Origin of the sequence: Brevundimonas sp. (assembly GCF_035627055.1) — a bacterium.
In the GTDB taxonomy this organism is placed as follows: domain Bacteria; phylum Pseudomonadota; class Alphaproteobacteria; order Caulobacterales; family Caulobacteraceae; genus Brevundimonas.
Window position 1 is genome coordinate 1 of record NZ_DASPMM010000017.1, and the last position, 54,983, is coordinate 54,983.

Annotated in this window: 60 protein-coding genes; 30 read left to right on the top strand and 30 right to left on the bottom strand. The window is 70.4% G+C overall.

The window, feature by feature from the left end:
* Both VEA98_RS07890 and mdh read right to left on the bottom strand, forming a co-directional pair.
* A partial coding sequence (locus VEA98_RS07890) for an ATP-binding protein (protein WP_324812669.1) occupies positions 1-974 on the bottom strand: 974 nt, incomplete at its 3' end.
* A gap of 220 nt (positions 975-1,194) precedes the next feature.
* Positions 1,195-2,157 carry a malate dehydrogenase gene (mdh, locus tag VEA98_RS07895; protein WP_324812671.1) on the bottom strand — a complete coding sequence of 321 codons (963 nt, stop codon included), beginning with the start codon at positions 2,155-2,157 and terminating at the stop codon, positions 1,195-1,197.
* A 108-nt stretch (positions 2,158-2,265) separates the two neighbouring features.
* On the opposite strand from mdh, the gene VEA98_RS07900 reads away from it, so the two are divergent.
* The 3 genes from VEA98_RS07900 (at position 2,266) to VEA98_RS07910 (ending at position 6,985) form a co-directional block, all read left to right on the top strand.
* The gene (locus tag VEA98_RS07900; protein WP_324812674.1) at positions 2,266-3,051 is read left to right on the top strand and encodes an EcsC family protein; all 786 of its coding nucleotides are present in this window, start codon (positions 2,266-2,268) and stop codon (positions 3,049-3,051) included.
* A 67-nt stretch (positions 3,052-3,118) separates the two neighbouring features.
* On the top strand, positions 3,119-4,006 hold the full coding sequence (locus VEA98_RS07905) for a hydrogen peroxide-inducible genes activator (protein WP_324812677.1): 888 nt from the start codon (positions 3,119-3,121) through the stop codon (positions 4,004-4,006).
* 96 nt (positions 4,007-4,102) lie between these two features.
* Positions 4,103-6,985, top strand: coding sequence for a pitrilysin family protein (locus VEA98_RS07910; protein ID WP_324812679.1), 2,883 nt, complete (start codon positions 4,103-4,105; stop codon positions 6,983-6,985).
* Here VEA98_RS07910 and VEA98_RS07915 read toward each other — a convergent pair.
* The 4 genes from VEA98_RS07915 to VEA98_RS07930 all read right to left on the bottom strand — a co-directional run bounded on the left by VEA98_RS07915 (position 6,982) and on the right by VEA98_RS07930 (position 10,438).
* Entirely contained in the window at positions 6,982-7,806 is an 825-nt protein-coding gene (locus VEA98_RS07915; RefSeq protein ID WP_324812682.1) for a serine protease, read from the bottom strand. The genes VEA98_RS07910 and VEA98_RS07915 overlap by 4 nt on opposite strands.
* Positions 7,807-7,810: 4 nt before the next feature.
* Positions 7,811-8,254 carry a DUF350 domain-containing protein gene (locus VEA98_RS07920; RefSeq protein ID WP_324812684.1) on the bottom strand — a complete coding sequence of 148 codons (444 nt, stop codon included), beginning with the start codon at positions 8,252-8,254 and terminating at the stop codon, positions 7,811-7,813.
* A 106-nt stretch (positions 8,255-8,360) separates the two neighbouring features.
* The gene (gene rlmN, locus VEA98_RS07925) at positions 8,361-9,536 is read right to left on the bottom strand and encodes a 23S rRNA (adenine(2503)-C(2))-methyltransferase RlmN (protein ID WP_324812686.1); all 1,176 of its coding nucleotides are present in this window, start codon (positions 9,534-9,536) and stop codon (positions 8,361-8,363) included.
* Positions 9,537-10,030: 494 nt separating this feature from the next.
* Positions 10,031-10,438, bottom strand: a complete 408-nt coding sequence (locus VEA98_RS07930; RefSeq protein WP_324812688.1) for a metallopeptidase family protein — start codon at positions 10,436-10,438, stop codon at positions 10,031-10,033.
* Between the two features lie 168 nt (positions 10,439-10,606).
* Between VEA98_RS07930 and VEA98_RS07935 the strand changes: the two genes are divergently transcribed.
* Together VEA98_RS07935 and VEA98_RS07940 are read left to right on the top strand one after the other, a co-directional pair.
* Positions 10,607-12,940: a sensor histidine kinase gene (locus VEA98_RS07935; RefSeq protein WP_324812690.1), complete on the top strand. Its 2,334-nt coding sequence runs from the start codon at positions 10,607-10,609 to the stop codon at positions 12,938-12,940.
* Positions 12,941-13,046: 106 nt separating this feature from the next.
* Positions 13,047-13,901: an HAD family hydrolase gene (locus tag VEA98_RS07940; RefSeq protein ID WP_324812693.1), complete on the top strand. Its 855-nt coding sequence runs from the start codon at positions 13,047-13,049 to the stop codon at positions 13,899-13,901.
* 232 nt (positions 13,902-14,133) lie between these two features.
* Here the strand turns inward: VEA98_RS07940 and VEA98_RS07945 are convergent, their stop codons facing one another.
* From VEA98_RS07945 to sdhC, 8 genes are read right to left on the bottom strand one after another with little or no spacing between them, the layout of a single operon-like run.
* Positions 14,134-14,463 (bottom strand): PilZ domain-containing protein, encoded by a 330-nt coding sequence (locus VEA98_RS07945; RefSeq protein WP_324812695.1) that lies wholly within the window; start codon positions 14,461-14,463, stop codon positions 14,134-14,136.
* On the bottom strand, positions 14,460-15,260 hold the full coding sequence (locus VEA98_RS07950) for a kinase (protein ID WP_324812697.1): 801 nt from the start codon (positions 15,258-15,260) through the stop codon (positions 14,460-14,462). The genes VEA98_RS07945 and VEA98_RS07950 overlap by 4 nt, the downstream gene beginning before the upstream one ends.
* Before the next feature lie 7 nt (positions 15,261-15,267).
* Entirely contained in the window at positions 15,268-15,588 is a 321-nt protein-coding gene (locus tag VEA98_RS07955; protein ID WP_324812699.1) for a 2Fe-2S iron-sulfur cluster-binding protein, read from the bottom strand.
* Between the two features lies 1 nt (position 15,589).
* Complete coding sequence (locus VEA98_RS07960; RefSeq protein ID WP_324812701.1) at positions 15,590-16,390, bottom strand: succinate dehydrogenase iron-sulfur subunit; 801 nt, start codon at positions 16,388-16,390, stop codon at positions 15,590-15,592.
* Positions 16,391-16,394: 4 nt separating this feature from the next.
* On the bottom strand, positions 16,395-16,763 hold the full coding sequence (locus tag VEA98_RS07965; RefSeq protein ID WP_324812704.1) for a GFA family protein: 369 nt from the start codon (positions 16,761-16,763) through the stop codon (positions 16,395-16,397).
* 32 nt (positions 16,764-16,795) lie between these two features.
* On the bottom strand, positions 16,796-18,580 hold the full coding sequence (sdhA, locus tag VEA98_RS07970; RefSeq protein WP_324812706.1) for a succinate dehydrogenase flavoprotein subunit: 1,785 nt from the start codon (positions 18,578-18,580) through the stop codon (positions 16,796-16,798).
* A 4-nt stretch (positions 18,581-18,584) separates the two neighbouring features.
* Positions 18,585-18,992 (bottom strand): succinate dehydrogenase, hydrophobic membrane anchor protein, encoded by a 408-nt coding sequence (gene sdhD / locus VEA98_RS07975; RefSeq protein WP_324812709.1) that lies wholly within the window; start codon positions 18,990-18,992, stop codon positions 18,585-18,587.
* Entirely contained in the window at positions 18,989-19,462 is a 474-nt protein-coding gene (gene sdhC / locus VEA98_RS07980; RefSeq protein ID WP_324812711.1) for a succinate dehydrogenase, cytochrome b556 subunit, read from the bottom strand. Before sdhC ends, sdhD begins: the two co-directional genes overlap by 4 nt.
* 181 nt (positions 19,463-19,643) lie before the next feature.
* Here sdhC and VEA98_RS07985 point away from each other — a divergent pair, with 181 nt between their 5' ends.
* Positions 19,644-20,204 (top strand): hypothetical protein, encoded by a 561-nt coding sequence (locus tag VEA98_RS07985; RefSeq protein WP_324812714.1) that lies wholly within the window; start codon positions 19,644-19,646, stop codon positions 20,202-20,204.
* On the opposite strand, the gene VEA98_RS07990 is transcribed toward VEA98_RS07985, so the two are convergent.
* On the bottom strand, positions 20,188-20,616 hold the full coding sequence (locus VEA98_RS07990) for an HIT domain-containing protein (RefSeq protein ID WP_324812717.1): 429 nt from the start codon (positions 20,614-20,616) through the stop codon (positions 20,188-20,190). The two genes, VEA98_RS07985 and VEA98_RS07990, sit on opposite strands and share 17 nt — an antisense overlap.
* A gap of 47 nt (positions 20,617-20,663) precedes the next feature.
* Positions 20,664-21,617 carry an SIMPL domain-containing protein gene (locus tag VEA98_RS07995; RefSeq protein WP_324812719.1) on the bottom strand — a complete coding sequence of 318 codons (954 nt, stop codon included), beginning with the start codon at positions 21,615-21,617 and terminating at the stop codon, positions 20,664-20,666.
* Positions 21,618-21,849: 232 nt separating this feature from the next.
* On the opposite strand from VEA98_RS07995, the gene VEA98_RS08000 reads away from it, so the two are divergent.
* Positions 21,850-22,404: a peroxiredoxin gene (locus VEA98_RS08000; RefSeq protein ID WP_324812721.1), complete on the top strand. Its 555-nt coding sequence runs from the start codon at positions 21,850-21,852 to the stop codon at positions 22,402-22,404.
* Positions 22,405-22,513: 109 nt separating this feature from the next.
* A complete protein-coding gene (locus VEA98_RS08005; protein ID WP_324812724.1) occupies positions 22,514-23,047 on the top strand; it encodes a carboxymuconolactone decarboxylase family protein in 534 nt (177 codons plus the stop codon).
* Positions 23,048-23,059: 12 nt separating this feature from the next.
* Here VEA98_RS08005 and VEA98_RS08010 read toward each other — a convergent pair whose 3' ends face one another.
* The 3 genes from VEA98_RS08010 to VEA98_RS08020 are packed head-to-tail and all read right to left on the bottom strand — an operon-like array spanning position 23,060 to position 24,866.
* The gene (locus VEA98_RS08010; protein ID WP_324812727.1) at positions 23,060-23,422 is read right to left on the bottom strand and encodes an MmcQ/YjbR family DNA-binding protein; all 363 of its coding nucleotides are present in this window, start codon (positions 23,420-23,422) and stop codon (positions 23,060-23,062) included.
* Positions 23,419-23,955 carry an ATPase gene (locus tag VEA98_RS08015; RefSeq protein ID WP_324812729.1) on the bottom strand — a complete coding sequence of 179 codons (537 nt, stop codon included), beginning with the start codon at positions 23,953-23,955 and terminating at the stop codon, positions 23,419-23,421. The genes VEA98_RS08010 and VEA98_RS08015 overlap by 4 nt, the downstream gene beginning before the upstream one ends.
* A gap of 59 nt (positions 23,956-24,014) precedes the next feature.
* Entirely contained in the window at positions 24,015-24,866 is an 852-nt protein-coding gene (locus VEA98_RS08020; RefSeq protein WP_324812733.1) for a glutamate racemase, read from the bottom strand.
* A gap of 132 nt (positions 24,867-24,998) precedes the next feature.
* Here VEA98_RS08020 and VEA98_RS08025 point away from each other — a divergent pair, with 132 nt between their 5' ends.
* Positions 24,999-27,176, top strand: coding sequence for a M3 family metallopeptidase (locus VEA98_RS08025; protein WP_324812735.1), 2,178 nt, complete (start codon positions 24,999-25,001; stop codon positions 27,174-27,176).
* Positions 27,177-27,280: 104 nt separating this feature from the next.
* Here the strand turns inward: VEA98_RS08025 and VEA98_RS08030 are convergent, their stop codons facing one another.
* A complete protein-coding gene (locus VEA98_RS08030) occupies positions 27,281-27,571 on the bottom strand; it encodes a UrcA family protein (RefSeq protein ID WP_324812738.1) in 291 nt (96 codons plus the stop codon).
* A 195-nt stretch (positions 27,572-27,766) separates the two neighbouring features.
* Between VEA98_RS08030 and VEA98_RS08035 the strand changes: the two genes are divergently transcribed.
* From VEA98_RS08035 to VEA98_RS08085, 11 genes are all read left to right on the top strand, one after another.
* A complete protein-coding gene (locus tag VEA98_RS08035) occupies positions 27,767-27,913 on the top strand; it encodes a hypothetical protein (RefSeq protein WP_324812741.1) in 147 nt (48 codons plus the stop codon).
* 232 nt (positions 27,914-28,145) lie between these two features.
* Positions 28,146-29,669 carry a signal recognition particle protein gene (gene ffh, locus VEA98_RS08040; RefSeq protein WP_324812743.1) on the top strand — a complete coding sequence of 508 codons (1,524 nt, stop codon included), beginning with the start codon at positions 28,146-28,148 and terminating at the stop codon, positions 29,667-29,669.
* Positions 29,670-29,694: 25 nt separating this feature from the next.
* Positions 29,695-30,306, top strand: coding sequence for a 30S ribosomal protein S16 (rpsP, locus tag VEA98_RS08045; protein ID WP_324812745.1), 612 nt, complete (start codon positions 29,695-29,697; stop codon positions 30,304-30,306).
* 156 nt (positions 30,307-30,462) lie between these two features.
* Entirely contained in the window at positions 30,463-31,005 is a 543-nt protein-coding gene (gene rimM, locus VEA98_RS08050; protein WP_324812747.1) for a ribosome maturation factor RimM, read from the top strand.
* A gap of 53 nt (positions 31,006-31,058) precedes the next feature.
* Positions 31,059-31,445 carry a DUF3597 domain-containing protein gene (locus VEA98_RS08055; RefSeq protein WP_324812751.1) on the top strand — a complete coding sequence of 129 codons (387 nt, stop codon included), beginning with the start codon at positions 31,059-31,061 and terminating at the stop codon, positions 31,443-31,445.
* 36 nt (positions 31,446-31,481) lie between these two features.
* Complete coding sequence (locus tag VEA98_RS08060) at positions 31,482-31,697, top strand: KTSC domain-containing protein (RefSeq protein ID WP_324812754.1); 216 nt, start codon at positions 31,482-31,484, stop codon at positions 31,695-31,697.
* Between the two features lie 76 nt (positions 31,698-31,773).
* The gene (locus tag VEA98_RS08065) at positions 31,774-32,148 is read left to right on the top strand and encodes a hypothetical protein (protein WP_324812757.1); all 375 of its coding nucleotides are present in this window, start codon (positions 31,774-31,776) and stop codon (positions 32,146-32,148) included.
* A gap of 36 nt (positions 32,149-32,184) precedes the next feature.
* Entirely contained in the window at positions 32,185-33,330 is a 1,146-nt protein-coding gene (locus VEA98_RS08070; protein ID WP_324812759.1) for an acyltransferase, read from the top strand.
* 36 nt (positions 33,331-33,366) lie between these two features.
* Positions 33,367-33,894, top strand: a complete 528-nt coding sequence (locus VEA98_RS08075; RefSeq protein WP_324812763.1) for a CHAP domain-containing protein — start codon at positions 33,367-33,369, stop codon at positions 33,892-33,894.
* 30 nt (positions 33,895-33,924) lie between these two features.
* Positions 33,925-34,887: a magnesium transporter CorA family protein gene (locus VEA98_RS08080; protein ID WP_324812766.1), complete on the top strand. Its 963-nt coding sequence runs from the start codon at positions 33,925-33,927 to the stop codon at positions 34,885-34,887.
* 59 nt (positions 34,888-34,946) lie between these two features.
* On the top strand, positions 34,947-35,423 hold the full coding sequence (locus VEA98_RS08085) for a hypothetical protein (RefSeq protein ID WP_324812770.1): 477 nt from the start codon (positions 34,947-34,949) through the stop codon (positions 35,421-35,423).
* On the opposite strand, the gene mmcB is transcribed toward VEA98_RS08085, so the two are convergent.
* Positions 35,408-35,866 (bottom strand): DNA repair putative endonuclease MmcB, encoded by a 459-nt coding sequence (mmcB, locus tag VEA98_RS08090; RefSeq protein ID WP_324812772.1) that lies wholly within the window; start codon positions 35,864-35,866, stop codon positions 35,408-35,410. The genes VEA98_RS08085 and mmcB overlap by 16 nt on opposite strands.
* Before the next feature lie 138 nt (positions 35,867-36,004).
* On the opposite strand from mmcB, the gene VEA98_RS08095 reads away from it, so the two are divergent.
* The gene (locus tag VEA98_RS08095) at positions 36,005-36,517 is read left to right on the top strand and encodes a hypothetical protein (RefSeq protein ID WP_324812775.1); all 513 of its coding nucleotides are present in this window, start codon (positions 36,005-36,007) and stop codon (positions 36,515-36,517) included.
* On the opposite strand, the gene hslU is transcribed toward VEA98_RS08095, so the two are convergent.
* The 3 genes from hslU to hslV all read right to left on the bottom strand — a co-directional run bounded on the left by hslU (position 36,507) and on the right by hslV (position 39,400).
* Complete coding sequence (gene hslU / locus VEA98_RS08100; protein WP_324812778.1) at positions 36,507-37,808, bottom strand: ATP-dependent protease ATPase subunit HslU; 1,302 nt, start codon at positions 37,806-37,808, stop codon at positions 36,507-36,509. The genes VEA98_RS08095 and hslU overlap by 11 nt on opposite strands.
* A gap of 19 nt (positions 37,809-37,827) precedes the next feature.
* A complete protein-coding gene (locus VEA98_RS08105; RefSeq protein WP_324812781.1) occupies positions 37,828-38,775 on the bottom strand; it encodes a hypothetical protein in 948 nt (315 codons plus the stop codon).
* Between the two features lie 64 nt (positions 38,776-38,839).
* Complete coding sequence (gene hslV, locus VEA98_RS08110) at positions 38,840-39,400, bottom strand: ATP-dependent protease subunit HslV (RefSeq protein WP_324812783.1); 561 nt, start codon at positions 39,398-39,400, stop codon at positions 38,840-38,842.
* A gap of 142 nt (positions 39,401-39,542) precedes the next feature.
* On the opposite strand from hslV, the gene VEA98_RS08115 reads away from it, so the two are divergent.
* Complete coding sequence (locus tag VEA98_RS08115; RefSeq protein WP_324812785.1) at positions 39,543-39,932, top strand: BLUF domain-containing protein; 390 nt, start codon at positions 39,543-39,545, stop codon at positions 39,930-39,932.
* Positions 39,933-39,963: 31 nt separating this feature from the next.
* On the top strand, positions 39,964-40,698 hold the full coding sequence (locus VEA98_RS08120; RefSeq protein ID WP_324812786.1) for a molybdopterin-synthase adenylyltransferase MoeB: 735 nt from the start codon (positions 39,964-39,966) through the stop codon (positions 40,696-40,698).
* Here VEA98_RS08120 and VEA98_RS08125 read toward each other — a convergent pair.
* The 3 genes from VEA98_RS08125 to VEA98_RS08135 all read right to left on the bottom strand — a co-directional run bounded on the left by VEA98_RS08125 (position 40,695) and on the right by VEA98_RS08135 (position 45,901).
* Positions 40,695-42,758 (bottom strand): S9 family peptidase, encoded by a 2,064-nt coding sequence (locus tag VEA98_RS08125; RefSeq protein WP_324812788.1) that lies wholly within the window; start codon positions 42,756-42,758, stop codon positions 40,695-40,697. The genes VEA98_RS08120 and VEA98_RS08125 overlap by 4 nt on opposite strands.
* Positions 42,759-42,821: 63 nt before the next feature.
* Positions 42,822-44,846 (bottom strand): alpha/beta hydrolase family protein, encoded by a 2,025-nt coding sequence (locus tag VEA98_RS08130; RefSeq protein WP_324812791.1) that lies wholly within the window; start codon positions 44,844-44,846, stop codon positions 42,822-42,824.
* Between the two features lie 68 nt (positions 44,847-44,914).
* Positions 44,915-45,901 (bottom strand): D-glycerate dehydrogenase, encoded by a 987-nt coding sequence (locus VEA98_RS08135; RefSeq protein WP_324812793.1) that lies wholly within the window; start codon positions 45,899-45,901, stop codon positions 44,915-44,917.
* A 45-nt stretch (positions 45,902-45,946) separates the two neighbouring features.
* Between VEA98_RS08135 and VEA98_RS08140 the strand changes: the two genes are divergently transcribed.
* From VEA98_RS08140 to fabB, 3 genes are all read left to right on the top strand, one after another.
* Complete coding sequence (locus VEA98_RS08140) at positions 45,947-46,507, top strand: SH3 domain-containing protein (protein ID WP_324812796.1); 561 nt, start codon at positions 45,947-45,949, stop codon at positions 46,505-46,507.
* Positions 46,508-46,618: 111 nt separating this feature from the next.
* A complete protein-coding gene (gene fabA, locus VEA98_RS08145) occupies positions 46,619-47,149 on the top strand; it encodes a 3-hydroxyacyl-[acyl-carrier-protein] dehydratase FabA (RefSeq protein WP_324812798.1) in 531 nt (176 codons plus the stop codon).
* Positions 47,150-47,203: 54 nt separating this feature from the next.
* Complete coding sequence (gene fabB / locus VEA98_RS08150; RefSeq protein WP_324812800.1) at positions 47,204-48,433, top strand: beta-ketoacyl-ACP synthase I; 1,230 nt, start codon at positions 47,204-47,206, stop codon at positions 48,431-48,433.
* Positions 48,434-48,435: 2 nt separating this feature from the next.
* Here the strand turns inward: fabB and VEA98_RS08155 are convergent, their stop codons facing one another.
* Positions 48,436-49,008, bottom strand: a complete 573-nt coding sequence (locus VEA98_RS08155) for a hypothetical protein (protein ID WP_324812802.1) — start codon at positions 49,006-49,008, stop codon at positions 48,436-48,438.
* Positions 49,009-49,139: 131 nt separating this feature from the next.
* Between VEA98_RS08155 and VEA98_RS08160 the strand changes: the two genes are divergently transcribed.
* Both VEA98_RS08160 and VEA98_RS08165 read left to right on the top strand, forming a co-directional pair.
* Positions 49,140-50,378, top strand: coding sequence for a cation:proton antiporter (locus tag VEA98_RS08160; protein WP_324812804.1), 1,239 nt, complete (start codon positions 49,140-49,142; stop codon positions 50,376-50,378).
* Positions 50,379-50,404: 26 nt separating this feature from the next.
* Complete coding sequence (locus tag VEA98_RS08165; protein WP_324812817.1) at positions 50,405-51,202, top strand: enoyl-ACP reductase; 798 nt, start codon at positions 50,405-50,407, stop codon at positions 51,200-51,202.
* 9 nt (positions 51,203-51,211) lie between these two features.
* On the opposite strand, the gene rph is transcribed toward VEA98_RS08165, so the two are convergent.
* Positions 51,212-51,937 carry a ribonuclease PH gene (gene rph, locus VEA98_RS08170; RefSeq protein ID WP_324812806.1) on the bottom strand — a complete coding sequence of 242 codons (726 nt, stop codon included), beginning with the start codon at positions 51,935-51,937 and terminating at the stop codon, positions 51,212-51,214.
* Positions 51,938-52,052: 115 nt separating this feature from the next.
* On the opposite strand from rph, the gene hrcA reads away from it, so the two are divergent.
* Positions 52,053-53,111: a heat-inducible transcriptional repressor HrcA gene (hrcA, locus tag VEA98_RS08175; protein ID WP_324812819.1), complete on the top strand. Its 1,059-nt coding sequence runs from the start codon at positions 52,053-52,055 to the stop codon at positions 53,109-53,111.
* A 35-nt stretch (positions 53,112-53,146) separates the two neighbouring features.
* Positions 53,147-53,740, top strand: a complete 594-nt coding sequence (grpE, locus tag VEA98_RS08180; protein ID WP_414642161.1) for a nucleotide exchange factor GrpE — start codon at positions 53,147-53,149, stop codon at positions 53,738-53,740.
* Positions 53,741-53,890: 150 nt separating this feature from the next.
* Here grpE and VEA98_RS08185 read toward each other — a convergent pair whose 3' ends face one another.
* Positions 53,891-54,790, bottom strand: a complete 900-nt coding sequence (locus tag VEA98_RS08185) for a dienelactone hydrolase family protein (protein ID WP_324812810.1) — start codon at positions 54,788-54,790, stop codon at positions 53,891-53,893.
* Between the last annotated feature and the right edge of the window lie 193 nt (positions 54,791-54,983).

Consider the following 54,983-nt stretch of genomic DNA (forward strand, 5'->3'; position numbering starts at 1 on the left):
TTCACCTTCTCCTTCTTGGAGAGACCGCTTTCGTCGGCGTACTTGTTCAGGGTGCGGGTCAGGGCGCCGCGGAAGCCCGCCAGATGGGTGCCGCCGTCGCGCTGCGGGATGTTGTTGGTGAAGCACAGCATCGTCTCGTGATAGCTGTCGTTCCACTGCATCGCGACCTCGACAGCGATGCCTTCCTTCTCGCCCCGGATCGAAACCGGAGGGTTGTGCAGCACGGCCTTATTGCGGTCGAGATACTTGGCGAAGGCCTCGACGCCGCCCTCGTAGAACAGCTCTGAGACCTTAGGTTCGGCCGCCCGTTCGTCCGACAGCACGATGCGCACGCCCGAATTCAGGAACGCGAGCTCGCGAAGCCTGTGTTCCAGGGTGGCGAAATCGTACTCGGTCCTGGTGAAGGTCTGCTTGGAGGCGACGAACCGGACCTGCGTGCCGGTCTTGCCGCCGGCATCGCCGACGATCTTCAGCGGCGATTCCGGCTCGCCGTGGCGGAAGCGCATCCAGTGCTCCTTGCCGCCGCGCCAGATGCGCAGATCGAGCGTCTCGGAGAGCGCATTGACCACCGACACGCCGACGCCGTGCAGGCCGCCCGACACCTTGTAGGAGTTCTGGTCGAACTTACCGCCGGCGTGCAGCTGGGTCATGATGACCTCGGCCGCCGAGACGCCCTCGCCCTCGTGAATGTCGGTGGGGATGCCGCGGCCGTTGTCGGTCACGGTCACCGAGCCGTCGGCGTTGAGGATGACCTGGACCAGGTCGGCATGGCCGGCCAGGGCCTCGTCGATGGCGTTGTCGACCACCTCATAGACCATGTGGTGCAGGCCCGAGCCGTCGTCGGTGTCGCCGATGTACATGCCGGGCCGTTTGCGCACCGCGTCGAGGCCCTTGAGGACCTTGATGGAATCGGCGCCGTAGGCGGCTTCTTCGGCGGTGTCTTCGTTGCGCGCGGTCGGGTTCTGGTCGGTCATATATTCGGTCGGATCATCGCCCGGTTCGGGCCGGAAAGGACGGCGATCGGGCCGTCCGGAATCAGCTGTTCCCGGACCGCGAATCTCGTCCGCGCCGGAGCCGTCAACATATAGGATTTTCCGGGAGAATTGCGAGCGAAACCGGCGCTGTCCCGGGGTTCCGGAACCGCGCGCCCCGTGGGCGGCGACGGCGGCTCGCGCGCCGTCGCCGAAGGGGTCGTCAGGCCAGCGAGCCGTCGATGTCCTTGCACGCCTGAATCAGGCCCTGCACCGACTCGACCGACTTCTTGAACATGGCCTTTTCGTCGTCGTTGGTGGTGAACTCGATGACCTTCTCGACGCCGCCGGCGCCGATCAGGGCGGGGACGCCGACGTAAAGGTCCGACAGGCCGTACTCGCCCGACAGCCAGACGGCGCAGGGCAGGACGCGCTTCTGGTCCAGCAGATAGGAGCGGGCCATGGCGATGGCGCTCTCGGCCGGGGCGTAGAAGGCCGAGCCGGTCTTGAGCAGGGCGACGATCTCGCCGCCGCCCTTGCGGGTGCGGTCGACGATGGCGTCCAGCTCGGCCTGCGACAGGAAGCCGGCCTTCACCGCGTCGGGCAGAGGCAGACCGCCGACGGTCGAGTGGCGCACCATCGGCACCATGTCGTCGCCGTGGCCGCCCAGCGTCCAGGCGTTGATGTCCTGGATCGACACCCCGGTCTTCTCGGCGAGGAAGTAAGCGAACCGCGCCGAGTCGAGCACGCCGGCCATGCCGACGACCTTCTCCTTGGGCAGGCCCGAGAATTTCTGCAGCGCCCAGACCATGGCGTCGAGCGGGTTGGTGATGCAGATGACGAAGGCGTTCGGGGCGTGCTGCTTGATGCCCTCGCCGACGGCCTTCATGACCTTGAGGTTGATGCCGATCAGGTCGTCGCGGCTCATGCCCGGCTTGCGCGGCACGCCGGCGGTGACGATGCAGACGTCTGCGCCCGCGATATCGGCATAGTCGTTGGCGCCCTTCAGCGCGACGTCCTGGCCGAAGACGGCGGAGGCCTCGGCGATGTCCAGCGCCTTGCCCTGCGGCGTGCCCTCGGCGATGTCGAACAGGACGATGTCGCCCAGCGCCTCGCGCGCCGCCACGTGGGCCAGGGTGCCGCCGATCATGCCGGCGCCGATAAGGGCGATCTTCGCGCGAGCCATACTGTCTGTCTCCGGGAGGAAGGTGGTGCGGTCGCAGGACCGCTGTCGGGCGGGGTCTAGACCCGGCGGCGCAGGCCTGCAACCGTGACGCCGCGTCACGGAGAGAGCATGGCCCGCCCGCCCGAAACGGTCCCCGAGTTGATCCCCGCCGACGAAGTCCCGGCCAACCTCGTCATGATCACGGACGAGGCCGCGATCCGCGCCGAACTTGAGGCGTGGCGGGCGCGGGTGCTGAAGCGGCCCGGCCTGCTCGACAAGGCCTCCCGCGCCACGCAGGACCGGATCAACAGGATGATCCCCGAGCGGGTGCACGCCATTGTCACCTCGGGAGTCGAGGCGATGACCCGGGGCATTCTCACCGGCTCGGAGGTGCTGAAAGCGCGTCCGCCGGCGGGGGGTTCGCTGGCCGCGCGCGAGGTGAAGGCGCGGGCGATGATCCGCGCCTACCGCACGACGGCGGGCGTCGAGGGGGGTGTCGCCGGCGCCGGCGGCTTTGTGCTGGCCGCCGCCGAGTTCCCGGCCCTGATGGCGATCAAGGTGCGGATGCTGGCCGACATCGTCTCGGTTTACGGCTGGGGCGGCGGCGCGCCCGCGGAGCGGCTGTTCCTGCTGCACATCTTCCATCTCGCCTTCGCCAGCCCGAAGCGGCGGCCGGAAGCGCTGGCGGCGCTGGAGGACTGGATCGCCGGGGCGGGCCGCGAGGCGACCACCGCCGACTACGACTGGCGGCGCTTCCAGCAGGAGTACCGGGACTATATCGACCTGGCCAAGATGGCGCAGCTGATCCCGGTCGTCGGCGCCCCCATCGGCGCGGTGGTCAACTGGCGTCTGGTGGATCGCCTCGGCGAGACGGCGATGATGGCCTGCAGGATGCGTTGGTTCGGCTCGGTCTGATGCGGTCGCGCGCAAAGGTCAGTCGATTGTCTTTGGCGGTCGGATAGCGGGAGCCTATCTAGGGCGAATGCTCCCGACCCTGCGCCAGCTCCAGTATCTGAAACTGCTCGCCGAGCACGCCTCGTTCAGCCGCGCGGCCGAGGCCGCGCATGTCAGCCAGCCGGCCCTGTCGGCGGGAGTCCAGGAGCTGGAGCGTATCCTCGGCGCGCCGGTGGTGGAACGCACGCGCGGCAATGTGCAGCTGACCGCCGTCGGCGCCGAGGCGGTGCGGCGCGCGGAAGACGTGCTGGCCCGCACCGAGGATCTCGTGGAGGCGGCGCAGAACGCCGGCAAACCGCTGTCCGGCCGCTTCCGGCTCGGGATCATCCCGACCGTGGCTCCGTTCCTGCTCCCGGCCAAACTGCCGGGCCTGAAGGACGCCTATCCCGCGCTGCGGCTGTTCATTCGCGAGGACCTGACGCCCCGGCTGGTGGCGGGACTGAAGGCCGGCCAGCTCGACGCCGCGGTGATCGCCCTGCCCTATTCGGCCCCCGGCATCGATCACGCCCGCATCGGCGATGACGAGATTCTCGCCGCCGCCCCGGCGGGTCACGCCCTTGCCGGCGCTGGACCGATCCCGGCCGGGTCGCTGAAGGCCGATGACCTGATCCTGCTGGAGGACGGCCACTGTCTGCGTGACCAGGCCCTGGCCGCCTTTCACATCGATCCGCCAAAGGGCGAGGACGTCTTCGCCGCCACCAGCCTGCATACGCTGGTGCAGATGGTTTCGGCCGGGCTGGGGGTCAGCTTCCTGCCCGAGATGGCGGTGCGGGCGGGGCTGGCGGATCTGCCCGGGGTGGTGGTGCGGCCGATCACGGCCAAGGCTCCGCGGCGCGAGATCGTGGTGGCGTGGCGGGCCGGCTCCAGTCGCGCCGCCGAGGCCCGGCTGCTCGCCGACGCCTTGCGGCTGGACTGAGCCCGCCGCTTCATTACGACTCCGTAAGGTGCGCCGGATTCCGGCCCTGATAGGGTTCGCGCGCCCGCGTTGGCCGGGCGTCCGGAGCCGTGTCCCATGAAGTCCCGCCTGTTCGCCGCCGCCTCGATCTCCGCCCTGATGCTGGGCCTCGCCGCCTGCGCCGCCACCGTCGACACCGCGACTGTGACGCCTCCGGTCGGGGCCGCGGCGGCTGCGCCGCAGGGCGTCGAGGTGCCGCCGCTGGGGTTCGCCCATCGAGTGCTGCCGAATGGACTTCAGGTCTACACCTCCCGCGACGCCTCGACCTCGAACGTGACGGTCCAGGTCTGGTACCGCGTCGGCTCCAAGGACGATCCCGCCGGGCGCTCCGGGTTCGCCCACCTGTTCGAACACCTGATGTTCAAATCGACCAAGAACCTGCCGACCGAGACCTTCGATCGCCTGACCGAGGACGTCGGCGGGTTCAACAACGCCTCCACCTGGGACGACTTCACCAACTACTATGAAGTGGTGCCCGCCAATCACCTGGAGCGGCTGATCTTCGCCGAGGCGGACCGCATGGGCTCGCTGGTCGTCGACGCCGATGTCTTCGCCTCCGAGCGCGACGTGGTGAAGGAGGAATACCGCCAGAGCTACCAGGCCAACCCCTACAGCCGCTTCTTCGGCCTGTTCGTGCCGCAGACGGTCTATGAGAACCACCCGTACCGCCGTCCGGGCATCGGCTCGATCGAGGAGCTGAACGCCGCGACGATCGAGGACGTGCGGCGCTTCCACGCCACCTACTACCGGCCCGACAACGCCGTGCTGATCGTGGCGGGTAATTTCGACCAGGCCCGGCTGGATAGCTGGATCGACCAGTATTTCGGCGGCCTGACCAATCCCACCACGGCCCTGCCGGCCAACAATGTGGTTGAGGCGGAGCCGGCCGGGCCGCGCGAGGCCACCTTCTACGGCGCCAATGTGCCCCTGCCGGTCGCGCTGCTGGCCTGGCGCACCACGCCCTACGGCGACGCGGACCGCGCCGCCCTGACCGTTCTGGACGGCATCCTGTCCACCGGCGAGAGCAGCCGGCTGTACCGCTCGCTGGTCTATGACAAGCAGATCGCCGCCCAGGCCAGCTCCAGCCCCGACTTCGCGCAGCAGGCCGGCCATCTGACCGCCTACGCCATCATGGCCGAGGGCGAGACCGTCGACACCGGCCTGGCGGCCCTGCGCGCCGAGGTCGCCCGCTTCCGCGACGAGCCCGTCTCAGACAGCGAACTGGCCGAGGCCAAGAACGAGCTGATCGCCAACATTCTGCGCAACCGCGAGGGCGTGGACGACCGCGCCAACGCCCTGGGCTTCGCCCTGATGTGGGACGGCGACCCCGCCGAGGCCGACCGCGAGGTCGCCGCCATCCAGGCCGTCACGTCCGCCGACATCCAGCGGGTGGCCCGCCGCTACCTGACCGAGCAGCGCATGATCACCATGCGCTACCTGCCCGCCGACGAGGCCCACCCGCCGACCGAGCAGAACAAGGACGTGGACGCGCCGGTGCACATCGCCGACCTCGCCCCTGCGGGGCCGCCGACCGTCTTGCTGCCGGAAGGTCAGCGCGCCGCGATCCCGGCCGCCGGCCCCGAGGGCGATCTCGCCACCCCCGCGGTCGCCGACTTCCGCCTCGCCAACGGCATGCGCGTGCTGGTCGCCCCGACCGAAGGCGTGCCGCTGGTCTCGGCGCGCCTCAGCTTCGACGCAGGGACCCGCAACGACGGTCCGAAGCCCGGCGTGGCCACCATGACCGCCGGTCTCCTGACCCAAGGCACCACCAGCCGCACCGCGCCCCAGATCGCCGCCGAAATCGAAGGCCTGGGCGCCACGGTCGGCGCCGGCGCCGGCGTCGACTTCACCAGTGTCTTCGCCAACGCGCCCGCCAACGTCTTCCCCAAGACGCTCGCCCTGATGGCCGATGTGGTGCGCAACCCGACCTTCGCGGCCGAGGAGCTGTCGCGCCAGCAGGACCAGATCCTGGATGGCCTGCGCGTCCAGCTCAGCCAGCCCGGTCCGGTGGCCTCCCAGTCGGTCGGCCGCGTCATCTACGGCGCGGCGCCCTATGGCGCGCCGGGTTCCGGCACGGTCAATTCGGTTCCGACGATCACCCGCGACGACGTGGTCGGGTTCCACGCCGCCCATTTCAACCCCGCCGAGGCGATCCTGACCTTCTCGGGCGCGATCACGCCCGAAGCGGCCCGCGCCCTGGCCGAGGAGGCGTTCGGCGACTGGACCGCCACCCCGGCCGTGGCCGCAGCCCGCGCGGCCGCTGGCGATGACCGGCCGGCCGGACCCCAGCTGGCGCCGCGCGTCGTGGTCATCGACCAGCCGGGCGCCGGTCAGGCGGCGGTGGTCGTGGCCGTGCGCGGCGTGTCGCGCACCGACGCCGACTACTTCCCCCTGTCGCTCGGCAACACCGTGCTGGGCGGCGGCTATTCCTCGCGCCTGAACCAGGAGGTGCGGATCAAGCGCGGCCTCAGCTACGGGGCCGGCTCCAGCCTTGGAGTCCGCGCCGACGAGGGCGTGTTCACCGCCTCGGCCCAGACCCGCAACGACGCGGTGCCCGCCGTAGCCGAGCTGATCCTGTCGGAGATCGGCCGCATGGGGACGGAGGCGATCAGCGAAGCCGAGCTGGGACCGCGCCGGGCCGTCATGCTGGGCGGCTTCGGCCGTTCGCTGGAGACCGTGGACGGCCTCGGCGGCTTCGTCGCCAACCTGGCTCTCTATGACCTGCCGATGAGCGAACTGGCGGCCTATGCGAGCCATGTCCGGGAGGTCACGCCGGAGCAGATCCAGGCCGCCTTCGCGCGCCATCTGCCGGGCTCCGAAGCCAGCCTGGTGGTCGTCGGCGACGCGGCCCAGTTCATCGAGGCGCTGCGGGCGAAATATCCGAACGTCGAGATCATCCCGCTCAGCGAGCTGAACCTGGACTCGGCGACCCTGCGCTAGGCCGACAGGCAGACCACCTGCGCGACGCGCAGGTCGCGGCGCAGGTCGTCGGCGACGAGGCCGTAGTTGTCGACCGTGACGGTGCGGCCGGTCAGGGGCTCGTCGGCCTTCTGCAGGCCCCGCACGGCCTCGCCGAAGGTGTCGGGCGCCGTGGTGTAGATGCGGCCGCGGCGCGGACTTTCGGCGATGGTCACGCCGACGGCGCGGCCCTGGCGATCCAGCACGGGCGCGCCTGACAGACCGGCGAGCGTCCCGCCCAGCCGATCGGTGCGGCCCACCTCCGCCCAGGCGAGCACCGGCTCCTCACGCTGCCCGCGGCCGCGCACGCGCAAGGTCTCCCGACCCAGCAGCCGCGAGGTGACCTCGCCGGCGCGGCCCTGCGGATAACCGGGATGGAAGGCGCGCTGGCCCTTGCGCAGGGACTGGCCGGTGACGAGAGGAATCGCCTCCGATCCACCGGCGGTCTGCAACACCGCGATGTCCGCGCGCGGCGCGAGACGCACGTCGGCGGCCACGGCCCGACCGCCGCCGACCATGATGGCGGGACGGCGACACCCGTCGACCACGTGCCGCGCGGTGACCCAGAGGCCCTCCCCGGCGATCGAGAAGGCCGTGCCCGAGGCGGGCTGGAACGGGATGTCGGGGGCGTTGACGGTGACGGCGGGATCGAATGGCGTGATCGGCCCCAGCAGGGCGCCTTCCATCTCGTCGGGCGGCGGAGGAGCCGGCGGCGCGTCGGCGTTCTCGCGCTGGCCGAGGGAAAGGCCGATCAGGGCGGCGAGGACGAGGGTGTAGATCACCCAGTCGGGCGGACGGGCCATGGCCTCAGCCGGTCAGGGCGGCGGCGAGGATCAGGGCCGTCGACAGCTTGGCGCCGACCAGCAGTACGGCGGCGGAAACCTCGCCCTCGCGGATGCGCTGGGGCAGGCCGGTCAGCAGCAGGTCGACGAGGCGGAAGGCGAGCAGCTGGAGCACGACCGTGGCCACACCCCAGATGACGATGTCGCGCACCGAGCTCGAGACGCTGAGGCTGACGGCCAGCGGCACGGCGAGCCCGACCAGCACGCCGGCGAAGGCCACGGCGGCGGCGGCGTTGCCCTCGCGGATGAGGGTGATTTCCTTCCACGGCGTTAGCAGGGCGTAGATGATCGCGCCGGCGACGAGCAGGCCGAGGGTGACGCCGAGATGGGCCACGGTGGTCGGGAAGCCCGAGGCGAAGGCCTGGACCTCGGGGCTTTCAAGAACCTGGCTGAGAGACGGAGAGTCCATGACGGTCCGGCGGCTGAGACCCCCGAGGCTTGCCCCAATGCCGCCCCATTCCGCAAGCGCGGCGGCGCCACAGGTGGTCAAGATTAGTGTCCGTCTGTGTCGCGGATCAGGCCGCCTCGACGGTTCCGGCGGCGACGGCCTGTTCAGCGCGGCGCACGCTGGCCCGGACCTTCTCGCTCTCGGACTTGAGCTGGCCGCAGGCCGCGAGGATGTCGCGGCCGCGCGGGGTGCGGATCGGCGAGGCGTAGCCGGCCTTGTTGAGGATGGCCGCGAACCGCTCGATCGTCTTCCAGTCCGAGCACTCGTAGTCCGTGCCGGGCCAGGGATTGAACGGGATCAGGTTCACCTTGGCCGGAATGCCCTCGATCAGTTTGAGCAGGGCGCGGGCCTCTTCGGGGCTGTCGTTGACGCCCTTCAGCATGACGTATTCGAAGGTCACGCGACGGGCGTTGGACAGGCCCGGATAGGCGCGGATGGCGGCCATCAGCTGTTCGAGGTTGTACTTCTTGTTCAGCGGCACCAGCACGTCGCGCAGGGCGTCGTTGGTGGCGTGCAGGCTGATGGCCAGCATGGCCTGGGTGCGGGTTCCCAGCGCGTCCAGCTGCGGCACCACGCCGGAGGTCGAAACGGTGATCCGGCGGCGCGACAGGGCGATGCCCTCGTTGTCGCTGATGATGTCGATGGCGTTGGCGACGTGGTCGAGATTGTAGAGCGGCTCGCCCATGCCCATGAAGACGATGTTGGACAGGCGGCGGTCTTCCTTGGGCGACGGCCATTCGCCGAGGTCGTCGCGGGCGACCTGGACCTGGGCCACGATCTCGGCGGCGGTCAGGTTGCGGACCAGCTTCTGGGTGCCGGTGTGACAGAAGGTGCAGTTCAGGGTGCAGCCGACCTGGGACGAGACGCACAGGGCGCCGGCGCGGCCGACGTCGGGGATGTAGACGGTCTCGATCTCGATGCCCGGGGCGGTGCGGATCAGCCATTTGCGGGTGCCGTCCTTCGACACCTGGCGCTCGACGATCTCGGGCCGGGCGAGGGTGAAGGCCCCGGCCAGCTTCGCCTGCACGTCCTTGCCGATGTTGGTCATCAGCGAGAAGTCGGTGACGCCGTAGTGGTGGATCCAGCCCCACACCTGCGAGGCCCGCATCTTCGCCTTCTCGGGCGGACAGATGTCTGCGTCGATCAGCGCCTGACGCAGTTCGGCGCGCGTCAGACCGGACAGGTTGACGGGCGCCGCCGGGGCGGGCGTGGACGTGCGCGAAAGGTCGAGCGTGAGGCTCAAGGGACATCCTTGGGTGGCGGGAGGCGCGCCTTATACCACAGATCGGGCTGGTTTTAAGGCGGGCGGCGCGCCTTCGCGCCGGCGGAATTTTACCCGGATAAAAACCGGAAAACACCGTCCGAAGCGTCCGAAGAGTGCAAAGCGTCCGAAGCGTGCACAGCGTGCGGACGGGGCGCGGGCTGCGGTTCGATTGTCAAAGACCCGGCGAAGCCAACGCGATCAGTATAGGGCCCCGGTCCGATGGGGCGTGTTCATGACGCTGGCGCCGCAAGCAGGTCTCGCGAAAACAGTGGGTTGGCCAGCCGGAATGTGGAGACTGGCGGCGGATTTGCAGCGCAGCAATCGCCTGTCTCCTCCCCGTTCGCCGCTTGCGAATGGGGAGGGGGACCGCGAAGCGGTGGAGGGGTGAAGGATGGCGCACCGGCTGCACCCCTCCACCACCCTGCGGGTGGTCCCCCTCCCCATCGCCGCGCGACGGGGATGAGACGGCTCGCCTAATCCGCCGCGTCCTCGATGTGGTGGATCTGGTCGTCGTCGAGGCCGAAGTGGTGGCCGATTTCGTGGATCAGGACGTGGGCGATGATCTCGGCGAGGCCGACGTCGCCGCGTTCGCACCATTCGTCGAGGATGGGGCGGCGATAGAGGAAGATGCGGCTGGCCTCCGGCGCCGGGCCCATGCCGTCACGCAGGCCGATGTCGACGCCGTGATAGAGGCCGGTCAGCTCGAACGGGTCCTCCATCTCCATCATCGCCAGGGTCTCGTCGTCGGCGAAGTCGTCGATGCGGATGACCACGTCGCCGGCCAGCGAACGGAACGGCTCGGGCAGGGCGTCGAACGCCTCGCGCGCCAGCCGGGCGAAGTCGTCGAGGGAAGGGGCGGGTTGGTCAGTCCAGGAAGGCATCGGGCGTTTGAGTGACAGTGCTAGTGAGCGAGGGGTGAGCCGGGCCGGCGCCGTGGCGGCCCCCTCGCTCACTAGCACTAGCACTGTTCACCTTCCTCCCTAGTCCCTAGTCCCTAGCCCTTCATGCGTTATGGTTACCGAATCACGCCGGGGAGCTGACCAGACCAAATGGCCGAGGCCGACATCGCCTATGTCGCGACCGCGGGCGCCGCGGGGCTGGCGCTGGCGCTCAGCGCCTGGGCTGCGCGGCTGCGTGGGCGGCTGGCCGAAAAGGCGCAGGCGGCCGAGAGGGAGCTGGCGGCGGCCCGCGTCGCCCTGGCCGACCGCGACGGGGCGCTGGCGGCGTTCGAGGACGCGCGGCTGGCCCTGACCCCGGACGGACAGACCCGGCGGCTGGGGTCGGCGGCGGCGTGGAACGCCATCACCCGGGAACTGGCCGGCGCGGACGAGGACGGGGCCGATCCGGCGCTGGTGGTGCTGGACGCCGTGCGTGCGGCGGCGGGGCCGCGGCTCGACGCCCTGATCGACCAGGGCGAGCCGTTCGACGCGGTGCTGGACGGCGCCGGCGGAGCGTGGGCGGTCGAGGGCCGGTCCTCGGCCGGGGCGGCCTGGCTGCGGCTTTCGCGGCTGGGGCTGGTCGGCACGGCGGCCGAGAGCGGGCTGGGACTGCTGGCCGACGCCTATCCGGCCCCGACCTGGATCACCGACGCGGCCGGGCGGCTGGCCTGGGCCAACAAGGCCTGGCTGGCCGAGATGAAGGCCGACAGCGTCGATGCGGCGCGCGACAAGGGCCTGACCTTCGACCGGGGGGCGGACGCCATCGTGGCCGAGGCCGGACGGTTGCACCAGCGCCAGGAAGGTTTCCGCTGGACCACCGGCGGCGGACGGCGGCGGGCCTGGCGGATCGTGGCCGAACCGGCGCCCGGCGGGGCCGGGGCGGTGCTGGCCTTCGCCCTCGACATGACCGAGGCCGAGGAGACGCGCGACACCCTGCGCCGCCACGTCGAGGCCCATGACGAGACGCTGAACCACCTCGCCGACGCGGTGGCCATCTTCGGCCCGTCGAAGCGTCTGGCCTTCCACAACACCGCCTTCCAGCAGCTGTTCAACATCGATCCGGCCTGGCTGGACGAACGGCCGACGCACGCCGAACTGCTGGACCGGCTGCGCCAGCGCCGGCTGCTGCCCGAGGTCATCGACTACGCCGGCTGGAAGGCCAATGAGCTGGAGTTCTACGGCGCCTCCGAAGCCGCGCCGGACGACAGCTGGTCCCTGCCCGACGGCCGCACCCTGCGGGTGGTGCGCCAGCCGCACCCGCTGGGCGGCGTGCTGCTGCTGTTCTCGGACATCACCGACGAGCTGCAGCTGCGCAGCCGGTTCAACGCCCAGATTCAGGTGCAGAAAGCGACGCTGGACAAGCTGAACGACGCCGTCGCCGTGTTCGGATCGGACGGCCGCATCCGCCTGCACAACGAGGCGTTCGACACCTTCTGGGGCGTGGCGCCGGACGCGCTGGACGCGGCGAGCGATTTCGACGCCGTGGCCGCCCTGTGCCACCAGACCATGCCCGATCCGGCCCTGTGGCTGGGGCTGAAGGCGAGGGTGGCCGATCCCGACCCGGAAAGCCGGGTGCCGATCTCGGGCGAGGGCCGCACCGCCGACGGTCGCATCGCCTCCTGGCAGACCCGGCCCCTGCCCGACGGCGCGACCCTGGTGGCCTTTTCCGACGTCACGGCCCGGCGCGGCCTGGAACAGGCGCTGGCCGCAAAGGCGCAGGCGCTGGAGGAATCGACGGCCCTGAAGCGCGAGTTCGTCGGCAGCGTCAGCTATGAGCTGCGCACGCCGCTGACCACCATCGTCGGCTATTCGGAACTGCTGGAGACCCAGGCCGACCTGCCCGAGCGCAGCCGCCAGCACGCGGGGGCCATCCGCGTCGCGGCCAGCCAGCTGGCCGGCTCGATCGACGACGTGCTGGACATGGCCCAGATCGACGCCGGCGAGATGGAGCTGACGCTCGGCGACGTACGGGTCTGCGACGTGCTGGACGAGGCGGCGGCCAAGGTGCGCGAGCGCATCGAGGGTCGGGGCGCGACGCTGACGGTGACCTGCCCGACGACGCTGAAGCCGATCCGGGCCGACGCCCAGCGGGTCGGTCAGGCGCTGGAATATCTGCTCGACAACGCCGCCCGGGCCGTGTCGGAGGGCGGGGCCGTGACCCTGACCGCCGAGGCGGCGCCGGCCGAGGTGCGCATCCGCGTCGAGGACACCGGACGGGGCATTCCCTACCACCTGCAGGCCCATGTCTTCGACCGTTTCGTCAAGCGCGAGCGGGGCGGGCCGGGCGTCGGGCTGGCCCTGGTCAAGGCGCTGGTCGAGCTGCACGGCGGCTGGGCCGAGGTGGAAAGCGAGCCGGGCAAGGGCGCGGCCTTCATCCTGCACCTGCCGCTGGAGGCGACGAGCGTGGCGGCGGCGCCGGAGTTGAGGCTGGACGCCGGCCGTTAGCCCGGGCTGTCCAAGTGAAGAGTGCTAGTGCTAGTGAGCAGGCTCAGGGACGGTCTGCGTCCGAACGCTGCGCCGTAAAGGCTCACTAGCACTAGCACTCCTCACCATGACCAAGCCGCTGAAAACCGCCCTGATCTACGACTTCGACGGCACGCTGGCGCGGGGCAACATGCAGGAGGTCACCTTCATCCCGTCGGTGGGGATGGGGATCGGCGACTTCTGGGGCGCGGCGGACACGCTGACCCGCGAGGCCGACGGCGACAACATCCTGATGTACATGCAGCTGATGCTGCAGCGGGCGCGGGAGAACGACCACCCGATCACCCGCAAGCTGCTGGCCGAGCACGGCGAGGACGTGAAGCTGTTCGACGGTCTGAAGTCGGACCTGACCGGCCCGGGCTGGTTCGACCGCATCAACGAGGTCGGGGCGAAATACGGGCTGGAGATCGAGCACTACATCATCTCGGCCGGCCTGGAGGAGATGATCGAGGGCTGCCCGATCCGGCCGGAGTTCCGGCACGTGTTCGCGTCCAAATTCGTCTACGACGAGCACGGCGTGGCCATCTGGCCGGCGGTCGGCGTCAACTACACGACCAAGACCCAGTATCTGTTCCGCATCAACAAGGGCGTGCTGAACCACTGGGAGCACGAGAAGATCAACCGCTTCATGGCCGACGACGACCGGCCGGTGCCGTTCGAGCGGATGATCTTCCTCGGCGACGGCGACACCGACGTGCCGACCATGAAGATGATGCACACCAAGGGCGGCTATTCGATCGCTGTCTATGACCCGCGCAACTCCGAACGCGACCAGCAGAAGATCTACGGGCTGATCTCGGAGGACCGGGTCAATTTCGTCGCCGCCGCCGACTACCGCGAGGGTTCGGCGCTGGACCTGATCGTCAAGGGACTGATCGGTCGGATCGCCATCACTGCCGGGACCATGCCGGACGGGGTCTAGGCGGTCTTCCGGCGAAGCCGGCGTCCGGTTCCGACGGCTGGAAGGTTCATCACGACGGACACCACGAACTCACAACGGACACGACGGGGCCTGCACCTGGCTCCAAACCCGTTGTGCTCGTCGTGATCCCCGTTGTGTTCGTCGTGATGAACCTAAGTCGTTCGCCTCCGCCGAACAGGTTGGAAGCCCGGCTGCGCCGGGGATGCCGGGCGGCAGGCCTTGTCGATTCGCCCTAGCGGCCGCCGGCGCGGAGGAAGGCGGCGCGGGCGGCGGCGAGGCGGGAGGGGACGAGGCCGCGCAGCGAGGACGCCGCGCCGCTGCGCTTGACGCCGGCCTCCATGCCCTTGCGCCAGACCACCTCGGCCTCGACGGCGGTGGCCTGGGCCATGTCGATCAGCAGGATGCGGTTGGGCAGGGCGAGGTTGCGGTCCATGCGCAGGCGCACGCCGGAGCCGGACTGGTCGACGATCAGGCAGGGCAGTTCGAGACCGGGCGAGACGACGAGGCCGCGCCCATTGGCGGGCGAGCGGGGCTCCAGTCGGCGGTCTTCGGGACGGGTCATCGGTCGACCGATAGCGGCTGACGGTTTCGATCCAGTTTCACTGTGACGCTGGGACGCACGCCGCCCGACAGCATACGCCGGGTGATACGCTCGAAATACCGGATGAAGCCGGCGAGGCGGGCGCGCTCCTCCGGCGGCAGATCGGCGGGGGCGAGGCCGAGCAGGTCGGCCTCCTGCTGGGCGCGCCAGTCGAGGACGACGTCGAAGCCCGGCGCCTGCAGGAACAGGACGGCGTCGAAACGGGCGGCGAAGGCGGCGTAGGGGCCGGCGACGAAGCCGTTGACGGCGCGGCGCCAGCGCCCGTCGGGGTCGTCGTCGCGCTCGAGATCATTGACCGGTGCGGCCAGGGCGGCCTCGTCCTCCGGCAGGGCGGCGAGACACCAGGCGTCGATCAGGATGGCGGACGGCCGGCCGCGGAAACGGCGCCAGCGTTCGATCGGCCAGCGGTCGTCGCCGCGCTTGTCGAAGTCGGGGATCAGGGTCTCGTCGGCGGGGCCGGCTGCGGACAGGTCGTCGATCAGGCCTTGGAGGAGCTCCAGGTCGTGGGTTCCCGGCGGGCCGCGATGGACGAACAGGGGGTGGACGTCGCGGGCCAGGGCCTCGCGCCCGGCCCGGGTCAGATAGACGTCGTCGATCGAGATCTGGGCCGCGCCGAAGCGGTCGGCGGCTTCGCGGGCGAGGGTGGTCTTGCCGGAGCCCTGGGCGCCGACGATGGCGATCAGCGGGGGCCGGTCTGTCGGTCCGGCGTCGATCAGCCCGCCGACGAGGGCGACCAGGTCCGGATGGGCGCGGCCCACGGCCGGCTCAGTGCTGGGATTCGGGCAGGCGGACGATCAGGCCGTCGAGATCGTCGCTGACCCGGATCTGGCACGACAGGCGGCTGTTCGGCTGGACGTTCTCGGCGAAGTCCAGCATCGACTCCTCCATCGCCGAGGCGCGGCCGGTCTCGGCCTGGAAGGCCTCGTCGACATAGACGTGGCAGGTGGCGCAGGCGCAGGCCCCGCCGCAGTCGGCGTCGATGCCGGGGACGTTGTTGCGGATCGCCCCCTCCATGACGGAGAGGCCGTTCTTCACCTCGACCATATGCTCGCGGCCGTCGTGCTCGATGTAGGTCACCTTGGCCAAGTCAGGCGGCCTCGGTCTTTTTCCGCGACGGCGACACCATCAGCTTCTTGGTCTCGGCGATGGCCTTGGCCGGGTTCAGGCCCTTGGGGCAGACCTGGGCGCAGTTCATGATGGTGTGACAGCGGTAGAGCTTGAACGGGTCCTCGAGGTCGTCGAGGCGCTTGTCGGTGGCGTCGTCGCGGCTGTCGGCGATCCAGCGGTAGGACTGCAGCAGGGCGGCGGGCCCCAGGTACTCCGTCTGGTTCCACCAGTAGCTCGGGCAGGAGGTCGAGCAGCAGGCGCACAGGATGCATTCGTAGAGGCCGTCCAGCTTGGCGCGCTCTTCCGGCGTCTGCAGCCGTTCGGTCTCGGGGTCCGGATCGTCGGACTGGAGGTAGGGCTGGATGGAGTCGTACTGGGCGTAGAACAGGGTCAGGTCGGTGACCAGGTCCTTGACCACCGGCTGGTGCGGCAGGGGGGCGATCGAGATGGTCGAGGACGAGCACTCGTCCCAGCCCTTGGTGCAGGCCAGGGTGTTGCGCCCGTCGATGTTCATCGAGCAGGAGCCGCAGATGCCCTCGCGGCACGAGCGGCGGAACGACAGGGTCGGGTCGATCTCGTTCTTGATGTGGATCAGGGCGTCCAGCAGCATCGGGCCGTGGTCGTCGGCCGAGACCTCGTAGACGTCCCAGCGCGGGTCGGCGTCGACCTCGGGGTCGTAGCGGTAGACCTTGTAGGTCTTGACGTTCTTCGCCCCGGTCGGGGCCTTGTGGACCTTGCCGGAGGTGGGCTTCGAACCGCGGGGGAGGGTGAGCTGGACCATGGGATCAGACTTCTGTGGGTCGGCGTTCGAGGTCGTCGGGCAGGGCGTGGGCGTCGGCCATCCAGCCGAGGCGGCTGCGCACCCAGATCTGCTCGGCGGGCGGGACGGCGTCGGGATCGTCCAGGCTGGCGGTGGTGATGTCGATGCGGTCGCCGTAGGCGGCGTCCCGGAAGGTGATCTGCGTCCCGCAGCGGCCGCAGAAGCCCCGCTCGGCGTGCTCCGACGAGGCGTAGCGGACCGGCTCGCCGGTCAGGCGGAAGCCGCTCTCCCGGACGGTGAACCAGGCGACCGCGGGCGCGCCGGTGGTGCGGCGGCAGAGCTCGCAGTGGCACAGGGCGCGCTCGAACGGCTCGCCCTCCGCCTGGTAGCGCAACGCCCCGCAATGACAGCCGCCGGTCAGCACGGTCAGTACACCCGCGCCTTGGGCTCGATGTAGTCGATGTCCTTCGACATCGTGTAGGTGTGCACCGGGCGGTAGTCGATCTTCACCGCGTCGCCGGGGGTCTTCCAGGCGAGGGTGTGCTTCATCCAGTTCGCGTCGTCGCGGTCCGGATAGTCCTCGCGGGCGTGGGCCCCTCGTGACTCGGTGCGGTTCAGCGCGCCCTCGATGGTGACCAGGGCCTGGTCGATCAGGTTGTCGTATTCGAGGGTCTCGACCAGGTCGGTGTTCCAGATCAGGCCGCGGTCGGTGGTGCGGATGTCGGCGCCGGCGGCGTGGATGGCGCGCAGCTTGGCGACCCCCTCCTCCAGCGTCTTGCCGGTGCGGAACACGGCGGCGTCGGACTGCATGGCGCGCTGCATCTCGACGCGCAGCCTGGCCGTCGGGGTCGAGCCGTCGGCGTGGCGGAAGCGGTCGAGACGGGCCAGGTGGGCGTCGGTGGCCGAGGCGGGGGCGGACGGCACGGCCGAGGCCTTGTCCACGGTTTCGCCGCAGCGCAGGCCGGCGGCGCGGCCGAACACCACCAGGTCGGTCAGGCTGTTGGAGCCGAGACGGTTGGCCCCGTGCACCGAGACGCAGGCCGCCTCGCCCACCGCCATCAGGCCGGGGACGACGGTATCGGCATTGTCGCCGACCTTGGTCAGGACCTCGCCGTGATAGTTCGTGGGGATGCCGCCCATGTTGTAGTGGACCGTCGGCAGCACCGGGATCGGCTGCTTCGTCACGTCGACGCCGGCGAAGATCTTGGCGCTTTCCGAGATGCCGGGCAGGCGCTCGTGCAGGATCTTCGGGTCGAGGTGGTCGAGGTGCAGGTGGATGTGGTCCTTGTTCGGACCCACGCCGCGGCCTTCACGGATTTCAATGGTCATGGAGCGGCTGACCATGTCGCGCGGGGCGAGGTCCTTCACGGTCGGCGCATAGCGTTCCATGAAGCGCTCGCCCTCGGAATTGGTCAGGTAGCCGCCCTCGCCGCGCGCGCCCTCGGTGATCAGGCAGCCGGCGCCGTAGATGCCGGTCGGGTGGAACTGGACGAACTCCATGTCCTGCAGCGGCAGGCCGGCGCGCAGCACCATGGCGTTGCCGTCGCCGGTGCAGGTGTGGGCCGAGGTGGCGGAGAAATAGGCGCGGCCGTAACCGCCGGTGGCCAGGATGACCATCTTGGCGCGGAAGCGGTGCAGTTCGCCGGTGTCGAGCTGGAGCGCGGTCAGGCCGGTGCAGGCGCCGTCCTGCATAATCAGATCGAGGGCGAAATATTCGACGAAGAATTTCACCTCGCGGCGCACGGACTGGCCGTAGAGGGTGTGCAGGATGGCGTGGCCGGTGCGGTCGGCGGCGGCGCAGGTGCGCTGCACCGGGCCCTCGCCGAAATTGCGGGTCATGCCGCCGAAGGCGCGCTGGTAGATCTTGCCCTCGTCGGTGCGGCTGAACGGCACGCCCCAGTGCTCGAGCTCGTAGACGGCCTTGGGCGCGTTGCGGACCAGGTATTCGATGGCGTCCTGGTCGCCCAACCAGTCCGACCCCTTGACGGTGTCGTACATGTGCCACTGCCACGAATCCTCGCCCATGTTGCCGAGCGAGGCGGAGATGCCGCCCTGGGCCGCCACGGTGTGGGAGCGGGTCGGGAAGACCTTGGTGACGCAGGCGACCTTGAGCCCCTGCTGGGCGGCGCCGAGGGCGGCGCGCAGGCCGGAGCCGCCGGCTCCCACCACAACGACGTCGTATTCATGGTCGACGAATTCGTAGGCAGCCACGCGATCAGGCTCCGAAGCCGGCCGGGAGCGGGGCCGAGCCCAGCGCCAGACGCACGATGAAGAAGGCGCCCGCGGCGGCGAGGACGACGCACAGCAGGCCGATCAGGCCGACCAGGGCGTTCCGCGACACGGGCTTGTGGATGTAGTCGTCGACGATGACCTTCAGGCCCATGTTCATGTGCCAGAGGCTGACCAGCAGCGTCACGGCCAGCAGGGTGACGTTGAACGGGGAACGGAACCACGCCAGCGCCCCGTCGTAGCCGGCGCCGGACAGGGTCCAGCCGCTCCACAGGCCCCACAGGGTCAGGGGAACGAGGATCAGCGACGAGAGCCGCTCCTGCATCCATTCGCCGGCGCCGTGACGCTCGGAGACCTTCACGCCCTTGATGTAGCTTCGGGTCCCGTGGCTCACAGCGACACCCTCCCGGTCATGAACAATCCGGCCCAGAAGGCGACCGAGACGATCACGCCGAAGACGATCGAGCCGGTGGCCAGCGCATTGGCGGATTTCGGCGTCAGGCCCTCGCCCATGTCCCAGATCAGGTGCCGGACGCCGGCGGCGAGGTGGTAGGCCAGGCACAGGGTCAGGCCGAACCAGATCAGCAGGCCCAGCGGCGAGCCCATCCAGCCGGTGAAGGTCGCATAGGCGTCCGCTCCGAAGGCCAGGGCCAGCAGCCACAGGACGACCAGCACGGCGCCGCCGGCGAGCGCGCCGCCGGTGATCCGGTGAAGGATGGATCCCAGCATGGTGACGTGCCAGCGCCACACCTGCAGGTGCGGCGACAGGGGGCGGACGCGGCCGTTGGGCTGGCGCACGAAGCGGCCGGACTGGTCGTCGGTCGGATCGTTCGAAGAGTCGCCCGGCAAGGGGGAGATCGACATATGCGAATGGTTCTCAGAAACCTGAGCGAAATCAGCCGCTCGAAATCGGTGATCAGGCTTTAGTCCAGCGGCGCGGCGGGGGTCAACGAAGGGACGGTCCGTCGTGGCAGGTTCGATCACGAATTCGCGCGCCGCGGGGCGCCGCTTTGCCAGCGCGGAGCGAACCCGGCACACTGGCGCCATGTCCGGGATCATTCTTGCCGCCTTGGCCGGCCTGCTGGCCCAGCAGGCTGCGCCGCCCCCCTCGACGCAGCAACTCTACGAGGCCCCCGTCATCCGCCCGTTCGAGCCGGACGACGATTTCGGCAGCGAGCTGGCCGAGGGCGACGAGGCGGCGGCGGCGCACAGGCCGCCCCTGACGCCGGTCACGGTCGACGCCTACAACGGCTCCTACGAGGTTTCGCCGTCGGACCTGGAGATCGCCTACCAGCAGGGCGTCGCCTCGGCGGAAATCCGCACCGACCAGACCGCCGGGCCGCTCGACGGGCTCTGGCGCGTCCGCGACGCGGCCGGGCGGGCCCTGTACGAGATCGTGCTGATGGATCCTGGCGTGGGGCCGGCGGAGGGCGGCTGGCGGGCGCTCGGCGGCGCGGACGGGATCGGGGCGGCCACGGCGGACGGGTCCAGCTTGAGGCTGGAAGGCGACGGCGTCATCGCCCTGGAGCGCAGCGGGACCAGCTGGCGCGGCCAGTTGACGCGCGACGGGCGGACCGTCGCGGTGACGCTCACCCGGCCTGATTGAGCCGTATCCGCGAGGCGGCGGCCTGCAGGGCCTCGGCCCCGTAAGGCGTCGCGCCGCCGCGGCCCCAGACCGGATCGGGCCACAGGCCGTCGTCGTGACGCCGCCCCACCACATGCACGTGCAGCTGGGCCGTGACATTGCCGAGGGCGGCGACGTTGAGCTTCTGCACCGGCCGCAGGGCGGACTCGCCCAGCATCCGCACGACCGCGCCGGCGCGGACGATCTCGTCCATCAGGGTGATCCGCTCGGGCGGGGTCAGGTCCTCGAGCTCGTGACGGCCGACGAGGCGGGGGATCAGGATCAGCCAGGGGAAGCGGGCGTCGTCCTGCAGCCGCACCTGGCACAGGGGCCAGTCGCAGACCATGATCGAACCGGAGTCGAAGGCCGGGTCGGCTCTGAAGCGGAGCGTCATGCGCCTTCGGTGGCGCGGCGGGCCGGCCGCGTCAACCGGAGCCGTCCTCAGCCCAGGGAATAGACGACGCAGGCGCGGGACGAGAGCCATTGCATCGGCGGCTGCAGGGCCAGGGCCTGGATGTCCTGCGGAACCGTGCTGTTGGACAGGGCCGGAACCGTGGCCAGATAGTCGACCGCGTCAGCCTGGCCGGCGCTCATCAGGTCCTCCCGCCCCACCTCCACCAGCGGCGTCGGCGAGTTGGCGGGCTCGCGCGCCCTCCGGCTGCCGGTCAGCTCGACCGTCGTGGGCGCGGGCGCGCCCGATCCGTAGGACGGCCATCCAGCCAGAACATCGGTCTGGCAGGCGCGGCCCGAGGGATCGATGACCCGCACCGGCCCCAGCCGCGCGCCCGCCGCCTCGGCCGCGCCGCGGGCCCGGGCGGCGGCGTCCCGGACCGCCTGATCGGCCAGCCAGGTCAGGACGTCGTTGTCCGGCTCCAGACGGAAGCCGACCTGACCGATGCTGGTCGGCTGGGCGGCCATCACGGCGGCGTAGACGCGCTCGATCACGGCGACGTCGCGGACCGTGACGTTGATCACCGCGTCGACCTGGTAGCGCTCGATGCGGTCGGCCCGGGTGTTCTCGCGCAGCACCCCGTCGGAGTCGCGGTACTGGTCGTAGAGCGGCCGGGTGACCAGCGACGTCTCGACGCGCACGGCGTCCACGCCGTAGGCGGCGAGGGACTGGCTCAGCGCCCGCACCTGATCGGCCGCCTTGCGCGAGGCCTCGGCCGCGGTGCGTTCGATGGTCTGGAAGGTGGCCGAGAAGGTCGCCCGGTTGGCCGGCACCTCGGCCCGGACGTGACCGATGGAGGCGATCACCGGATCCCGCATCCACCACGGCGCCGGCACATAACGCTCTCCGACCGTGGCCGGCGGCGTCTGGGCGGCCGCGGCCGGCGCGAGACCCGCGGGACCGGCGAGGGCGGCGGTCAGCAGGAGGAACGTGAGACGGCGCATGAGAGGACTCCCTGTTCGCCGCCGACCTTGCCGTCCAGCCTGCGGCCCCGCAAGCGGCCGTCGGGTTCTGTCAGGCCGACGCACGCCTATGCTGATCATAGATATTATTGATCGAACAATCGATTAGTAACGATTGACTTTGTGCTGCCCGAGGCCCAATTCCCGAGCCGCGGCGCCGCTCCTCCGGCGCTCCGAGCTATTTTCGTTTCCAGGAACCATCAGGAGAACTGCCATGCTGGGCGTCGGTGAAAAACTGCCGGACTTCAAGATCACGGGCGTGAAGCCGGGCTTCAACAGCCACGAGGAGAACGGCGTCTCGGCCTTCGAGCCGATCACGCAGGACAGCTTCGAGGGCAAGTGGAAGGTCATCTTCTTCTATCCGAAGGACTTCACCTTCGTGTGCCCGACCGAGATCGCCGAATTCGCCTCGCTGGCGAAGGATTTCGACGACCGGGACACCGTCGTGCTGGGCGGCTCGACCGACAACGAGTTCGTCAAGCTGGCCTGGCGGCGTGACCACGCCGACCTGAGCAAGCTGCCGATCTGGCAGTTCGCCGACAACGGCGGCAAGCTGGCCCGCGCCCTGGGCGTGCTCGACGAGGCCGAGGGCGTCGCCCTGCGCGCCACCTTCGTGGTCGACCCGCACAACGTCGTGCAGCACGTCTACGTCACCAACCTGAACGTCGGCCGCGCGCCGGCGGACACCCTGCGCGTCGTCGATGCGCTGCAGACCGACGAGCTGTGCGCCTGCAACCGCCCGGTGGGCGGGGAAACGCTGGCGGCGTAAGCGCCGCAGGGGCGAGGGTCGAGGGGCGAGGGGCGAGAGCTCCGACGTCTCGACCCTGCCCTCCCTCTTCCTCCCTCGACCCTCGCCCCTCGACCCTGAGAGCTTCCCCATGTCGATCGACACGCTCCGCGACCTCATCCCGGCCTACGCCAAGGACATTTCCCTGAACCTCGGATCGCTCGCCTCCGAGACGGTGCTGAACGACCAGCAGAAATGGGGCGCCTTCCTGGCCTCGGCCCATGCCATCGGCGTCGCGCCGGTGGTGAAGGCGATCGAGGCCCAGGCCGCGACGGTGCTGTCGCCCGAGGCGTTGAACGCGGCCAAGTCCGCGGCCGCCATCATGGGCATGAACAACATCTACTACCGGTCGCTGCACCTGATGAAGAACCAGGAGTACACGACCATCCCCGCCCGGCTGCGCATGAACGTCATCGCCAACCCGGGCGTCGACAAGATGGATTTCGAGCTGTGGTCGACGGCGGTGTCGGCCATCAACGGCTGCGGCGCCTGCCTCGACGCCCACGAGGGCGAACTGCGCAAGCACGGCGTGCCGGCCACCCAGGTGCAGGCGGCGCTGCGCATCGGCGCCGTGGTCCACGCCGCCAGCCGGGTGATCGCCTCGGAGACGGCGCTGGCGGCCTAGGACGCTGGCCGGCTAGGGCGCGGGCGCGAGGGCGCTGAGCTTCTTCGGAGCCTGGGCGCGGTAGCTCTCGTCGATCCATGACCGGAACAGGGCCATCGGATCGTCGACGTCCGCGGGCCATCTCGCCGTGACCCAGCCGCTCTTGCCGAGGCCGTAGCCGGTGGGCTGGACGAACGGCATCTCGCGCGCCTCTGCGGCCGAGAAGGGGAGCTTGCAGGACAGGCTGAACGGCTCCCCGGCGACGCTCAGATAGGCGAAGGTCTTGTCGCGCACGGCGAGGTCGGCGTGGCCCGGCCACGGGCTCTTCAGATGCGCCTCGGGATAGGTCAGGCCGAAGGCGCGCAGGGCGTCGGCGGCGTCGGCGAGTTCCTTCACGAGCCGGCGGCTCCGCCGAGGTGGTCGACCAGCCGGCCGAATTGTTCCGCCGTCACCCCGTCGATGACGTCGGCCATGGCCCCGGCGCCGGGCCCGTTGACCACGAAGGTCCACTTCAGCGTCCGCGCCGCACCGCCCTCCGGGTCAGCCCAGCTCATGGTCAGGACGGCGTCGGCGCCGATGCCGCGGAGGGGGCCGAACGGCGCCTCGAACATCACCATCCGCTCTCCGGGCCAGACCAGAACGGTCTCGGCGTGCTTGACGCCGCCGCCGGGAAGGGCCTCGCACCAGCAGCCGCCGGGCTGCAGGTCGACGGTGATGTTGGCGGCGCTGCCGGAATAGGTGTGGGCGTCGCTCCACCAGGCGGCCGGACGTCCCGCCGCCGCGAGGATCGCCTCGGGCGAGGCGGTCACGGGGCGCTCGAAGGTGAGGCGGAAGGCGTTCTCGGACCGGGACGCCACCTCGGCGGCCGCGGGGCCGGCGAGCGAGGCCAGCGAGGCGGCCGACAGCGCAGCGAGCAGCAGACGGGTCATGCGATTTCCTCCCGCGCCCATCCGCGCCCATGCCGGGGACGGCGTCAAGCGCCCGCGGCTCAGGCGGCCGTGAAGCCCAGGGGCGCGCCCCAGAACTGGCTGACCAGGTCCGACTGCGGCCCCGGCGTTCCCGTGGTCAGGAAGTCGCGCCGGCCGGAGCCGCCCAGCGCATACTCCGGATGGCGCGCGAAATAGCGGTCGAGGGCGTCGGCGACGGCGGTCGGCTGGTGGATCAGCGGCGTGCCGTCGGGCAGGGCGGCCGCGAACAGGTCGGCGACGATCTCATAGTGGGTGCAGCCGAGGATGGCCTTGTCCGGGTGGCGGCCGATGCGGCGGCGCAGGGCGTCGACGTGGTCGCGCACCACCACCTCCAGCTCCTCGGCCGGCGCGCCCAGCTCGATCAGGCCGGCGAGGCCGGGGCAGGGTTCGGAGAAGACGGCGAGATCCTCGCGCCGCTTGTCGATCTCGATCTCATAGACCCGGCTCATGGCCGTGGCGGCGGTGCAGAAGACGCCGGTGATCTCCAGCGCCTCGATCTTGTCGCCGAGCCGCTCGGCCTCATAGGTCCACGGCAGGCCGGTGGCCGCCTCGATGGTCGGCACGATGATGCCCAGCACATTGATCGGACGTCCGTGACGCGCCCGCGCCTCGGGCACCCAGGTCTGCTGCAGGCGGCGCAGGGCGATGGCGCTGGCGGTGTTGCAGGCCAGCACGATGACATTGGTCCCGGCCTCGAACAGCCGCTCGCAGCCGGCCCGGGTCAGGTCGACGATGTCCTCGCCGCCGCGCCCGCCGTAGGGGGCGTTGGCCTGGTCGGCCAGGTAGACGAAGTCCCGCTCCGGAAAGCGCCGCGTCAGTTCGCGGTGGACCGTCAGCCCGCCCACGCCGGAGTCGAATACGCCAATCGCCATGCGGCGGCCTTTAGACGGGTGGTCCCGCTGCGTCCATCCGCCGCCGGGCAAGATTACGGCTGGTTCAGGTGACAGTCAGCGCCGTCCGGGCCTAGGTTGCCGCGGAACGATCGGCATGGATGGAGCTTCCTGATGCACAGACGACACCTTCTCATCGCGGGAGGCAGCTTCATGGCCCTCTCGGGCTGCGCCTCGGCGGGCGCTGGAATGATGGGCGGCGGCGCCGCGCCCGACCCGGCTTCGCTGGCCGAGGAGGCGCGGATCGCGCGCGCGGTCCTGCCGGTGCAGACCCCGCGCGCCGAGCTGCTGCAACCCTGGACCGGCCCGTACGGGGGCGTGCCGCCGTGGGACAAGGTGACCGCCGCCAAGCTGCGCGCCGCCCTGATCGAGGGCATCGAGCTGCAGCGCAACGACTACAACGCCATCGCGAACAACCCCGAGCCGCCCACCTTCGCCAACACCCTGGCGGCGATGCAGATGGCCGGGGAACCGCTGGATCTGGCCGGGTCCATCTACGGCGTGATGACCTCGAACATCGGCTCGGACGACTACAATGAGGTCGACACCGAGGTGTCGCCCCTGCTGTCCGCCGCCTCGGACGAGATCAGCTTCAATGAAAAGCTGTTTCGGCGGGTCAAGACGGTCGCCGACAACGCCGACGCCATGGGTCTGAACGCCCAGCAGAAGCGGATCGCCGAGCGCAGCCGCGACGCCTTCATCCGCAGCGGCGCTGCGCTGAGCCCCGAGGGCAAGGCGGAACTGGGCCGGATCAATACGGCCCTGGCCAACGCCTTCACCGCCTTCAGCCAGAAGGTCGTGGCCGACGAGAACACCTGGACGGTGATCCCGAACGAGGCCGGCATGGCCGGCGTGCCCGCAGACAACAAGGCGGCGGCCGCCGCCGCGGCGCGGGCCCGCAACGTGCAGGGCTGGGCCATCGTCAACACTCGCTCGAGCGTCGATCCCTTCCTGTCCTTCGCCGACGACCGGGCCCTGCGCGAGCAGGTCTGGCGCAAATTCGTCAACCGCGGCGACAACGGCGACGCCAACGACACCAATGCGACGATCGCCGAGATCGTCCGCCTGCGTCACCAGCGGGCGCGGCTGCTCGGCTACCAGAACCACGCCGAACTGCGCATGCAGGACACCATGGCCAAGACCCCGGCCGCGGCCTTCGACCTGATGAACCGGGTGTGGGCCCCGGCCAAGGCGCGGGTGGCCGAAGAGGTCGCCGACATGCGCGCCATCGCCGGCCACGACATCGAACCGTGGGACTATCTGTACTACGCCGAGAAGGTCCGGAAGCAGAAGTACGACCTCGACCAGAACGAGCTGAAGCCGTATTTCGAGCTGAACAACGTCCGGGCCGGCTCGTTCGAGATGGCCCACCGCCTGTACGGCTTCACCTTCGACAAGCTGCCGACCGGCGCGGTGCCGGTCTGGCATCCGGACGTGGTGGTCTATGAGGTCAAGGACGCGGGCCGGCACGTCGGCCTGTACTACACCGACGACTACGCCCGCCCCGGCAAGCGGTCGGGCGCCTGGATGACCACCTACCGGTCGCATTCGACCTTCGACGGCGACAAGAACACCCTCGGCTCGAACAACAACAACTTCATCAAGGCCGAGGGCGGCGCGCCGATCCTGATCTCCCTGGACGACGCCGAGACCCTGTTCCACGAGTTCGGCCACACCCTGCACGCCTATTCGTCGACCGTGGTCTATCCGGCCCTGGGCGGCACGCCGCGCGACTTCGTCGAGTATCCGTCGCAGGTGCACGAGCACTGGGTGCTGAGCCGGCCGATCCTGAACGGCTACATGAAGCACGTGGAGACCGGCCAGCCGATGCCGCAGTCGCTGGTCGACAAGATCGAGGCGGCGTCCACCTTCAACCAGGGCTATGCGACGGTCAGCTATCTGTCGTCGGCGCTGGTCGACATGGACCTGCACACCCAGGCGACGCCGCCGACCGATATCGACGCCTTCGAGAAGGCGTCGCTTGAGCGCTACGGCATGCCCAAGGAGATCGTGATGCGGCACCGCCTGCCGCAGTTCAATCACCTGTTCACGTCGGACGCCTATTCGGCCGGGTACTATTCGTACCTCTGGTCCGAGACCATGGACGCCGACACCTGGGCCTATTTCGAGGAGTCCGGCGACGTCTTCAATCCGGACATCGCGGCCCGCTTCAAGTCGATCATGCTGGCGCCCGGCAACACGGTCGATCGCGGCGAGGCCTACCGCGCCTTCCGCGGCCGCGACCCGGACGTCCGCGCCCTGCTGAAGGTGCGGGGCTTCCCGACTTCCTAGTGGAAGCAAGGGCGCTACCGGTCGCCGCGCGGCGGCTCACTGCCTGAGCGCGCCGAGAATGAGGGCCCGGCGGAGCGATCCGCCGGGCCTTTTTCGGGGCGGCGTCAGGCGACCAGGGGCACGCGGCTGAGGGCGTAGTCGACCTGGGCGGCGCCGGGGAGCAGGCTGACCGCCTCCTCGCGGACGGCGGCGTGGCAGGCGGCGCGGCCGCCGGTCATCGGCACGCCGCGGCACATCTGGCGGGCCGCGGCGCGGACGCGCGCGTCGAAGGCCTCGGCCCCGGCGGCGGTGGACAGGTCGAGGTCGCCCCAGGCGACGCGGGCCTCGCGGGCCGAAGCGGACCCGGCGGTGGCGGCGACGATCAGGACGGCGGCGAGAGAAGCGAGAGTTTTCATGGCGATCTCCTGTGGAGAGCTGCGTCGCTCCTTGGCGGCGACCCTGCAGGAGGTATGGCCACGCTGTTGCGGCCTGATGTGAATTTCGCGGCGGAATAGCGACGCTGGGTGAATTCGCGGAAAACTTACCGTTGATCAGGCGCCGGGGAGCAAAACGGGCCGGCCGCGGTTAGTCGCGGGAAAGGAGACCTCGACATGGACGCTTTCCCGTGGGGCATCGTGATCATCGGCGGCCCCGTGCTGCTCGGCCTCGCCCTGGTGTGGGCCAAGATGCGTGGCGGCAAGGCCACGCGGCAGGCGGACCCGGATACGCCTTCCGACGATCCGTCGAAGGGGATGTAGGGCCCCCCAACGGCCCCGCCCCCGCGGCCGCCTTGTCTTCGCCCGCCTTTTCCGCCATAAGCCGCCGCTTCCGACGCAAGTGAACCTCGCGTCTCCACCCACACGACCCCCGATCCGTCGGGACGAGGTGGGCGAGAACCCTCCGCCGACGTGATCGTCGCCGGAGGCGATTTCGCTATGGAGACCGTCTCACCCGTCGGATCGAAGGGCCCGCGGGCCGACGAGGTAGTGAATGTTCGAGGCTCTGAACGAGCGGCTGACAGGCGTCTTCGACCGGATCACCGGGCGCGGCGCCCTGTCCGAAAAGGACGTGGCCGAGGCGATGCGCGAGGTGCGCGTGGCCCTGCTCGAGGCCGACGTCGCCCTGCCCGTCGTCAAGGACTTCATCGCCTTCGCCACCGAGCGCGCCACCGGCGAAGAGGTCATCCGCTCGGTCAAGCCGGCCGATCAGGTGGTCAAGATCGTCTATGACGGCCTGGTCGAGATGCTGGGCGGCGAGGAGCCGGTCCCGATCAACCTGAACGCCACGCCGCCGGCCGTCATCCTGATGTCCGGCCTGCAGGGCTCGGGCAAGACCACGACCTCGGCCAAGCTGGCGCTGCGGCTGACCAAGTTCGACCGCAAGAAGGTCATGATGGCCTCGCTCGACACCCGCCGTCCGGCGGCGATGGAGCAGCTGGCCACGCTGGGCAAGCAGGTCGAGGTCGCCACCCTGCCGATCGTGGCCGGCGAGAGCCCGGTGCAGATCACCCGCCGCGCGCTGCAATCCGCCAAGCTGCAGGGCTTCGACGTCCTGATCCTCGACACCGCCGGCCGGATCACCCTCGACGAGGCGCTGATGGCGGAGGTGGCCGAGGTCGCCGCCGTCGCCAGGCCGGTCGAGACCCTGCTGGTCGCCGACAGCCTGACCGGCCAGGACGCGGTGCGCACCGCCAAGGCCTTCCACGAGCGTCTGCCGCTGACCGGCCTGGTGCTGACCCGGGCCGACGGCGACGGTCGCGGCGGGGCCATGCTGTCGATGCGGGCCGTCACCGGCCTGCCGATCAAATATCTCGGCGCCGGCGAGAAGGTCGATGCGCTGGAGGTGTTCGACGCCCGCCGCGTCGCCGGCCGCATCCTCGGCCAGGGGGACATCGTCGCCCTCGTCGAGAAGGCGTCGCAGGAGCTCGACCAGTCCAAGGCCGAGGCCATGGCGCGCAAGCTGGCCAAGGGCCAGTTCGACCTGAACGACCTCGCCGCCCAGCTTCAGCAGATGAAGCGGATGGGCGGCCTGCAGGGCATCATGGGCCTGCTGCCCGGCGTGGCCAAGATGAAGGCCCAGATGGCCAGCGCCAACGTCGACGACCGCATGATCGCGCGTCAGGAAGCCATCATCAGCTCGATGACGAAGGTCGAGCGCAAGAAGCCGGACCTGCTCAACGCCAGCCGCAAGAAGCGCATCGCCGCCGGCGCCGGGGTCGAGGTCCAGGAGATCAACCGCCTGCTCAAGCAGCACCGGCAGATGGCCGACATGGTCAAGTCGATGTCCAAGGGCGGCGGCAAGGGCCTGAAGCAGATGGCCGCCGCCATGGGCATGCCCGGAATGGGCGGCGGCGGCGCCGGCGACATGGCCCGCCTCAAGGCGCTGGGCGGCGGCAAGATGCCGGAACCCACGGCCGAAGATCTGAAAGCCATCCAGAACCGGCTCGCCGGCCTGGGCGGCGGACACCTGCCGGGAGGCCTTCCCGGCCTGCCGGGACTCCCCACCAAGAAATGATTTCGCTCAAAGAAAGAGACTGAAAATGCTGAAGATTCGTCTGGCCCGTGGCGGCGCCAAGAAGCGCCCGTACTACTACATCGTCGTCGCCGACTCCCATTCCCCGCGCGACGGCAAATTCATCGAGCGCGTCGGCACCTACAATCCGATGCTGCCGCGTGACGGCGAGCAGAAGCGCGTCACCCTGAAGGCCGACCGCATCGCCGAATGGCTCGGCAAGGGCGCCCAGCCGACCGACCGCGTGGCCCGCTTCCTGAGCCAGGACGAAGCCCTGGCCGGCCAGGTCAAGTGGACCCAGTCGAACAACCCGAACAAGGCCCAGCCGGGCAAGAAGGCCCAGGAACGCGCCGCCGAGCGCGCCCAGCGCGAAGCCGACCGCGCCGAGGCTGAAGCCGCCGCCAAGGCCGAAGCCGCCGAAGCCGCCGCCCGCGCCAAGGAAGAAGCCAAGGCCGCCGCCGAAGCCGCCAAGAACGCTCCGGCGCCCGAGCCCGAAGCCGCCGCTGAAGAGGCTCCGGCCGCCGAAGCCGCCGCGGAAGACGCTCCGGCTGCTGAAGTGACCGAGGAAGCGCCGGCCGAAGCCGCCGCCGAAGAGGCCCCGGCCGCCGAAGCGACCGAAGAAGAGAAGACCGAGGCCTGAGGTGATGTCCCTCTCCCGATGGGAGAGGGAGGGGCCCGCCCGCGCCCGCGGGTGGGAGGGTGAGGGGTTATGGTGCGTCCGAATGAAACACCGTAACCCCGCTCCCCTTCGCGCCAGAACGACCGCTCCGCGGCCGTGCGCTCAGGCCCTCTCCCAATGGGAGAGGGTTTCGTGACCACGGACAGCAAACTCATCCTCGTGGCCCAGGTCGCCGGCGGCTTCGGGGTCAAGGGCGAGGTGCGGGTGACGGCGTACACCGCCGACCCCATGGCCCTGCTGTCCTACGGACCGCTGCTGCGCGCGGACGGCTCGGTCGGCCTGACCCTGACCTCGGCGCGGCCCGACAAGAACGGCGTGGTCGGGCGGGCGAAGGAGATCGCCACCAAGGAGCAGGCCGACGCCCTGCGCGGCCTCAAGCTGCACATCCCGCGCGACCGCCTGCCGGAACCGGACGAGGACGAATTCTACCTGACCGACCTGGTCGGGCTGGAGGCGCGCGATCCCGAAGGGGCGGGGCTGGGCACGGTGAAGTCGGTGCAGAATTTCGGGGCCGACGACATGCTGGAGATCGCCCCGGCGGCGGGCGGGCCGACCTGGTACCTGCCGTTCACGCGGGAAGCCGTGCCGGAACTGCACATCGCCGCCGGCTGGCTGCTGGCGGTGCGCCCGGCAGAGGTCGGCGAGCGCGAACCGGACTGAACCTCGGCCGCTGCCGGGCGTTAGCCCGCCTCAATCACAAGGAGGCGTGCGTCATGGGAATCTTCAGCTCGATCTGGGACCGGATCCGGGGCCATCGGCCGAAGGCCGCGCCCGCCGCCCCCGCTGCGCAGGCCGCGCCGACTCCGGCGGCGACCGCCGCCCCCGCCGCCGCCGCGCCGGTCGATGTCGAGGCGGTGCTGGTCTCCATGGCCGAACTGAAGGGCGAACAGGCCGCCGGCAACTGGCGCACCTCGATCGTCGACCTGCTCAAGCTGCTGGGGCTGGATTCCAGCCTGGAGGCGCGCAAGGAGCTGGCCCAGGAGCTGGGCGTCAACGCCGGTCCCCACGGCAGCGCCGAACAGAACATCGCCCTGTCCAGGGCGGTGTGGCGCAAGCTGGCGGAGAACGGCGGGCTTGTGCCGGACTCCCTGCGCGACTGACAGGGAGCCGCCGGTTCGCTCCGGCGTTTTCCGTCCATGCCCTCGAGCGTCATCCGCCGCTTCAGCTATGACGAAACGCAGCGGCGGCTGCGCGTCACCTTCACCAGCGGCGACGTCTACGAGTACGACGGGGTGCCGCCGGAGGTGAACGCCGCCTTCCGCGAAGCCTTTTCCAAGGGCCGGTTCTTCGGCCCCCACATCCGCGACCGCTACCCCTGCCGGCGGGTCGAGCGGGGTCTGCGCGCGGGCTGAGGCGCGCCCGGCCGCGCTTTTGTCTGGCGGCGAACCGTGCCTATGGTGACGCTCCGTGACCGATCGGAGTGACGCGATGCGCCGGACCGTTCTCGCCCTCTTGAGCGTCGCCGCCCTCGCGGCGGCCTGTCAGCCGCCGGCCGAGACGCCCGCTGCGCAGTCCGCCGACGCCGCCGCGCCAGCCCCGGAAATGCCCGCCAACGCCCCGCCGCAGGAGGAGGTCGATCCGACCGTGCTCGCGGCCGCTCCGGCGGGCGAGCCCGGCTCCTGCCTCGGCGAGGTCGGCGCGGCGGCGTCGGCCCGGCTGGTCGAGCGCTGCATCGCCGTCAGTCCCGCCACCCATCCGCCGTGCAACGCCGCCAATCCGTGCGAGATGATCCAGGGCGAGATCGACCGCGCCTGCGAGATGTACGGCCCGGGCGAGGCGAAACCGGCGGAATGCGGCGCTTAACGGTTCCTAGAGCCTGAACCCCTAGCCTGGACGGCCATGACGCCCGTCCAGACGCCGCCCGATCTGCGCGCCCTGACCACGCTGCGATTCCTCGCCGCGCTGTGGGTGGTGCTGTTCGCAGCCTGGCCGCACCTCGACGTGGGTTTCGTTCCGGTGGCCGTGACCCGGGGCTATCTGGGCGTCGAGGTGTTCTTCGTCCTGTCCGGCTTCATCCTCAGCCATGTCTATCTGGAGGCGGCGGGACCGCGCGAGGGCTTCAGCTACCGCGGCTTCCTGTGGGCCCGGATCGCGCGGGTCTTCCCGCTGCACCTCGTCACCCTCGCCGGGATGATCGCGCTCGGCGCCGGCGCCACGGTCGCGGGCCTGACGGTCAGCGAGAGCCTGCTCGACTGGCGCTCCCTGCCCGCCCACCTGACCCTGACCCACGCCTGGGGCCTGGCCTCCAGCGCCGCCTTCAACCACCCGTCGTGGTCGATCTCGGCGGAGTGGTTCGCCTATCTCAGCTTCCCCGCCTTCGCCTTCGCGGCCTGGAGGATGCGCGAACGGCCGGTGCTGGCCACGGCGATCGCCGCCGGAGCGGCGCTGGCCCTCTACGCAGTCTTCGAGCGGGCGGCGGGCTTCTCCCTGACCGAGGCGACCTTCCGCTGGGGCGCGCTGAGGATCGTGCCGTGCTTCGCCCTCGGCTGCGCCCTCTATCTGGTCCACCGCCGCGCCCCGGTGCGCCACGGGGCCGTGGTCGCCCTCGTCAGCGGCGCCGCGCTGCTGGGCTGCGCCGCGATGGGCCTATGGGATCCGCTGGTGGTGCTGTGCGCCGGGGGCCTGATCCTCGGCCTCGCCGGCGTCGACAACGCCCGCGCCGGCGTCTTCGCGTCCCGGGCGGGGGTCTATCTGGGCGAGATCTCCTATTCGATCTACATGGTCTGCGCGCCGGTCCTGCTGCTGGGCGTCAACGTCGCGGCGCGGCTGACCGGGGCGGACGACAAGAAGCTTCACATCATTGTGTGGCTGGGCGTTCTGGCGCTGATCCCGGTCGCGGCGGCCCTGACCTATCACTTGGTCGAACGTCCGTCGCGCAAGGCTTTGCGCGGCCTCGCGACTCGCTACGGCTCAGGTCAAGAGGGGGCGACGGCGCAGACGAATTCGCCCGAAAGGGTTCTTCAACCCTCGAAAACTATCGTCTAAGGCTGATTCCACAGGCAGGTCGGGAAACACGCCAGCATGATGAAACGGCTCACAGCCGCCGCGGTTGCGGCGACCCTCGGATTTTTCGCGCTGGCCGGCCTGGCCCCCGCCGCGAAGGCCGACGAGCCGTACTGGCAGTGCGTGACCTTCGCCCGGATGTTCTCCGGCATTGAGATCTTCGGCGACGCCCACACCTGGTGGTCGCAGGCCCAGAGCCGCTTCCAGACCGGCCATCGCCCGCGCACCGGCGCGGTGCTGACCTTCCAGCCCAACGGCCGGATGAGCCGCGGCCACGTCGCCGTGGTCTCGGAGGTGCTGACCGACCGCGTCATCCGCATCACCCACGCCAACTGGGGCGGCAGCCGCGGCAAGGTCGAGGAGAACGTCACCGTCGTCGACGTCTCGGACAATGGCGATTGGAGCGCGGTCAAGGTCTGGTACAACCCGATCAATGACCTGGGCACGACCGTCTATCCGACCTACGGCTTCATCTACAAAGCCCCGGCCGAGCCCTCGGACGGCCTGCTCATGGCCTCGGTCGCGGCCGCAGACGGCCAGCCCTGATCCCCTGACCCTCGACCGGAGGGTCCGCCGATGATCCGCGCCTACAGCCCCGGCCGCGAGGTCAGCGAGGCCCCGGCCGGCGATCCTGCCGCCTGGACCCTGCCGCCGGACGCGGTCTGGATCGATCTGGTCAATCCGACGCCCGAGGAGGACCGGGCCGTGGAAAGGGCGCTCGGCCTTTCGGTGCCGACCCGGGCGGAAATGGCCGAGCTGGAGGCGTCCAGCCGCCTGTATCGCGACAACGGCGCCACCTATGTCACGGCCGACATCATCCAGCATGGCGACGCCGACATGCCCGGCCTCGAGCCGGTGACCTTCGTGCTGACGGCGGGGCCGCTGATCACGGTGCGCTATTTCGATCCCAAGCCGTTCGCCATGCTGCTGGACAAGCTGGAGCGCAATCCGGCCCTGTGCGGCGCCGGCGCGGACGTGTTCCTGCACCTGATGGAGCAGATCATCGACCGGGCCTCCGACGTGCTCTCGACCAATGCGGCCAAGGTCGAGGCCGTTTCGAACCACGTCTTCAGCGGGCGCAAGACGGTCGGCTTCGAGAAGCTGATCACCCAGCTGGGCCGCGCCCATATCGCCAACGCCCGCATCGAGCAGAGCCTGGCGGGGCTGGCGCGCATCTTCGCCTTCGCCGCCCTCGACGAGCGGATCGAGCGGCGGGCGGAGGCCCGCGAGCACCTCAACTCGCTGACCCGCGACGCCCAGAGCCTGACCAGCCACAACCAGGCCGTGGCCGCCTCGATCGATTTCCAGCTGTCGGCGGCGCTGGGGCTGATCAACATCGAGCAGTCCTCGATCATCAAGATCTTCTCGGTGGCGGCGGTCGCCTTCCTGCCGCCGACGCTGATCGCCTCGATCTACGGGATGAATTTCGACCACATGCCTGAACTGCCGCAGGTCTGGGGCTATCCGGCGGCGCTCGCAGCCATGGTCGTCTCGGCCCTGCTGCCGCTGGCGTGGTTCAAGCGGAAGGGCTGGCTGTAAGGCCGCGCTTGACCGCAGCCGTCGCGCCGCGCTCCATGCCCGAAACCGGAGATCATCCCATGCGCGCCTTCGCCGTGACCGCCGTCGCCCTTCTCGCCCTGTCCGCCTGTTCGCCGCCCGCGGAAGCGCCGGGCGAGCCGGAGCCCGCGCCCGCCCAGCCGACGACGCTGGCCGGCGTCGACCTGACCCGACCGCTGCGGGCCATCGGCACCGAGCCCTTCTGGGCCGTCGAACTCACCGGGACCGAGCTGGTCTACAGCGGCGCGGACCGGCCCGAGCAGCGGGCCCCCCAGACGGCGCCCGTCGTCCGGGGCACCATGGCGGTCTGGGAGTCGACCACCTCCGCCGGCAATCCACTGACCGTCACCCTCACGGCGACCGACTGCAGCGACGGCATGAGCAACCGCACCTGGCCCCTGACCGCCATGGTCAAGATCGGCGGCGAGACGCTGATGGGCTGCGCCGCGACGGTCAGCGCCATCAGCGCGACCGGCGAAAGCGGCCGGGTCGTCGACGGGCCTCAGCCGGCCGGCTGATCCCGCAGGGTCCTGAGCGCCCCCAGCCGGGCGAAGGCGATGGTCAGGACCTTGCGGCGGGCGGGGGCCAGCGGAATCGACACGGCTTCGCGCACCACCGCCCCGCCGAAGGCGTCGGCGACGATCAGCCCCGGCTCGTCCGGCAGGATGTCAGACGGAAATTCGGGCGCGACGGCGAAGTAGAACAGATCGCAGTACGGCCGGTATTCGCCCCATTTGCGGTCGACGCGGAAGTCCTCCAGCCCCGACTTGACCTCGCAGATGGCGATCTCGCCGCGCGGCCCCAGCGCCATGACGTCGGCGCGCCGGCCGTTGGGCAGGCCGACTTCGAGCAGGGGCGCATAGCCCATGTCGGCCATCAGCCGCGCGGCCCCGCGGGTGACCGACAGGGTGGTCGCGGGTCGGCTGAAGACGAGGTCGATGTGGAGGGCGGCGGCAGGCATAGGCACGTTATGTTCGGCTTTCGTTCCGGTTTCAACAGGGGGGCGCACAGAAGACGGCCGTCATTCTCGTCAGGAACCGTCCGCTCGACCTTGAGTAGACCGGCCCCTAGCGTCCGGGGCCATTGAGGAGGCAGGGGCGTGCTTGTCGTGCAGCACCATTGGCGGCGGTGGACGGCGCCGGATCAGCAAAGGCCGCTGCCGACGGCCCGTGACGTTCGGCTGACGCCTGAACGGGTCTTCGGCTGGGGGAAGTCGTTCGACCACTCCGGGGAGGTCGTGGTCTGCAGTGGGGCCCGTCTGGAGCAGAGGCCGGGCGACCAGTGGCGGCCGCTCGAATGGCGGGGCGGCGCGATGGAGATACAGGTCGGACTCCATCGGCCGGGAGGGCTACGATCTCATTGGGACACCGGCTTCCACTCGCCCAACTGGCTGTTCACGCTGAAGCCGGGCCAGATCGGCCGCGTCCGATGGAACGGGCGGTTCGGAGCGCGGCGGGAGATCGGCCCGTGCTTCGAGGATCACATCTACTGGATCGGCATCGGCGATCCGGACCCGGGCATGTTCCGCGATCGCCCCCTGCACGCCAATCACGAGCGCCTCCACCTGCGGGACGGGGGCGGATGGAAGACGGCCGAGGATCCTACAGGATGAACCGGCTCAGATCCGCGTCGCGCGCCAGGTCGGCGACCTTGTCGCGCACCTGATCGCCGTCGAAGGCGATGGTCTGGCCGGCCAGGTCGGAGGCCTTGAAGCTGGTCTCCTCCAGCACGCGCTCCAGCACCGTCTGCAACCGCCGGGCGCCGATGTTCTCCACCGTCGAATTGGCCGCCACCGCCGCGTCGGCCAGGGCCGCGATGGCGTCGTCGGTGAAGGTCAGGGTGACGTCTTCGGTGGCCAGCAGGGCCTGGTTCTGGCGGATCAGATTGGCCTCGGGCTCGGTCAGGATGCGGACGAAGTCGTCGCGGGTCAGGGCCTTGAGCTCGACACGGATCGGCAGCCGTCCCTGCAGCTCGGGCAGCAGGTCCGACGGCTTGGCGACATGGAAGGCGCCCGAGGCGATGAACAGCACATGGTCCGACTTCACCGGCCCGTACTTGGTCGACACCGTGGTGCCCTCGATCAGCGGCAGCAGGTCGCGCTGCACGCCCTCGCGGCTGACGTCGGCGCCCGAGGCGCCCTGCCGCGCCGCCACCTTGTCGATCTCGTCGAGGAAGACGATTCCCTCGTTCTCGGCCAGCAGCAGCGCCTCGCGGGTCAGGCTATCCTGATCCAGCAGCTTGTCGCTCTCTTCGGTGACGAGAGGGCCGACCGCGTCGCGCACCGGCAGCTTGACCGTCTTGGTGCGGCCGCCGCCCAGCTTGCCCAGCATCTCGGACAGATTGATCATGCCGACATTGCCGCCGCCGGGCAGGTCGAGGCCCTGGATCGGGGAGCCGGTGTCGGCCAGCGACAGTTCGACCTCCTTGTCGTCCAGCTCGCCGGCGCGCAGCTTCTTGCGGAAGCTCTCGCGGGTGGCGGGCTGCGAGCCGGGCCCGACCAGCGCGTCGAGGAGGCGCTCCTCAGCCGCGGCCTCGGCCCTGGCCTTGACGCCGGTGCGGCGCTTGTCGCGCACCATGACCAGCGCCGCCTCGACGAGGTCGCGCATGATCTGGTCGACGTCGCGGCCGACATAGCCGACCTCGGTGAATTTGGTCGCCTCGACCTTGAGGAAGGGGGAGCCGGCCAGCTTCGCCAGCCGCCGGGCGATCTCGGTCTTGCCGACGCCGGTGGGGCCGATCATCAGGATGTTCTTGGGCGTCACCTCGTCGCGCAGGTCCTCGGGCACGCGCTTGCGGCGCCAACGGTTCCTCAGCGCCACGGCCACGGCGCGCTTGGCGTCGTCCTGTCCGACGATGAAGCGGTCGAGTTCCGAAACGATTTCGCGGGGAGAGAGGTCGGTCATGGGGTGGAGATAGGGCGACTCAGCTCCCGGCGGGAGGGGGTGGCGGCGACGGGGGCGGAGCGGGGGTCGGCGGCGGGGGCGGAGGAGGCGGGGCCGGGATCAGCTGGGCGAGGACGATCTTCCAGCCCGCCTCCTGCCGTTGCCACAGCCGGACGTAGTGGCCGGCGCGGAGCTGGTCGTCCCGGATCCACGCCGCCGGACCATAGGTCCAGACCAGATCGCCGTAGTTCGAGGCGCCGCCGCCCTCGGTCGGGCCGAACCGGAACGCAGCGGGCCAGCCGGACAGGGCCTCGGCGAAGGCCTCGCGCCCGATCGCCGGCGGGCGCGGCGCGACATAGAGCCGCCCGTTGTCGGCCATGACGGCGAGATGGGCGGCCTTCTGGTCGACGGCGGCGGCTTCGGCGAGGAGGGCCTCCTGTTCCCGAACAGCGTGCATCGCCCGCTCGGAGCGCGGACGAGGACTGGTCGATCCGTCCGCATACGCCACCTCCATGAGTTCCGGCCCCGCCGGCAGGATCACCGGCTCCGTCTCCGGCCCCGGCACATCGGCCGCGCTGGCGCCGGAGCCGCCGTCGTAGACCCATTTCCACGAGCCGTCGGACTGGCGCTTCCAGATGGTGAAGTAATGCCCCGTCCGCTGACCATTCAGGGCCACGCCGCCGGTGGTGAAGCCCATGTCGCCGGAGCGGGAGACGCCCGCGAAATTCGGCCACCACTCCAGCAACGGCTCGCCGGCGGGTTTCGGGCCGTCGGGATAGGCCTCGCCGACCCGCTGCGCCTGGCCGCCGCCGATGACGATCGCTTCCGGGACCGACCATTTGTTGAAGCTGCCGGCGATGCCCATCGACGGCGCATCGGCCGCGAAGGCGCGTTCGGCCGCGACGACCTCCGCCACGTCCGGGGTCTGGGCGAGCGCCGGCGAAGCCAGCAGGGCGAGGGGCAGGGCGAAAATGGCGAGATGGCGCATGGGATCCTCCGCCGCGCATGGAACGCCAGCGAAGCGGGGCTGTCCCGTTAAATCGCTGTCAGGGTCAGTCCAGCGTCTCCACCGTCAGGTTGCCGTTGGTGTAGACGCAGATGTCGGCGGCGATGGCCATGGCGCGGCGGGCGATGGTCTCGGCGTCCATGTCGGAGTGGTCCAGCAGGGCCCGGGCCGCGGCGAGGGCGAAATTGCCGCCGGAGCCGACCGCCGCCACGCCGTGTTCGGGCTCCAGCACGTCGCCGACCCCGGTGACGGTGAAGATCGAGTGCCGGTCGGCGACCAGCAGCATGGCCTCAAGCCGGCGCAGATAGCGGTCGGTGCGCCAGTCCTTGGCCAGGTCGACGCAGGCGCGGGCCAGCTGGTCCGGATACTGCTCCAGCTTGGCTTCCAGCCGTTCGATCAGGGTGAAGGCGTCGGCGGTCGCCCCGGCGAATCCGGCCAGCACCTTGCCGCCGGCCAGGGTTCGCACCTTGCGCGCCGCGCCCTTGACGATGGTCGGGCCCATGGAGACCTGGCCGTCGCCGGCGATCACCGTGCGGCCGTCCTTGCGCACGGCGAGGATGGTCGTGCCGTGCCAGCCGGGAGAGGAGGTGTCGTTCGCGTTCATCATCCATTGCAGATGGCGACGAAAATGCGGCGCGGCAAGCCGTTTGCGGCGCGATTCCAATGGCTACGCTAAGCCATATTCTGACCAATGTAAGCCCTTACAAGGACATTCTATACCCCAAAACTCGCCTTATGAGGGAGCCGTCGTGCTTCATCGCGTGATCTACGCCAGCGAAGCCGTCGGCGTCACCGGGACTTCGACCCTGTCCATCGCCCAGATTCTGGGGGTGTCGGAGCGCAACAACCGCCGCGACCACCTGACCAGTTGCGTGATGTTCCACCAGGGCCACATCCTGCAGGCCATCGAGGGCGCGCGCGCCGACGTCGACCGGCTGATCCGCCGCCTGCTCGATGATCCCCGCCATTCCGGCCTGCGCATCCTGATCGACACGCCGATCAACGCCCGCCGCATCGACGAGCCGATGGGCCTGTGCGGAAACCCCGCCGCCCTGCTGGACCGGGTCGGGCTCAACTGCCTGTCCCGCGTCACCGCCAACGAGGCCGAGGCGCTGCTGGATATCCGCCAGGCCGCGTGACCTTCCGCTCCGGACACCCTAACTGGGTCCGGTGAGCTTTTCCGACGACGAGATCGAGCGCTACGCCCGCCACCTGGTCCTGGCCGAGATCGGCGGGCCGGGGCAGCAGCGGCTGAGGGCCGCGCGCGTGGCCCTCGTCGGCGTCGGCGGAGTCGGCGCGCCGGCGGCCCTGTACCTCGCCGCGGCGGGGGTCGGGACGCTGCGCCTGATCGACGACGATGCGGTGAGCCTGGCCAACCTGCAGCGCCAGATCCTCTTCGCCGGCGCCGACATCGGGAGCGCCAAGGTGGCGGCCGGGGCCGGGCGGCTGACGGCCCTCAATCCGCACGTGACGATCGAGGCGGCGCCCGAACGCCTGACCGACGCCAGCGCCGGCCGGCTGCTGGACGGCTGCGATCTCGCGCTCGACGGCACGGATGATTTCGCGACCCGTTTCGCGGTCAACGCCGCCTGCGTCGCGGCCGGGATTCCGCTGGTGTCCGGGGCCCTGGGCCGCTGGAGCGGGCAGGTCGGCGTCTTCGGGGGCCGGCCCTGCTATCGCTGCCTCGTGCCCGATACGCCCCCCGACGCCGAGACCTGCGCCCGGGTCGGCGTCGTCGGAGCCCTGGCCGGGGTGGTCGGCTCCATGGCGGCGCTGGAGGCGATCAAGCTGATCACCGGCGCCGGCCGGGCGCTGTCGGGCCGGCTGCTGATCTACGACGGCCTGGCCGGCACGGCGCGGACCGTGGGGGTCGCCGCCGATCCGGCCTGTCCGGTCTGCGGCTAGTCGGCCAGGGCGGCCTCCGCCGGCGCCGGCGCCGCGGCCTCGACGGCGGGGGCGACGGGCGAGGCCGGAAGGTGGCGGGCGAGGAAGGCCTCGACCTCGGTCAGGACCGTGATGTCGTTGCGGGTCGACCAGTCCGAATGCCCCGTGCCCTCCAGCACGATCAGCCTGACGTCCTTGCCGGCCCGCCTCAGAGCGCGCTGCATGTCGCGCGACTGGCTGACCGGCACCACGTCGTCGTCCTCGCCATGAATGAGCAGCACGGGCAGGGTCCAGTCGGCCGCGCGCCGCAGCGGCGACACCGCCTCCAGCCGTTCGCGATCGGTTCGCGGGTCGCCGATGGACTTGAGCCAGTAGTCGTAGGCGTCGGAATCCGCGCCCGCCTGCGACCGTTCCCAACGCATCATCGAGACGAGGTCGCTCGGCCCCGCGACGGCGATCACGCAGCGGTAGAGGTCGGCCTGGGTCGCGCCGGCCTGCAGCGCTGCATAGCCGCCGTAGCTGGCGCCCACGACGCAGACCTGGTCGCGCTCCGCCAGCCCCTGCGCGATCAGGTGCTCCACCCCCGCGGTCACATCGTCCTGCATGCGTCCGCCCCACTCGCGATAGCCGGCCTCGGCGAAGGCCTTGCCCATGCCGGATGAGCCGCGGAAATTGGGCTGGAACACCTGATAGCCCCGTGTCGCCAGGAACTGGGCCCACCGGTCATAGGTCAGGTAGTCGCGCATCTCGGGGCCGCCGTGCGGCATGACCACCAGCGGCAGCGGCGCCTCCGCGGCGTCCCCCGGCGGGCGGGTCAGGTAGCCGAACAGGGCCTGGCCGTCGGCGGCCGCGTAGTCGACCCGCTGCATCACGCCCAGTTCGGGCTCGGGCAGGCGCGGATAGATGGAACCGACGAAATCCATGTGCCGCTCGGCGACATTGAAGATGTAGTATTCGCCGGGATTGTTGGGGGCCGAGGCCTGGACCAGCCAGCGCGAGCCGTCGCGGGCCTGGGACACCACCTGGACGCTCCAGGCGTCGCCGAAGAAGCGGCGGATGCCGGTCATCACCGCGTCGTCGCGTCGGTCGGTGAAGTCGCAGCGGTAGATGTCGGCCCAGTAGCACCCGGCCAGCAGCTCCGCCGAATCCGCGTCGAGCACGATGCCGGAGACGTCATACTCCGGATGCCGCCAGATCGTCGGCCCCATGGTGCGGGTGGCGAAGTCGAACACATGCACCCCGGCCGTGCTCTCGCCCCCGACCGCTTCGGGCCGGATCGACACATAGATCTTGCCCGGCTCGCTGGTGGCCCCGAGGAAGTCGTAGTCGGGCAGGTTGCGGATTTCGTCGCGGCGCAGGCGATAGACCTCGCTCCAGCCGCCGTCGGCGTTCAGCGCCTCCATCAGCAGGATCCGGCCGGTCGAGCCGCGGTAGGCGATCCGTCCCACCACCGCGCCGCCGCGGTCGGTGAGGTAGTCCAGCACCCGCGCATGGCCGTCGAGGACCTTCACGGCCTCGCCCGACAGGATGTTGACGCGGGCCACGTTCAGCCCGCCGGAGCGGTCGCGATAGCTCATCAGGATGTGGTCGGGATCGTCGCGCAGCGTGTCGAGCACCTCGCCGGGAAGCGCCTCCCGCGTGCCCGGCGCCTGGAGCGGAACCATGCCGGAGCCGTCGCGCGCCACGGACAGCACCGACTGGCCGAAGGTCCAGCCTCTGATCCGCCCGTCCTCGCGTCCGCCGGAGCGGCGCAGTTCGAACCGGGTCAGGCCGATCAGCAGCCGGTCGTCCGTCTTCCAGCGGATCCACTCCACGAAGACGCCGCCGAAATTCTCATTGGCCGAGCCGGCCCCCATGACCGAGACCGTGCCCTCCTGCAGGTCGCGGATATGGACGGCGCTCTGCTCGCCGACGCGGACCGTCCAGACCAGGTACCGGCCCGTCGGCGACAGGCTGGCGGAGCCGAGGGTGGGCCCGTCGACGAAGTCCTCCACCGTCAGCGGGTCGGCGCGCGCGGGCGCGGCCGCCGCCAGCAGGCAGAAGACCGCGCAGGCGGCGGCCATGGTCCGGAGAATATGCATCGAAGACGCCCCTGTCTCGCCCAGGTCTTCCGCGGGCGGGCGGTGGTTCAAACCTCTGCCGGATCAGGCGAAGGCGCCTCGCAACAGGGCGACGTAGCGGGTCATCAACTCCTGCTCCCTGGCGTCCTCCCAGTCCGCGTGCCCGGCGTCCGCCACCTCGATCAGATCGACCGACTTGCCGGCCGAGCGCAGGGCGTCGCGCATGCGGCGCGACTGGATCACCGGCAGGACCGGGTCGTCGACGCCGTGCACCAGCAGCACCGGGCAGGCGATCTCGCCGGCGCGGCGGCGCGGGGAACCCGCTTCCAGCGCCGGACCCATCACCGACTGGTCGCCGATCCGCTTGGTCCAGAATTCGAAGATCGGCTGACCGGGCGTGTCGTCCGTGCGGTCTTCCCAGGTCAGCACGTCGGGCAGGTCGTAGACGCCGCAGATGCCGATCGCGGCCTTGTACAGATCCGGCCGCTTCACCGCCCCCATCAGGGCGGCGTAGGCGCCATAGCTGGTGCCCATGATTGCGACCCGGGACGCATCGAGTCCCCTGGCGGCGATGACGTGGGCGACGGCGTCCTCGACATCCTCCTGCATGCGGTCGCCCCAGCGGGTCCAGCCCTGCCGGGCGAAGTCCTGGCCATAGCCGCCCGAGCCGCGGAAATTCGGCCGCAGCACCCACCAGCCCTGCGCCGCCAGCACCTGCACCTGCCGGTCCCAGCTGGGCGTGTCCCGCACCTCGGGTCCGCCGTGCGGCAGCACCACCAGCGGCCCCGCCGCCCCGCCGGGAGGCGCGGTCAGATAGGCCTCGATGGCCGCGCCGTCGCGGGTCCGGACCTGCACCACCTCGCTGGTGCCCAGCCGCGCCGGGTCGAGGTCGCGGGCCTGGCCGAGGTTGACGATCGCCCGCGCCGCCTTGTCGTAGAAGAACCACGCGCCCGGCTCCGACGGCCCGTTCACATAGGCGATGAAGCGGTTCCGCGCCTGATCGACGTCGGTGAAATGCACGTCGCAGCTATTGTCGAAGAAGCGGGTCAGGGCCCGGTGGTGAACCGCCAGGGCGGGATCGACGAGCTCGTACTCCAGCCGCTCGCCGTAGTAGGCGGCGCCCAGATAATTGCCCGCCGAGTCCGCCAGGCCGTAAAGGACGTCGCGGCCCGGACGGGGGTTCAGCGGCGCGCCCAGTGCGGTCGTGGTGAGGTCCATCTCACGCACGCTCTGCACGTCCTCGCTGTCCAGACGGGCGATGACCAGCACCTTGCCGGGCGTGTCGCCGGCGCCGACCCACGAGAAATCCGGGGCCTCGCGCACGCGGGTCCGGCGCGCCATCCGCCACTCGGTCTCGCCGGGCGCCCGGACCATGATGGTCTCGACCGTGCCGCGGCTGTTCATGTCGTGACGCAGGACGGCGACGCCGTTGACGGTCCGCCAGTGATAGGTGCCCGAGCCGCCGCGTTCGATCCGGTCCGCCGAGCCCGTGTTCACATTGACCCGGTGCAGGGCCATCACCCCGTCGGCCTCCCACGCGGCCATCAGGACGTTGTCCGGATCGCTCGGCAGCAGATCGATGATGCGGCCCATGTCGAAGGTGTTGCGCATGCGGGTGCGCTGGTCGTTGAACAGCAGGACCACGTCGCCCGTCGTGGCGTCGACCGACACCACCCGGCGCATGTAGTATTCGACGCCCTCCGCCTTCCGGTTGGAGCCGGCGATCGAACGGGCTTCCGTCTCGCCCTTCAGGATCACGCTGGCCAGGACGCGGTTGTCATTGGCCCAGGAGATCGCGCTGACCATGACCGGGCCCAGTTCGACCCGGCGACGCTGGCCTTCCGGGTCCGCGGCGTCGATGAAGTCGACGGCGCTGCGCGGGTTCTCGTCCGTGCCGAGGTTCTCCGCCACGGCGATCCGGGCGCCCGACGGCGACAGGGCCGCGCCGCTGCTCATTGTCGGTTTGAAGAATTCGCTCAGCGGATAGGCTGCACCCTGGGCCCGCGCCAGCCCCGGCGTCAGGACGCCGAGTCCCGTCAGCGCCGCCGCTCCGGCCAGCAGGCCGCGCCGCGACACCGCGGCCCGCGCCGCGTCCGAAAGTCTGGTCATGACTCTACGCCCCCACAAACAACCCCGCCCGTACTCAACTCGTCGTTGAGCAGACGGTCAAGCTCGGATCAGAGCATCGCCGGGATCACCCGGTCCGGGGGCCGGTGACCGTTCTGGAAGGTCAGGATGTTGGCGATGACCCGGTCGCCCATGTCCTGCCGCGCCTCCAGCGTCGCGGAGCCGAGATGGGGCAGCAGCACGACGTTGGCGTGGCCCAGCAGGCCCGGATGCACCGCCGGCTCGTGCTCGTAGACGTCCAGCCCGACGCCGGCGATGGCGCGCCGCGCCACCGCGTCGGCCAGCGCCGCCTCGTCGATCAGTTCGCCGCGGGCGGTGTTGACCAGCAGGGCGTGCGGCTGGAGCTTCGCCAGCCTTTCCGCCGACAGCAGGTGGTGGGTCTCGCGGGTCGCCGGGCAGTTCAGCGAGATGATGTCCATCCGCGCCAGCATCTGGTCGAGGTCGTCCCACCAGGTCGCGCCCAGTTCCTCGGCGACCATCTCAGGCACGGGCTTGCGGTTGTGGTAATGGACCTGCATCCCGAAGGCCTTGGCCCGCCGCGCCAGCGCCTGGCCGATCCGCCCCATGCCGACGATGCCCAGCCGCTTGCCCCACAGCTTGCGCCCGGTCATCCAGGTCGGGGTCCAGCCCTCGAAACGTCCCTCCGCCACCACCTGGGCGCCCTCGACGATACGGCGGCTGACGGCGAGAATCAGCCCCATGGTCAGGTCGGCCGTGTCCTCGGTCAGGACGCCGGGCGTATTGGTGACGATCAGCCCCTTGGCCACCGCCGCCTCGACGTCGATGTGATCCACCCCTGCGCCGAAATTGGCGATCATTTTCAGCCGCTCGCCGGCGCCCGCGATCAGGGCGGCGTCGATGGCGTCGGTGATGGTCGGGACCAGCACGTCGGCGCGGTTCGCCGCCGCCTCGAGCATCGCCCGGTCCATCGGCGTGTCGGTCAGGTTCAGTTCGGCGTCGAACAGTTCGCGCATGCGCGTCTCGACCGCGTCCGGCAGGCGTCTGGTTAATACGACCTTAAGCCTGGGGGCGGACATTCGTAGCCTTCGATTTCACGGACGCCCCAAGGTACGGACGCCCCATTGTCTAGCAAAGCCCGTCGCCGCCTCCAAAGACTCGGCGCCACGACCGCGGCCGTCTTCGCGGCCCTGCTCGCGGGCGCGGCCCAGACCATGCCCGACGGCCGCCCCACCCCCAGCGGCCAGCCGGTGCCGCGCTGGCTGTCGCTGAAGTCGTCGGAAGTCCACGCCCGCTACGGTCCCGGCCTCGATTACCGCATCCTGTGGGAATACCGCGTCTCGGGCCTCCCGGTGCAGGTGATCGCCGAGACCACCGAATGGCGCAAGATCTGCGATCCCGAGGGGGCCGTGGCCTGGGTCCACCGCAGCGTCGTCTCCAGCCGGCGCAGCGTCCTGAACGCCTCCGACGAGGAAATTCCGATTCATTCCGGCCGCTCGGCCGCCTCGCCCGTCCGCGCCCGGCTGGCGCCGCATTCCCTGGTCCCGATGGACGAGTGCGAGGACGGCTGGTGCCGCGTCCGGTCCCGTCGCCTGCGCGGCTGGGTGCGCCAGTCGGCCGTGTTCGGGGCCCAGGAACGCCCGCTCTGCAACGCGGCCCGGTCGGCGGGAACCGGCCGGGACTGACCTGCCGGTCCTGACAGCAGTGGTTGAGCCCGCTCGCGCGCTCGTGTAACCCGGCGGCCACACCGGCCATGAGCGGCGACCGCGCCGCCGGCCCCTGAGATGCGAGCGCCCGTGACCCAACCCGATCGTCCGTCTTCGTTCGACTACGAGGCCCTGCTGGCCGCCGGCCGCGGCGAGGTCTTCGGCGAGGGCAACGCCAAGCTGCCGGCCCCGCCGATGCTGATGTTCGACCGCATCACCACGATCAACGGCGACGGCGGTGCCCACGGCAAGGGCTATGTCGAGGCCGAGCTCGATATCCATCCCGACCTGTGGTTCTTCCAGTGCCATTTCATCGGCGATCCGGTGATGCCGGGCTGCCTGGGCCTCGACGCCATGTGGCAGCTGGTCGGCTTCTACCTCGGCTGGATCGGCGGACCGGGCCGCGGCCGCGCCCTCGGCGTCGGCGAGGTCAAATTCACCGGCCAGGTCACCCCGGACATCAAGAAGGTGGTCTACAAGATCGACCTCAAGCGGGTCATCAACCGCCGCCTGGTCATGGGCATCGCCGACGGGGTTCTCGAAGCCGACGGCGTCCCCATCTATACGGCCACGGATATGCGCGTCGGCCTGTTCGGCGCCACCGAACCCGTCGGCGGCTGAGCCGTTTCAAGACCGCGGGGCAACGCGGCGTCAGAGTTCAAGAAGGAAGTCACCATGCGGCGTGTCGTCGTCACCGGACTGGGTATCGTCTCCTCCATCGGCACGGGCCAGGACGAGGTCACCGCCTCCCTGCGCGAGGCGAAATCGGGCGTGCAGCACGCCGCCGACCACGCCGCCCACGGCTTCCGCTCGCAGGTCTGGGCCCCGCCGGCGCTCGGCGTGACGGCCGAGGACTGGGCCCCGCACGTCGACCGGCGCGCCGCCCGCTTCCTCGCCAACGGCACCGCCTGGGGTCACATCGCCTTCGAGGAGGCGCTGAAGGACTCCGGCCTGACTCCGGATGAGATCAAGTCGGACCGCATCGGCGTCATCGTCGGCGAGGGCGGCCCCTCGACCCAGGTCATCCTGCAGGCGGCCCAGACCACCATCGACAAGGGCTCGCCCAAGCGCATCGGGCCGTTCGCCGTGCCCAAGGCCATGGCCTCGGGCCCCTCGGCGGTGCTGGCCACCTGGTTCGAGCTGAAGGGCGTCAACTATTCGATCAGCTCGGCCTGCGCGACCAGCGCCCACTGCATCGGCGCGGCCGCCGAACAGATCGCCTGGGGCAAGCAGGACGTGGTCTTCGCCGGCGGCGTCGAGGACATCGACTGGTCGATGTCCAACATGTTCGACGCCATGGGCGCCATGTCGTCCAACTTCAACGACAATCCCGCCAAGGCCAGCCGCGCCTATGACAAGGACCGCGACGGCTTCGTCATCGCCGGCGGCGCGGGCATCGTGGTGCTCGAGGAATACGAGCGGGCCGTGGCGCGCGGCGCGACCATCTACGCCGAGGTCACCGGCTACGGGGCCAACTCCGACGGCTATGACATGGTCGCCCCCTCGGGCGAGGGCGCCGAACGCTGCATGCGCATCGCCCTGGAAATGGCCGGCAATCCGCGCATCGACTACCTCAACCCGCACGGCACCTCGACGCCGGTCGGGGACTCCAAGGAGATGGGCGCGGTCCGCAACGTCTTCGGCGACGACCTTCCGATGATCTCCTCGACCAAGTCCCTGACCGGCCATTCGCTGGGCGCGGCGGGGGCGCAGGAGGCGATCTACTGCCTGCTAATGATGAAGCACGGCTTCGCCGCCGAGAGCGCCCACATCGAAAACCTCGACCCCGAGTTCGAGGGCATGCCGATCCTGCGCCAGCGCCACGACGGCGAGCTGAAGCACGTGATGTCCAACAGCTTCGGCTTCGGCGGCACCAACGGCACGCTGATCCTCAGCAAGGTCTGAGGTCAGTCGACGTCGGGCTCGCGCAGGCCCGTCCACGGCTCGGACGCCGCCGCCGCGATGCAGGCGGCGAGGGCGTCCTGATCCCGTTGCCAGTCCCGGACCCCATGCACCCTTGCGGCGTCCGGCCAAAGCCATGTGTGCTGAGCGGCCGGATCGGCGGGGACGACGCCACGGCCGAAGCAGGCCACGCGCATTTCGCCCGGTCCCTTGGCCGGCCGCTCGCCGGACGGATGGTCGTCGAAGACCACGACCACCGTCGGCGCTGCGTCAGCCGCCAGTTCGGCGCGGGTCAGATAGTAGCGGATGCAGTAGTCCAGCCGGCCGGCCGGCCGGTCGTCGACACAGGAGCCGAACAGGGCCGCCTCGACCGTGGGCTCATCGAAGGTGAACCGGCCCCATCGTGCGTCGCCCAGAGAGGCCAAGGTCGAACGTCCGTACCCGGCCTGGATCTGGCGGACCTGGTCCAGGGTGACCACCACCACCGCCACCCGGGGGGCGGTTTCGCGCGTCTGGCAAACCGCCGGAGTCGCGAGTCCCGTCAGGGCGAAGGCGAGGAGAAGGGCCGCAATCCGCATCCGAAAGGCTCCGAGGGGCGTTCCAGTGATGGTGACCCGACATTGCGGGCGATGAAAAGCCTCCCGAACCTGACGCCGGAGCCGGCCTGACCCTCGACCCCTACATCCTGTTCCTGTTCGGTCTCGGCGCCGTGATCCTGCTGGTCTCATGGGCGCCGGTCGGGCTGAAGCGGCTGCCGCTGACGCTGGCCATCCTCTGCTTGGCGCTGGGCGTGCTGGTGTTCAGCACCGGCCTGCTGGGCTTCGATCCCGATCCGCGCACCTGGGACACGGTGACCGAGCGGTTGACCGAACTGGTGGTCATCATCGCCCTGATGGGCGCGGGGCTGAAGCTGGACCGGCCGATCGGCTGGCGGCGATGGGCCTCGACCTGGCGGCTGCTGGCGATCGCCATGCCGCTGACCATAGCGGCGACGGCCTGGCTGGGCGTCGCCGGCCTCGGATTCAGCCTGGCCATGGCCCTGCTGTTCGGCGCGGCCATGGCCCCGACCGACCCGGTGCTCGCCGCCGATGTCCAGGTCGGGCCGCCGCGATCGGGCGATGAGGACGAGGTCCGCTTTGGCCTGACCTCGGAGGCGGGTCTCAACGACGGCCTGGCCTTCCCCTTCGTCCATCTGGCCGTGCTCGCCGCGGCCGGCGCTCTGACCTCGACCACGGCGCTGACCGAATGGCTGGCCGTCTCGATCGTCTGGAAGCTGCTGGCGGGCGCGGGCGTGGGGTTCGTCGTCGGGCGGGTCTTCGCCTTCCTGCTGTTCCACAACGCCCGGGCCGGCGGCGCCCGCTTCGGAGACGGTCTCGTGGCGCTGGCCGCGACCCTGATCGCCTATACGGCCGCCGAGCTGGCCCACGGCTACGGCTTTCTCGCCGTCTTCATCTGCGCCCTGACCATACGCGCCGGCGAGCGGGATCACGACTTCCATCAGGAGATGCACGACTTCTCCGACCAGATCGAACGGCTGCTGATGATGCTGCTGCTGGTGCTGTTCGGCGGCGCGCTGGCCAATGGCCTGCTCTCGGCGCTGACCTGGACCGACGCCCTGATCGGCCTGGCGGTGGTCTTCGTGGTTCGCCCGCTCGCCGGCCTGATCGCCCTGCTCGGCGCGCGCCAGCCTATGCGCGAGCGGCTGCTGCTGGCCTTCCTCGGCATCCGCGGCGTCGGCTCGGTCTATTACATCGCCTGGGGCCTCAACCACGGCGACTTCGGCGACAGCGAGCGGCTATGGGCCGTGGTCGGCTTCATCATCCTCGTCTCCATCGTCGTCCACGGCGTGACCGCCGCGCCCCTGCTCGAGCGGCTGGCCCGGCGGCGCGGGAGCTTCCCCGCCGCCTCCGCCCCTGCTAACCCTCCCGGCTCGATAGACGGAGACTGACCATGGCGAGCGAGAGCGGCTGGAACATGCCCACGGGCAACCTCATGAAGGGCAAGAAGGGCCTGATCATGGGGGTCGCGAACAGCAACTCCATCGCCTGGGGCATCGCCTCCCAGCTGGCGGCCCAGGGCGCGGAGCTGGCCTTCACCTACCTCGGCGAGGGGCTGGAGCGCCGCGTGCGGCCGCTGGCCGAGAGCGTCGGCGCGAAACTGCTGATCCAGGCCGACGTCACCGACGACGCCTCGATGGACGCCGCCTTCGCCGAGCTGGAGCGCGAGTTCGGCACCCTCGACTTCGTGGTCCACTCGGTCGCCTTCGCCAACAAGGACGAGCTCAAGGGCTCCTTCGTCGACAACACCAGCCGCGACAGCTTCCTGCTGGCCATGAACATCTCGGCCTTCAGCTTCGTCGACGTGGCCAAGCGCGCCTCGAAGCTGATGCCCAACGGCGGTTCGCTGGTCACCATGACCTACCTCGGCTCCGAGCGGGCCATCCCCAACTACAACACCATGGGCGTGGCCAAGGCGGCTCTGGAGGCGGCGACCCGCTACATCGCCCGCGACCTGGGGCCGAAGGGCATCCGCTGCAACGCCATCTCGGCCGGCGCCATGCGCACCCTGTCGCTGGCCGGCATCTCGGGCGGCCGCGGCATGATCGCCCAGGGCCGCGCCATGTCGGCGATGAAGGAAGACACCTCCATGGAGGGCGTCGCCGGCTGCGCCCTGTGGTTGTGTTCCGACCTCGGCCTGTCGACCACCGGCGAGATCATCCACGTCGACGCCGGCTTCCACATGATGGGCCTGCCGGACGGGGAGGAGGGCTGAGGCCCTCCGTTACCGCCCCAGCGCGGCCCGCTGCATGGCGAACAGTTCGGCGCAGCCGCCCTCGGCCAGCTGGAACAGGCGGTCGAACTCGGCGCGGGTGAAGCCGCGCTTCTCGCCCGTCGCCTGGATCTCGACGATGGTCCCCGAGCCGGTGAGGACGAAGTTGGAATCGGCCTCGGCGGTCGAGTCCTCCTCATAGTCGAGGTCCAGCACCGGCTGGTCGCTGCACACGCCGCACGACACGGCCGCGACCTGGTCGAGGATCGGATCGGCCTTCAGCACCCCTTCGGCGCGCAGGTAGTCGAAGGCGCTGGCCATGGCCACCCAGGCCCCGGTGATCGCCGCCGTGCGGGTGCCGCCGTCGGCCTGGACCACGTCGCAGTCCAGCACCACCTGCCGCTCGCCCAGCGCCTTGAGATCGACCACCGCCCGCAGCGAGCGGCCGATCAGCCGCTGGATCTCCTGCGTCCGGCCGGTCTGCTTGCCCGAGGCGGCCTCGCGCCGGCCGCGGGTGTGGGTGGCGCGGGGCAGCATGCCGTATTCTGCCGTCACCCAGCCCTGCCCCTTGCCGCGCATCCAGCCGGGCACGTTCTCCTCGACCGAGGCGGTGACCAGCACCTTCGTATGCCCGAAGGTCACGAGGCAGGAACCCTCGGCGTAGCGGTTGACGCCGGTCTCCAAAGTCACGGCGCGGAGCTGTTCGGGAAGACGGTCGGAGGGGCGCGGCGAAGACATGAGGCGATTTCCTTGGACGGGACGGCGGGGCTGCTTATCCTGAAACCGTGAGCCTGTCCCCCGCCTCCTCGATGGCAGACATCCGATGAAGTCGCCCCTGCTGACCTCCACCGCGATGGAATCCGGCGGCCTCGTGGCCCTCGACGAGCGCGCCCGCGACATCTTCCGCCGCATCGTCGAGACCTATCTGCAGACCGGGGAGCCTGTGGGTTCGCGGACCCTGTCGCTGACCGGCGTGGCCCTGTCCCCGGCCTCGATCCGCAACACCATGCAGGACCTGACCCTGGCCGGCCTGCTGGGCTCGCCGCACACCTCGGCGGGGCGCATCCCCACGCATGCCGGCCTGCGCCTGTTCGTCGACGGCCTGCTCGAGATCGGCGACGTCAGCCGCGAGGAGCGGCGCGAGATCGACGCCCGCCTGGCCGGCCACGGCCGCAGCTTTGACGAGGCGCTGAACGAGGCCTCCTCCCTGCTCTCGGGTCTGGCCGGCGGGGCCAGCATCGTCGCCAGCCCGGTGCGCGAAGCCGGGGTCAAGCACGTCGAGTTCGTCGCCCTCGGCCACGACCAGGCGCTGGCGGTGCTGGTCGGCGACGACGGCTCGGTCGAGAACCGGCTGATGCCGCTCAAGGCCGGGGTGACGCCCTCGACGCTGCAGGAGGCCTCCAACTTCCTCAACGCCCGACTCAAGGGCCGCCCGCTCCACGAGGCGCGCACCGAGATGCGGACCGAACTGGACGCCGCCCGCCGTGAGCTGGACGCCGCCGCCGCCCGGCTGGTCGAGGACGGACTGGCCGCCTGGTCCGGCGGGGCCGAGCGCGAGCGGTCGCTGATCGTGCGCGGCCGCGCCAACCTGCTGCAGGACCGGGAGACGGTCGAGGACCTCGAACGCGTCCGCGTCCTGTTCGACGATCTGGAGCAGAAGGAACAGCTGATCGGCCTGCTGGACGGCGTCTCCACGGCCCAGGGGGTGCGCATCTTCATCGGCGCCGAAACCAGACTCTTTTCGCTTTCGGGTTCCGCCGTCATCGCGGCGCCCTATATGACGGGCCGCCAGCGGGTGCTGGGCGCCATCGGCGTCATCGGCCCCGCAAGACTGAACTACGCCCGTGTCATCCCGTTGGTGGACTACACCGCCCGGGTGCTGGGCCGGATTCTGGACGGACAAGAGACTTGAGCGACATTCACGACGACACCCCGACCTCCGAGGAACTGGCCGCCGACATCGGCGAGACGGAGGGTTTCGAGGGCGAGCCCGACGATGGGCTTGGCCCGATCGACGCCCTGATCGCCGAGCGCGACCAGTGGAAGGACCGCGCCCTGCGCGCCGTCGCCGAGGCCGAGAACACCAGGAAGCGCGCCGAGGCCCAGAACAACGACGCCCGCGCCTACGCCATCCAGAAATTCGCCCGCGACCTGCTGGGCGTGGCCGACAATCTGGAGCGGGCCCTGCAGGCTGCGCCCCAGAACGCCGACGCTGGCGAGGCGGGCCTCGTCACCGGCCTTGAGCTGACCCAGAAGTCGCTGCTGCAGGCCTTCGAGGCCAACAACCTGCGGCGCGTCGCCCCCGAGCCAGGCGAGACCTTCGATCCGCACCTGCATCAGGCGATGATGGAGCAGCCGTCGGACACGGTTCAGGGCGGTCAGGTGATCCAGACCCTGCAGGCCGGCTACGCCCTGTTCGGCCGCACCGTGCGCCCGGCCATGGTGGTGGTCGCCGCCAAGGGCTCCGGCGCCGCGGCCGGCACTGCGGCCTATGCGAAGGCCGAGGCCTCGGACGGCGGCAATTTCGACGGCACGGCCTGACCGTCCCCTCCCCGTTCGCCTTCGCGAATGGGGAGGGGGACCGCGAAGCGGTGGAGGGGTTCGACCGCGCCCCGGTCTTCCGACCCCTCCGTCACGGCGCGAAGGCGCGCCGCGCCACCTCCCCATCGCTGCGCGACAGGGAGGAGACAGTCAGCGCAGCCGCCGCTCGAACAGGGCCAGCAGCTTCGCCCAGCCGTCGGCGGCCGCCCCGGCGCGATAGCTGTCGCGATAGTCGGCGTGGAAGCCGTGCGGCGCCTCCGGATAGACCTCGATCCCGCTCTCGGTCTGGCCGGCGCGCTGCAGGGCGCTGCGCATGGCCTCGACGCTGGCCAGCGGTATGCCCCGGTCCGCCCCGCCGTAGAGGCCCAGCACCGGCGCCTTGAGGTCGTCGGCCAGATCGACCGGCCATGGCGCCCCGGCCGCCATCTGTTCCGGCGTGGCGTCGGCGGGCGGGGCCAGACGGCCGTACCAGGCCACCCCGGCGTCGATCGCCGCGAAGCGCGCCGCCGCCTGCCACACGACCTTGCCGCCCCAGCACCAGCCGGTGATCCCGACCTTCTCCGCATTGGCCCACAGCTGCTGGCTGGCCCAGTCGAGGGTGGCGGCGATGTCGCCCATGACCTGTTCGTAGCCGGCTGCGGCGACGATCTCCTGCACCCGCGCCATCTCGGCCCCGGCCGGATCGGCGACGCGGACGAAGAAGGCCGGCGCGATGGCGGCGTAGCCCGCCCCGGCCAGCCGCCGGCAGACGTCGCGGATGTATTCGTGGACGCCGAAGATCTCGGACACGACGACCACCAGCGGGAACGGCCCGTCGCCCGCTGGCCGCGCCACATAGGCGGGCAGGTCGAAGCCGTCCGGCGCCGGATAGGAGACCGTCTCGAGGATCAGGCCCTCGGAACCGGTCGCGATCGGCGCGGCCTGGGCCGCCAGGGCCGCGGGCGCGTAGCCGGCGAAGAACAGGCCGCCGAGTCCGCCGGCGGCGAGTGCGCGGCGGCTGAAGCGGAAATCGTCGGGCTCGGGCCCTTCTGGACGGACGAGGTCAGGCATCGGCGACTCCATCGCGGCAAAGCGGGACAGTGGCGCGTGCGACGGCGAGGGTCGAGTCACGGGGGAGTGATGGGAGGGCCAGGGGCCAGGGGCCAAGGGCCAAAGGCTAGGGGCTAGGGGCCAGGGGCTAGGGGCCAGGGGCTAGGGTCTAGGCCGACCCCGGGACGTCCTGGCCGCTTAGCCCCTAGACCCT

Coding starts and splice junctions, on each gene's coding strand:
- mdh (WP_324812671.1), bottom strand. CDS start 2,157: ATGGCTCGCGCGAAGATCGCCCTTATCGGCGCCGGCATGATCGGCGGC.
- VEA98_RS07900 (WP_324812674.1), top strand. CDS start 2,266: ATGGCCCGCCCGCCCGAAACGGTCCCCGAGTTGATCCCCGCCGACGAA.
- VEA98_RS07905 (WP_324812677.1), top strand. CDS start 3,119: ATGCTCCCGACCCTGCGCCAGCTCCAGTATCTGAAACTGCTCGCCGAG.
- VEA98_RS07910 (WP_324812679.1), top strand. CDS start 4,103: ATGAAGTCCCGCCTGTTCGCCGCCGCCTCGATCTCCGCCCTGATGCTG.
- VEA98_RS07915 (WP_324812682.1), bottom strand. CDS start 7,806: ATGGCCCGTCCGCCCGACTGGGTGATCTACACCCTCGTCCTCGCCGCC.
- VEA98_RS07920 (WP_324812684.1), bottom strand. CDS start 8,254: ATGGACTCTCCGTCTCTCAGCCAGGTTCTTGAAAGCCCCGAGGTCCAG.
- VEA98_RS07930 (WP_324812688.1), bottom strand. CDS start 10,438: ATGCCTTCCTGGACTGACCAACCCGCCCCTTCCCTCGACGACTTCGCC.
- VEA98_RS07935 (WP_324812690.1), top strand. CDS start 10,607: ATGGCCGAGGCCGACATCGCCTATGTCGCGACCGCGGGCGCCGCGGGG.
- VEA98_RS07940 (WP_324812693.1), top strand. CDS start 13,047: ATGACCAAGCCGCTGAAAACCGCCCTGATCTACGACTTCGACGGCACG.
- VEA98_RS07945 (WP_324812695.1), bottom strand. CDS start 14,463: ATGACCCGTCCCGAAGACCGCCGACTGGAGCCCCGCTCGCCCGCCAAT.
- VEA98_RS07960 (WP_324812701.1), bottom strand. CDS start 16,390: ATGGTCCAGCTCACCCTCCCCCGCGGTTCGAAGCCCACCTCCGGCAAG.
- sdhC (WP_324812711.1), bottom strand. CDS start 19,462: ATGTCGATCTCCCCCTTGCCGGGCGACTCTTCGAACGATCCGACCGAC.
- VEA98_RS07985 (WP_324812714.1), top strand. CDS start 19,644: ATGTCCGGGATCATTCTTGCCGCCTTGGCCGGCCTGCTGGCCCAGCAG.
- VEA98_RS07990 (WP_324812717.1), bottom strand. CDS start 20,616: ATGACGCTCCGCTTCAGAGCCGACCCGGCCTTCGACTCCGGTTCGATC.
- VEA98_RS07995 (WP_324812719.1), bottom strand. CDS start 21,617: ATGCGCCGTCTCACGTTCCTCCTGCTGACCGCCGCCCTCGCCGGTCCC.
- VEA98_RS08000 (WP_324812721.1), top strand. CDS start 21,850: ATGCTGGGCGTCGGTGAAAAACTGCCGGACTTCAAGATCACGGGCGTG.
- VEA98_RS08005 (WP_324812724.1), top strand. CDS start 22,514: ATGTCGATCGACACGCTCCGCGACCTCATCCCGGCCTACGCCAAGGAC.
- VEA98_RS08015 (WP_324812729.1), bottom strand. CDS start 23,955: ATGACCCGTCTGCTGCTCGCTGCGCTGTCGGCCGCCTCGCTGGCCTCG.
- VEA98_RS08020 (WP_324812733.1), bottom strand. CDS start 24,866: ATGGCGATTGGCGTATTCGACTCCGGCGTGGGCGGGCTGACGGTCCAC.
- VEA98_RS08025 (WP_324812735.1), top strand. CDS start 24,999: ATGCACAGACGACACCTTCTCATCGCGGGAGGCAGCTTCATGGCCCTC.
- VEA98_RS08030 (WP_324812738.1), bottom strand. CDS start 27,571: ATGAAAACTCTCGCTTCTCTCGCCGCCGTCCTGATCGTCGCCGCCACC.
- VEA98_RS08035 (WP_324812741.1), top strand. CDS start 27,767: ATGGACGCTTTCCCGTGGGGCATCGTGATCATCGGCGGCCCCGTGCTG.
- ffh (WP_324812743.1), top strand. CDS start 28,146: ATGTTCGAGGCTCTGAACGAGCGGCTGACAGGCGTCTTCGACCGGATC.
- rpsP (WP_324812745.1), top strand. CDS start 29,695: ATGCTGAAGATTCGTCTGGCCCGTGGCGGCGCCAAGAAGCGCCCGTAC.
- rimM (WP_324812747.1), top strand. CDS start 30,463: ATGGGAGAGGGTTTCGTGACCACGGACAGCAAACTCATCCTCGTGGCC.
- VEA98_RS08055 (WP_324812751.1), top strand. CDS start 31,059: ATGGGAATCTTCAGCTCGATCTGGGACCGGATCCGGGGCCATCGGCCG.
- VEA98_RS08060 (WP_324812754.1), top strand. CDS start 31,482: ATGCCCTCGAGCGTCATCCGCCGCTTCAGCTATGACGAAACGCAGCGG.
- VEA98_RS08065 (WP_324812757.1), top strand. CDS start 31,774: ATGCGCCGGACCGTTCTCGCCCTCTTGAGCGTCGCCGCCCTCGCGGCG.
- VEA98_RS08070 (WP_324812759.1), top strand. CDS start 32,185: ATGACGCCCGTCCAGACGCCGCCCGATCTGCGCGCCCTGACCACGCTG.
- VEA98_RS08075 (WP_324812763.1), top strand. CDS start 33,367: ATGATGAAACGGCTCACAGCCGCCGCGGTTGCGGCGACCCTCGGATTT.
- VEA98_RS08080 (WP_324812766.1), top strand. CDS start 33,925: ATGATCCGCGCCTACAGCCCCGGCCGCGAGGTCAGCGAGGCCCCGGCC.
- VEA98_RS08085 (WP_324812770.1), top strand. CDS start 34,947: ATGCGCGCCTTCGCCGTGACCGCCGTCGCCCTTCTCGCCCTGTCCGCC.
- mmcB (WP_324812772.1), bottom strand. CDS start 35,866: ATGCCTGCCGCCGCCCTCCACATCGACCTCGTCTTCAGCCGACCCGCG.
- hslU (WP_324812778.1), bottom strand. CDS start 37,808: ATGACCGACCTCTCTCCCCGCGAAATCGTTTCGGAACTCGACCGCTTC.
- VEA98_RS08105 (WP_324812781.1), bottom strand. CDS start 38,775: ATGCGCCATCTCGCCATTTTCGCCCTGCCCCTCGCCCTGCTGGCTTCG.
- hslV (WP_324812783.1), bottom strand. CDS start 39,400: ATGATGAACGCGAACGACACCTCCTCTCCCGGCTGGCACGGCACGACC.
- VEA98_RS08125 (WP_324812788.1), bottom strand. CDS start 42,758: ATGCATATTCTCCGGACCATGGCCGCCGCCTGCGCGGTCTTCTGCCTG.
- VEA98_RS08130 (WP_324812791.1), bottom strand. CDS start 44,846: ATGACCAGACTTTCGGACGCGGCGCGGGCCGCGGTGTCGCGGCGCGGC.
- VEA98_RS08135 (WP_324812793.1), bottom strand. CDS start 45,901: ATGTCCGCCCCCAGGCTTAAGGTCGTATTAACCAGACGCCTGCCGGAC.
- fabB (WP_324812800.1), top strand. CDS start 47,204: ATGCGGCGTGTCGTCGTCACCGGACTGGGTATCGTCTCCTCCATCGGC.
- VEA98_RS08155 (WP_324812802.1), bottom strand. CDS start 49,008: ATGCGGATTGCGGCCCTTCTCCTCGCCTTCGCCCTGACGGGACTCGCG.
- VEA98_RS08165 (WP_324812817.1), top strand. CDS start 50,405: ATGCCCACGGGCAACCTCATGAAGGGCAAGAAGGGCCTGATCATGGGG.
- rph (WP_324812806.1), bottom strand. CDS start 51,937: ATGTCTTCGCCGCGCCCCTCCGACCGTCTTCCCGAACAGCTCCGCGCC.
- hrcA (WP_324812819.1), top strand. CDS start 52,053: ATGGAATCCGGCGGCCTCGTGGCCCTCGACGAGCGCGCCCGCGACATC.
- VEA98_RS08185 (WP_324812810.1), bottom strand. CDS start 54,790: ATGCCTGACCTCGTCCGTCCAGAAGGGCCCGAGCCCGACGATTTCCGC.